Raw genomic sequence first — 57,671 nt, 5'->3', positions numbered from 1 at the left:
CTTGATCAAATGCTCCGCAAGCATGTAGCCAGCGGCGACATTGTCCAGGCCGATCAAATCAAAATGACCGTTCTGGGGAAACACCGCGAGGTCGCGATCCAAAAGAACCATCGGGATGCAAGCCTCGCTGAAGCGGTCGGCGATGTTTCGATTTATTTCGTCCTTGCCGACGGTAAGTTCAAAGGGCGCGAAAAAAACGCCGGTGACTTTGCGCTCGATAAATTGTTCGCAAATTTCCCGGGCATGTTCGCGACTGCCATCCTTGTCCACGCGCGGATGTGTCGAGCCACCCCACAATAGGGAGTATTCGCTGATGCGAGCGAGGCTGGCGAGTTCGCCGCAGATGATCTCAAAAATTTCGGTGGTTCCCAAACCAGGAATCAGCAGGCCGATTTGACGCGTGGTGGGTGCGGCGTTGGCCTTGTTGCGGACATAGGAGCCAGAGCCCGCCCGTCGCTCGATGATTCCTTCGGTAGTTAGGTCGCGCAAGGCTCGGGCGGCGGTGGGGCGTGAAACTTTAAATCGCTTGGCCAGTTGCACCTCACTTGGGAGCCGGTCGGTCTCAGTGTATTTTCCACTGGCAATTTCGGAAAGCAAATACCGCGAGATTTCGAGATGCTTGTGGGCGTGCCGGGTTTTCATAAGGCAGATTTGTAATTACAAGTGATGAACATGTAATAACAGGAATCTTAAATCTTGTCTATACAACATTTGTGCCACAGAAGCTTTGTGTAATAAATTTTCCTTAATGAAGCCCGTCCGTATTTATGATTTGAAAGCGCCGTCGTCCGCGGTTGGTGGTCGTTTTATTTCTGCCAAATCGAACGAAAACACCAAGAGTTTAAAGGGATTTGAGGTTCGCAGTTCGCTTCATTCGGCTTTCACCTTGATCGAATTATTAGTGGTCATCGCGATCATCGCCATTTTGGCGGCGTTGCTTTTGCCCGCGCTGGCCTCTGCGAAAAGCAAGGGCATCAGGATAGCGTGCCTGAATAATTTGAAGCAGATCACCATTTTTACGCAGATTTATACGGACGACAATAATGATCTGTTTCCGACGGCGGTGGCGTCGGACTCGGTAAATGACAAGGCATATCATTGGTGGGGCACGGCGATTTGTGGCGGAACGACGAATAACTACCGATCCTTTCACGATCCGGCGGTCAATGGGCCAGTGACTTTGACCGGAGGAAAAGTTTGGAACTGGGATTTTAATTTCGACCTGGTTGGCTACGGTTACAATTCCTTCTTTTTGAGCTGCACGCCCAACCCCGTGCAGACCGTTACCGTTGGTTCTTTTTCTTTCACCAGTTCGCTGAACTTCAAACGCAGTGACATGCTGCATCCGTCCGAATGTCTCGTATTTGGTGACAAGCAACCTAAGCCCACCGACCTAACCGCCAGCGGCAGTTTGTGGTGGGGCAAAGCCAGCATGCAGGTTCCCAGCTCGTCCGGCCAATATGAAGGGATCGAAACCACCCGCCACAACGGCGGGAAATTTCCCGGCTTGGGCAATGTGGGTTTCGCTGACGGCCATGCGGAAGCCAAACGAGAAGCGGACATCAATCCGCCGCTCGACCCGGAGTTTGGCGGAAGTTCCAAGTGCCTGATCAATTCCCACTATTGGGATCCACTTCAACGCGGCGGCGACCGATAACTTACTTTTCCTATTTTCCAAATCCAGCCCACTACAACTGTTATGAACCACAACCTGACCAACCAAAAACTCAACTCATTTAACTGGCTTACCTTTATCCAAAATAAAGTTGCGCCAGGCCGTCGTGGCCGTGCGAGCCGATTTTCGCCGGTGAAAATCTTGTCAACGGTGGCCGCGTGTGCCGCGTTGTTTGCGTTGCCTACTGCTCATGCTGCATTGATGGGCTACGAAGGATTCAACTATCCCAGCGGCAACGGTAATTTAACCGGCCTGAGCGGCGGCTTTGGTTGGAATGGTGGGTGGCAGGATGTGGTCAATGGCAATTCCAGCGTGCAGTCGGGAGGATTGGTCGCAGGTGCAAACGCGCCTTCCGGTTACGATGCGAAATCCATCGGGAACTCTGCCTTTACTCCGAACGGCACGCGCACGGGGCGATTTTTGGACACCTCGGCTGGAGGCATCTTTGGACTAAAAGGCTATGTGAATACCAATGGAAATATTGGCGCCAGCGGCAAGACGCTTTACATCAGTTTTCTTCAGCAGCCGAGTGTCGCGAACAATAATTATTACGAGTTTGAATTTCATCGCGGCGATTTGAATGACCCTGGTCGCATCGCGGGCGTGGGTTCCGATTCCGCTGGCAGCAGTAGTGTGTTTTTGCGGACACCTGCTGCGGCGCAGACGCCGATCGGAGCGGCGAGCACGGCAGTTTCGTTCTATGTGGTGCGGATAGATTTCATGGGCGGAAATGACAATGTGTCCGTATATCAAAATCCCACTTCGAGCACGGAACCGGCAACGCCTACGCTGACTGAAACGGGAGTGGGTGACATGTCGTTTAATGGCATTTCGTTTGGCGCGTTTGTGGGCAGCACGACGGTGGCGCATGACGAAGTGAGAGTTGGAGAAACCTGGAGTGACGTGGTAAGTCCCGCTGCTTCGAGCACGGGCCTGTGGACGGGCGGTGGCGCGGATAATAATTGGAATACCAGCGGCAACTGGGACAACGGCGTCGTTCCCGTATTCGCCACCAGTCTCACCTTTGCGGGCAACAGCCATTTGAACAACACCAATAATTTGACGGGCGTGAGCGCCAATAGCATCCTCTTTGATTCGGCTGCGGGAGCATTTAACCTCGCCGGCAATAGTCTTGGGTTAAATGGCAATATTGGTTTCAACGGAACTCCAGCTTCGTCCATCACGCAAACGATTAGTCTGCCGTTGACGCCAACGGCAGATATAACTATGGATACCCCTTCAAATGCCAGCCTGGCTGTGAGCGGCGACGTCACTTCCGGGAGCTGGCTGACCAAGACCGGACCGGGCACGCTTTCGCTGAGCGGAACCAATACCTTTGCGGCGTTGAGCGCGAGCGGCGGAACTAATATCATTACTGGCAATTCCGCCTTTACCGGGGGCAGTGGTCATAGATGGTATATCGCCGATGGTGACTTCATCAATGGCGTCACCAGCACACTGATCATCCAGCCCGGCGCAAATCTGTCCGTCACTGGCAGCTATGATGACGCTGGCGTGATTGGCCGCGATAGTGGAAGCGGAACGGTTATTCAAAACGGCGGCACGTTTGACTTTGCCATTGGAAATAATAATTATCTTTTCATCGGCGCATCCGGCAGCACCGCTACGCATTCGGAGTACGACATGAATGGTGGCGTGCTGGACATGCACGGCAATACTTTGGGTATCGCGCTCGGATCCGGCGCCGTGATTACGTGCGCCCTGAATCAGGACGGCGGTGTGATCACGAATGTAGGCAATCTTTATTTCAGTCCTTTCTTTACGCAGGGTAAGGGTATTTACAATCTCACCGGTGGCACCATGTATATCGGCGCGGGAGGCATTACGGTCTTCGCGGGTGGCGGTTATCAGTTGAATTTGGGCGGTGGAACTATCGCAGCCGAAACGAGTTGGTCTTCTGCCCTGAACATGACGCTGACCGGCTCCAACGGCCCGGTGACATTTAATCCTTCTGGCAATATCATAACCTTGTCCGGCGCGCTTTCCGGTAGTGGCGGCTTAACTGTATCGGGTAGTGGCACTTTGGAACTTTCCGGAGTGAACACTTACACCGGAGATACCGTCGTCAATGCGGGAAGCACTTTGCAACTGGATCAATCCGGCAGCAGCTTTGGGAAAATCCGCCTCGTGGATGGCGCGGCGCTGAACCTGAACTTCAATGGCAATTTTGTTACCGGCGGAATCTCGACTAACGGCGTTGCGCTTCCGGTTGGTTCCTATTCTTCAGCCAGTTTGCCTGGATTCATCACTGGTAATGGCAGCTTGCAGGTTTCGAGCAGCATCAGTTCGGGGCTTTGGACTGGCAATGGCGCGGATACTAACTGGAGCACCGGTGGCAACTGGGACCAGAACGCAGTGCCCATCTTTCCGATAGGTTTGACCTTCGCGGGCAATAAACATCTGGCGAACAACAATGATCTTTCGGGCATCACCGTGGGCAGTTTTACCTTTGATACCAACGCCGGGGCATTCGTGATCAGTGGGAATGACATTGGTCTCAGCGGCGCGATTGAATTCAATGGCAATCCTCCTGCGCCGATCACGCAGACGATCAATCTTAATATGGCGTGGAACAATGACAAAACCATAGATACCCCGACGAATGGAAATCTTGATCTGGAAGGCAATATCACGGCCACCACCAACGCCCTCAACAAACTCGATGCGGGCACCCTGACTCTAGGTGGAGCGGATACTTTCACGAGTTTGGATGACAACGGCGGCACACTCATCATCAAGGGAAACACGACGATCAACGGCGGCGGCAATAGCGATCACATTTATCTCGGCGACGCGAACACGAATTACAACGGCACACTCGTCATCCAGAATGGCGCGGCACTTACCGTTTCCGGCAGTTTTGGCGACGCCTTGGTTATTGGTCGTGACAGTGGCAGTGGCAAAATAATTCAAAACGGCGGAACCTTTACCTTTAGTCCGGCGAACCAAACCTTTTTATACGTGGGTGCGACCAGCCATTCCGGCACGCAAGCCGAGTATGATATGAATGGGGGCACGCTGGACATGGGCGGTTATAGTTTGGGTGTCAGCCTTGGTGATAATGGCATAACTTATAGCGCGTTTCTCAAACAGACCGGTGGCAGTATCATGGACATGTTCAAACTGGACCTCGGAGCATCGCGCTCTTTTGGTTTGGGTGTCTATACCCTCAGCGGTGGCACCATCACCATTGACTTCGGCGGTATTGTCAGTGATGACGGGTTGTATCAAATCAACCTTGGCGGCGGAACGGTCGCGGCTTCTTCAAGCTGGTCGTCATCATTGAACATGAACCTGACGAATCTCAATGGTTCGGTGACCTTCAATCCTAGTGGCAGCGTTATTACATTATCGGGAACATTGACCGGCAATGGCGGATTGAATGTGGCTGGCGGTGGTGTGCTGGATTTGGCAGGCACGAACAGCAGCTATACCGGCGATACCATTGTCAGCACGGGCAGCACCTTACAAATAGATGTGGCGGGCAATAGCGCAAGCACATTCCGTCTGGTTGATGGCGCATTGCTGACCTTGAATAATAGCGGCACACTTACTGTGCCTTCCTGTTTCACCAATGGTGTGGCTCTGCCGATTGGCACTTATAGTGCGGCTAATCTTTCGGGATTCATCAACGGCTCAGGAAACTTGCAAGTCGTGGGAGTGGCATTCTCTACCCAGCCGGTAAACAAGCAGATCTATTTGAACGGTAATTTGCATCAATCCATTACGCTGACCAGTGCGACAGTTGGTGGCTCGCCTTCTTATCAATGGTATAAGGACGGCAATCCGGTCGCGGGAGCCACAAGCAGCAGCCTGACTCTTTCTAATGTGCAAATTAACAGTGGCGGAAATTATTATGTGGTGGCTTCGGGCGGTTTCGGATCGGTTACTAGCAGTGTCGTCGCTGTGACCGTCTATGCGATCAATAATCATATCTTCGCCTATGATGGTTTTGCCTATGCCGCGGGATCGGTGGATGGATCGAGCCAGAACGGCGGATTTGGCTGGAATGGTCCGTGGCAGCAGACGGATGGAAATGGCGTGATCATCTCTTCGAGTGGTTTGATCGGAGGGGCGAGTGTTCCAGCCGGTTATGATTCGCGTTCCGTCGGCAACTCCATTGAGGTTCCATCCAATGCCCAAACGCGTTCGGGAAGGTTTTTCGACACGTCCACTAATTCCGATTTGTTCACGCAAGGATTTGTGGACGCCAATGGCAACATCGGCGCCGACAACAAAACGATCTATCTTAGCTTCATGCAAGAACCTGACCGTACTTCTGGATTCTATGAACTGGAGTTGCATAAAGGCAACTTGAGCGATCCGGGCCGCATCGGTGGCATCGGCAATGATGCCGGGGCGAATACCGTCAATCTACGCGCGCCGAACAGTGTGAATAATCGCTCGCTCGGAGCGGGCACGGCGGCGGTCAATTTCTATGTCGTGCGTATTGATTACAAACCCGGCAATGATGACGTGTTCGTTTATCGCAATCCGACTTCATCCACAGAACCAGCCGTTCCGACGCTGGTAGCGACCGGCGTGGCTGATATGTCGTTCAACGGCGTCTCCGTCGCGGCTTACAACGGCCCGGATGTGAAGACCGACGAAATCCGGTTGGGCGCGACATGGGCTGATGCCATCGGTCTGGCCGTTTCCAATCTGTTGCCGCCGACGAAAAACGGCAATACAAACACGATCCAATTCGCCGCGACGCCGGGTAATTCGTATCGCGTGCAACGTGCAACGGCGCTTACCGGTCCCTGGATAGACGTGTCCACGAACATTGCCCCGGCGGACGCCTTTGTGACCTTCCAGGATACAACCGCTCCGGCAGGAAATGTTTATTATCGGACAGTTACACCCTGATAGGCTGAAGTTAATTAGTATTACCGGGCGTTGCCGGATTGGCTACTCTGGCAACGCCCTTTGTTGTTCAATCGTAAACTTACCAAAGATGAAAACAGCTATGGTTCTTCGATATGCAATCCAGAACAGACCTAAGAAATCACTGACTTGCACCGGTCGGCCCGCTATCTTTAACTCGTTGACGGTTTCAAAACTCAAATCCATTTGGCCAGCGCCATGATGATCGCGGCGCGCGTTTGCAAAATTAGCATGAACTTGAATCAAGACTCGACTCGGTTTTTCAATTTTCGCGCGCGCGTGTGGCTTGGGATGTGGCGAATAGTCTGCGTGGTTCTCATGTTCGCCGGCGTGAGTGTTCACATTGCCCGGGCGCAGGAACCGGACATCGTCGTGGCGGATTTTGAGGGCACAAGCTACGGGGATTGGAAAGTTTCGGGAACGGCTTTTGGAAACGGACCGGCCCACGGCACTTTGCCCAATCAAATGAAGGTGGACGGCTTTCAGGGGAATGGCTTGGCTAATTCCTTCAATGGCGGAGATGACGCGGAAGGCACATTGACTTCGCCGCCCTTTGTCGTCCGGCGCAAGTATATTCAGTTTCTGATCGGCGGTGGTGGATGGGAAGGCAAGACCTGTCTCAATCTGTTAGTGGATGGAAAGATGGTGCGCACCGCCACCGGACCGAACACGCAGCCCGGCGGCAGTGAGCGATTGCAGCCCGCACAGTGGGATACCAGCAAACTTATCGGCAAGAACGTCACGCTGGAAATCGTTGACCACGCGACCGGCGGATGGGGGCATATCAATGTGGATCAAATCGTGCAAAGCGATAAACGCATCCGTGCCGAAATTATTCTGCGCGACGTGACGCGCGAAATGGAAATCACGCAACCGTATCTCAACCTGCCGGTAAAAAATGGCGCGCCGATGTGCCGCGTCAGTATCATGGCGAACGGGCAGATGGAACGTGAGTTCGACATTGAACTTGCGAATGGACAACCCGATTGGTGGGCGTTCATGGATGCCACACCCTTTCGCGGCGAAAAAATTACCATCAAAGTGGACAAGCTGCCGGAGAACTCAACTGGCTTGCGATTGATTGACCAATCCGCGGCGATCAAGAACGCCAAAGAGTTGCGTCATGAAGCGCGCCGGCCTCAATTTCATTTCACCGCGCCGCACGGCTGGTTGAACGATCCCAACGGCCTCGTTTTTTATCAGGGCGAATATCATTTATTTTATCAGCACAACCCTTACGGCTGGAACTGGGGCAACATGCATTGGGGGCATGCGGTGAGCAAAGATTTGGTTCATTGGAAAGATTTGCCGGAAGCCTTGTATCCCGATGAACATGGGATGATGTATTCCGGTTCGGCGGCGGTGGATTGGAACAATACCGGCGGTTTTCAGACTGGAAAAGAGCCGGCGCTCGTCGCCATGGCCACGGCAGCGGGCAAACCTTTCACCCAGGAAATTGCGTACAGCAATGACCGCGGACGCACGTGGACTAAATACGAACACAATCCCGTGCTGGGCCATATCGTCGGTGAGAATCGCGATCCCAAGCTGGTCTGGTTCGAGCCGGAAAAAAAATGGGTGATGGCGCTTTACCTGGAAGGAAATAATTATGCGATTTTTGATTCACGTGATCTGAAACATTGGAACAAGCTCCAGGATTTCACGCTTCCCGGCGATGCCGAGTGCCCGAATTTTTTCCAGGTCCCCAGGGAAGGCGATACGCATTCGAGGCGCTGGGTTTTCTTCGGGGCCAGCGGAGTTTATTTGATCGGGGACTTTGATGGCAAAAAATTTACGCCTGAAACCCAGCCTCAGCGTTTGCAAAACGGCAACTGTTGGTATGCGTCGCAAGTGTTTTCAGACATTCCCGAAAGCGATGGCCGTTGTATTCTGATACCGTGGGGCAGGCTGCCGAATGGAGAAATTTTTCGCGGCCTGACGTTCAATCAGATGATGGGATTGCCGGTGGAACTGGCCTGGCGTTCCACAAGTTCCGGTTTATCGCTCTCCGTCAACCCCGCGCGAGAACTCAAATCCCTTCGCCAAAAAACGCAGATTGTCCCGCCGCAGCCACTCGCGCCGGAAAAAAATCCGCTGGCGGGAATCAATGTGGATCTGGCCGAGATCGAAGCGGAGATTTCCATCGGTGACGCCCGGGAAATCACGTTTGAAATCCGTGGCGTGCCGATCACTTATGAGGTCGCGACGCAGAAGCTTTCCTGCATGGGAAGCCAGTCCGCGCTAGTGCCGCAAGAAGGGAAAATTTCGCTGCACATTTTTGTGGACCGCGCTTCGCTCGATATTTTTGGCGGAGACGGATTGCTCTATATGCCGATGGCGAAGGCGCTGCCGCAAAACCAAAGCGTGAAACTTTCCTGCCAGGGCGGGACTGCGAATATTATTTCGTTGAAAGTCCATGAGTTGAAATCGGCGTGGGAATGAAAACAAAAATTTCGATAAAAATTTTGAGTCTCGGGGAATGTGCGCGTTTGTAATGTATGATTTATAAGGTCATTGGCATCGGCGAAGTTTTGTGGGATTTGATGCCCGCCGGCAGGCAGTTGGGCGGCGCTCCCGCCAATTTTGCTTTTCATGCCCGGTCGCTGGGCGCGAATGCTTCGGTCATCACCCGGGTCGGGGAGGATTCTTTGGGACGTGAGATTCTTCAGCGATTCAATGAGATGAAAATCGCGGATGGCGTCATGCAAATTGATGCGGGCAAACCCACGGGAACGGTGGCAGTCACGCTCTGCGAAGACGGCGTGCCGCAATTCACCATCCATGAGGATGTGGCGTGGGATTGGCTCGCGCCAACGGAAGCCGCACAGAGCGCGGTCAGCGAGGCGAACGCGATCTGCTTCGGCACCCTGGCCCAGCGAAATACGCGCTCGCGGTCATGCATCCGGCAGTTGATGGCGGCGGCGCCCGCGGGGGCGTTGCGCATTTTCGACATCAATTTGCGCCAGCCATATTACTCGCGCGAAATTATCGAAGAGTCGCTGCAAATGGCGAATGTGCTCAAGTTGAATGACCAGGAACTTCCGGTTTTGGCGGGGATGTTTGATTTGGGAATCGAGCCGCGGCAACAGATGGAGCGCCTGGCCGAGCTTTTCCATTTACAAGTGATCGTGTTGACCCGGGGGCCGCGCGGCAGTTTTCTTTATCAGGACGGCCGGTGGTCGGAGCGGGTATCCGAGCCAGTGAACGTGGTGGACACGGTCGGCGCGGGAGATGCCTTCACGGCGGCGTTGACGATGGGATTGCTGAACAAACTCGACCTCGATCAAGTTCACATTTTTGCGACGCAGGTGGCCGGTTTCGTTTGTTCTCAGGCGGGAGCGACACCGGTTCTGCCGACACAACTGCGAAACAAATTTGCCGCCGGTGGCAACGGAACTTCGGATTCGGTGATCCAAATTCAACACCGAGCCTGACGAATAAAAATATTTGGCGACGATTTAGGCCATCGCCAAACCGCGCATGGTTCCGGTGGACGAAGCGAACTTGTCCGTTTCGATGTCCATGCGTTGCAGCATGGAGACGAAAAGATTGGGCAGGGGATAATTATGGACGGCGTCGAATGCGAGATGCTGGCCGTGTTTGAAACCGCCGCCCGCGAAGATCGTCGGCATGTTGGTGGTCACGTGCGTGTTGGCGTTGCCGAGGTTGGAGCCGTAAAGAATCATCGTGCGATCAAGCAGCGGTTCGCCATTTTCGCGCACGCCGTTAAGATGATCGAACAATTCCGCGAGCAACTTCATGTGCCATTCGTCAATGGCTTTCAACTGCGCGAGCTTCTCCTTGGATTTTCCGTGGTGCGAAAGATTGTGGTAGCCATCGCTGGTTTTCATTTCTCCCAAATCAATCGCGGGGGAGTTCACACTGTCGAGCAGCAAGGAAATCGAGCGGGTGGAATCGGTCTCAAACGCCAGCCGCGCCATGTCATACATCAGCCGCACTTTTTCCATGTAGGCCTTGGGGCTGGCGGGATCAAGCGGCATGGGGGCGGTCACTTTCGGCTTGGGTTTGAGTTCCCATTCGCGTGACATTTGCATGCGCTGTTCCAATTCGCGGACGCTGGTGAAATATTGGTCGAGCCGATCGCGATCGCGCGCGCCGACGTTGCGTTGCAAATCTTTCGCCTGGCCTGCCACGGCGTCGAGGATGCTCTGGCCGGTTTCGAGTTTCCGCATCTGCGCGTCGGTTTCGGCTTTTGTGCCTTGCAAAAACATGCGGCTGAAAACTTCCGCGGCTTTTTCCTCGCAGGGAATCAGCGCGCCGGAACCGGTCCAGGAAAGACTGCGCAAGCCCTGAAGGACATTAACGCCGAGAGTCAGCGAAGGAAAACGGGTGCGGTTGCCGATGCGTTCGGCGACATATTGATCGAGGGAAATGGTGTTGCGAAAGCCGCCGCTTCCCGGATGCGGCGCGGCGGTGAGGAAACAGTTGTCGGCGGGATGGCCGCCATCCACGTCGGGATGCGAGACGCCGCTGAAGACGGTGAAATTGTCGCGATGGGATTTGAGAATTTCGAGATACGGCGAGAGTTCGTAGTCAACTCCGGTGGTCTTGGGGAAAAAATTATCCGGCAGCAAACCGAGGTTGTTGCAGATTCCCAGCATGCGGCGCGGCTTCGTGTCGGCGGCGATGCGTTTCTCCATCGCGAACGCGGGCGTCATGGCATCGAGCAGTGGCAGCGAAAGCAGAATGCCCGCGCTGCGAAGGAACTTCCGGCGGGACAATGCGCGGGTGGTGGAGACGAAGGGCCCGGCGGAGGCGCGGTTTGAATGCGAGTTCATGGCGGCTGGTTAAGGGTTAGTAAACACAATTTTTTGCCAAAGTCGAGACTCTATTTGTTCAGGAATAAATCGCTCTGCACCAGTTCTTCAATGATACTTTTCACGCCGTATTGGCTGGCAGCGGAGCGTTGCAAAATTCCTTCGATGATTTCGCGGTCGGCGAAATGAATTGGCGCGCCGGTGGCATAGACCGCGAGTTGACGGGCGAGATTGCGGGCGATTTGTTTTTCGTCGGCGAGGAGGAGGCGTTTTAAATCGCGAACGTCATTGAATTTTCGTCCGTCGGGCAATTCGCCGCTGGGGTCAACAGGTTGCGCGTAATGGAAGGCGAATTTCTGGCCGCCCTTGCCGATGCCGCGTTCGGGCGTGCCTTCGCCTTCGGCACGATAGCGAGTGCGCCAGCCGCCCATTACGTCAAAGCTTTCGAGCGCGAAACCGGCGGGGTCAATTTTCGCATGACAGGCATTGCACGTTTCCTGGGTGCGATGTTTTTCGAGTTGCTGCCGGATGGTGACGGCGCCGCGGGTATCGGGTTCGATGGCGGGGAGATTGGGCGGCGGGGGCGGCGGCTTCTCGCCGAGAATGCGTTCCTCGATCCAGGCGCCGCGCAGCACGGGGGAAGTGGTTGTGCCGTTGGCAGTGACTTTGAGGACGGCGGCTTGGGTGAGGAGTCCGCCGCGCGGGCTATCGGGTGGCAAGGGTGTGCGGCGTAGCGCGACGCCTTGCACAGGGGGCAAGCCGTAATGGAGCGCGAGCCGTTCATTGAGCATGGCGAAGTCCGAGGAGACGATGTTGCGCGCGGGTAAATTTTCGCGCAGCAGCGTGGCGAAGAAAGTTTGCGTTTCTTCGAGCGCGGATTCGCTGAGCAGATCGTCGAGATAATAATCGGGGTAGAGATTGCCGTCGGGCGCGGTGGCGACGATTTTGCGGAGGTCGAGCCAATAGTCCAGGAAGGCATCGGTGAATTGGCGGGATTTGGGATCGTCCAGCAGGCGTTCGGTTTGGGCGCGCAAGACTTCAGGACGATGCAGTTGATTGTTTTCCGCGCAGCGCCGCAGTTCCGCATCCGGCGTGGTGTTCCAAAGAAAATACGAGAGGCGCGAGGCGAGCGCGTAGTCATCGAGACGGCCGGGTTTTTCTTTGAGGCAAATGAATTCGGGCGAGCATAACACGGCGGTGTAGGCGGCGATCATGGCGTCGGTGAAATTGTTGCCATTTTTCATCACGCTTTGCACGACAGGCAGAAAGCGCTTCACGTCGTTGTCGCTAATGGGGCGGCGATACGCTTGCTGGATGAATTCGTGGAGAAGGCGTTGGGCGTCGGCGTCGGGATTCGTGGAGATGACTTCGATGCCCCTGGCGGTGTCCGTCCCGCGTTTTTTGGATTGGTTCATGGACACGGTGCGAAGCTCGTCGTCTGCCGGTTTGCGATTCACCATGGGAAGATCGGCGAAGAGCAACTTCTGTCCGGCGGCGGGCCATTGGTCATAAATCGGACCTTCCACTTCCAGCCAGCGGAAGACGACGCCGGGCTGTCCGTCTTTTTCCGCGAGCGGATTTTGCCAGCGACCGGGGCCGGGGCGTGAGCGAAAGAGGCGTCCGGCATCGGGCCGAATCTGTTCACCGGCGAGGAGCCAGGTATCAATTTCGTGAACGGCGGGTTCCGGCGTCAGATCGAACTTGCCCAGCCAGCGCAAAATTCCCGGCGGGGTATCCGAATAAATTACCACCGGCTCGTCGCGATGGCCGCGCGAAATATCGTCGAGATTGGGGACGAACCAATTATTGCTGGTGCCCGGGCCGACCCAAACCGTGTAGGCGTTGAAACGAAGTTTATAGTGGCCGGCGACGGGAGCCCGGAATTGATTGAATCTTGGCTCGATCGGTTCGTATGCGCTCGCCACGACACCGACGCCTTCCAACTCGCGCAACGCGGGATTGGTGCTGGTGATGGGAGCTTTGCTGCTTCGCACGTCGGCTTGCCCGGCAAAAGCGAGCACGGGAAACGTGGCTCGTTCGGGCGCGTTGTTGAACACGGTGAACGTCATCGGCTTGGTGTAACTATTCTGATCGCGCGCGTAATAGCGTTTCACCACGGTTTTGGGCGGCTCGGCTTGAGTGGCCATCGCTTGCCGGAGCGCGTAATCGGCTGCGGCGAGATACCGCGCCATCTGGACGTGCGACATCGTCAAAGCGTCGCCGATTTTGAAACGATCCAACTCCGGATCTTCTGGCAGGGAATTTTTTAGTTGCAACCACGGAGCGTGGAGCAGGTCGCGCAACGTGTTTTCGTATTCGTAGCGGTTGAGCCGCCGTTGGGTTGCGCGGCCTTCTTTCGCCATGCGCAGACGATCCGCATCCGTGAGCGCGGCGGCCAATGAATTTGTGAACACCGCTGCGGCCGAGGCGTCCGGGCGCACTTTCTTTTTCTTCGGCGGCATTTCGCCTTTGCTTACCCGGTCGTGGATGAGCACCCATTCGGAGAAATTGGTGGAACTGGCGGGGTCGAATTTCAGGGCCGTCAAATCCAGCCCGCCTTTGCTGGTGTCCTTGTCGTGGCATTCCGAGCAATATTGTGCAACGAACGGCTGAACTCCCTTGGGCAAACTTGCGCCCGAGATGCGCGCTGCGATTGCGACGAACAGACAAAATGAAACGATTGCCTTGATGTGGTTATTACGACGCCAATTCATAGGGGCAAACTCCATTCAAAATCCACCCCGAAGCGAAGTCAACGCCGCAATTCGTTTTTTATCACGAGAGAAACGCGACCGCGCAAATGGCAAGAGGGTGCGGTGCGAAGTCTTGCGGCGGCTGCGTGGGTGATAGGAGGATGCTCGCCTGGGCTCGCCTCGCTTCGCTCGATATAGAGGTGAGTTGTTTTCGGTGAGGGTTCCCCCCAACTGAAGTTGGGGGTTAATGAGAAGCGTTGGGCGAGTGGGTGAGGTTTTGGTTCCAAGAGAAAAATTCTTTCGTCCCTGCGGGACTTGATTTGTAACGAAGGCAAACCCAGCCATAAATGGCTGGGCTAAGTTCGGTCGTCCCTGCGGGACTTCGGGCGGCGGAGCGGCAGCGCAGCCCTACCGTGCGCTAAATTGTTGGTCGCCGTTGCGGGACTTGGAGGTTGTGATTTAGACTTTGTTATTTGAGATAAGACGGCCCCTCTCTCCGGCTCTCTCCCCACGCGGTCGTGGGGAGAGAGGGACGGAGGACGTTCGGTTGGCGGGGTGCGTTGACGCGGGAGAGCCTTTGGTGGATTGGCGATTTCTTTCGTCGCTGGCGGGATTTGATTTGTAACGGATGTGAACCCAGCAATAAATTGCTGGGCTAAGTTCGGTCGTCCCTGCGGGATTTCGGACGGCGGAGCGGCAGCGCAGCCCTACCGTGCGCTAAATTGTTGGTCGCCGTTGCGGGACTTGGAGGTTGTGATTTAGATCTTTGGGTTATTTTAGATAAGACGGCCCCTCTCTCCGTCTCTCTCCCCACGCGGTCGTGGGGAGAGAGACGGAGTGCGTTCGGTTGGCGGTTGCAGGTGACGAGGGTAGCGTTTGTTAGATCGCTAATTTTGGTCATCCCTGCGTATAAGCGGGGGATTACCCGGGAATGGCGGCGGTGGCGCAGACGCGGCGGTAGAGGGCTTCGTAGCGGGGGACGATGGCGGCGGCGGAGAATTGTTCGCGGGCGCGGGTTTGGGCGGCGCGTCCCATCGTTGTCCGAAGGGTGGGGTCATCAATCAGTTTTTCGACTGAGCGCGCCAGATGTTCAGAGTCGCCGAATGCGCCAAGGATTCCCGTGATATTGTCCTGAACGACTTCGGGAATGCCGCCGACTCGCGTGGCGACGCTGGGGCAGGCGAAGCACATGGCTTCGAGAATGCTTAAACAAAAGCTTTCGTTTTCGGAAGTGAACAGGCCGATGTCGGCGGCTTGCAGATAGTCTTCGATGGCCAGAATATTTTCGCGGACGATCACACGGTCCTCAAGTTGCAACCGCCGTACGGCTTCGGCAAACGGAGCAAAATTTCCACCGGCGAGGATAACGAGCTTGAAGGGATGGCGCGATTGAATCCGGGCCACGGTTTCCAGCAGCAAATCAATTCGTTTTACGGGCCGCAAGTTGGAGGAGTGGAGCACCATGACTTCGTCGCGCAAACCGAGTTCGCGGCGCACGTCTTCTTTTGAGCGTCGCGCGGCGCGGGGTTCAAAAAAATTATGGATGACTTCCATCGGGCGATGGAAGCCGAGCACGCGTTGAGTTTCGGATTTTAAATAATCCGATACGACTGTCACCGCGTCGGAGTGGGTCAGCGCGTGGTGGATGGCGGGGCCATAACCGGGGTCGCTGCCGAGCAAGGTGGTGTCCGTGCCGTGGAGCGTGGTGACGACGCGGGGTTGCTGTTTCGGCGGCAGCATGGAGCGCGCAAGCATCGCAGCGGTGGCGTGCGGTACGGCGTAATGCACGTGGAGAATATCCAACTGGCAGTCGCGGCTTACCTCCGCCATTTTCACCGAGAGCGGCAAAGTATAATCAGGATATTTGAAAAGGCCGTAATCGTTGATCACCACCGGATGAAAAAAAAGTCGCGGCGCCTGGGCGGGCATGCGGAAGGGGCGTTCGTAACTGATGAAGTGAACTTCGTGTCCGCGTTGCGCGAGAATTTCACCGAGAGTGGATGCGAGGATGCCGCTGCCGCCAACGGTGGGGTAACAGGTGATGCCGATTCTTAATGGGCGGTCGGAATCCATATCAAAACCGCCGCGCGCCGCGACCGGCTTGCGCCAATGAAAGAAGCAGCAGCGGTTCGTTGGGGAACAAAGCGACCGCGTGACCAACGCCCGCGCGCGCGCCGAGGAGCCGGGCGCGGGTCAGTTGCAATTCGATATAGTTAATGGCGGAGGTCTGGCTGGCATGCGCTTTCATCGCAGCGGTCCAGGCGTTGATCAATTCCGGCGATGAAACATCAATGAGAATCGGGGTGATGTCCGCGGGTTCAGCTTCGGGGGTGACGGCGTAGAAAAATAATTGCTGAATGGCGTGCGGCGGCTGGCGGCGCAGTTCCTTGAGCCCGCCATAACGCGCGAGGCGGGCGGCATCGCGAACCAGTGTGCCCAGACGCCAGTGGTCGGGATGTTGATTTTCCGCGAGGCTCGGCGCGAGCACGACACCGGGGCGAACGCGCCGCAAAATTTCCGCCAGTTTGAGCGCGTGCGCGGCGCGAATTTCCAGATGAGCATCGCCGTCGAGTTCGATAAACTCGATGGTCGCGCCCAGCAAGGCGGCGGATTTCTTTGCCTCGGCTGTTCGCTGTTTGGGCGTGCCATGCGTGCCCGCTTCGCCGCGTGAACAAACGATAAAATGCGCTTTGCGCCCGGCGCGCGTCTCGCTGGCGATGACGGGTCCGCAGCCGAATTCAATGTCGTCGGGATGCGCGCCAAAGACGAGCAGAGGAGGCAATTCAGGAGAGTTCGACATAAGCTTCTTCAGGCCGGTCAATGGTATCGCGCACGACGAAATTAATTTCCGGCGCATCTTCGTGGCGGAGATAGGCCTGCTCGCCCGCACCGGCAATGTAGTGCGTGCAATGGAGAATGGATTGCATCCAGCGCAAGCGGGTATCGCGCACGGGACTGATTTGCTCTTTGGCAAAAGTTTGCAATGGCAGGACGATAAACTCATTACCGCCTTCGTGCAATTTCAGGCAGTCGCCACAAAAGCGCGCGCGAACGATTTCACCCGCGTGGGAAACATCGGCAAAAAAATCCGGAATGTCGCAAGCCGCGCGGCGCAATTCGGGATCGCTGGAACGCACGACCCGGATGCCGTCGAGCAAACCCATCCGGCGATACATCTCGAGGCAGAAATCCGCGATGTTGGAAGCGGAGACGCTTTCAAACATTTCGATCAAGGGTTTCTCCACGTAGTTGGGCAACTGCAACGCGGTTTTTTTCTGCCAGTCGGGCGGAATTTGTTTGAGATGCAGCGGCGAAAATTTCCGCTGGGTCTTATTGGCGAAGGCGAAGTTCAGGTGGGCCGGTTCATTGGTCTTGCGATGGCGCAGGGCGGTCTTGGTTTCACGCGGGTCATGGTCGCTGTCGTGAAAGAAAAAAACGATCTCGCCGCCGATCTCGCTTTGCAGACGGCGGGCGGTTTGGATTTTCGCGACTAAAAAGCGTTTCGGAAAAAAACCGCAGGGCTGTTGTCCAAAACAAATCACGGGAGAATTCATGACGCGGGTATTGGGTTCGTCTTTTCGCTGCTGCCGAGAATGGTTTGGAACATGAGACTGAACGCCACGCACGCGGCGCAGCCAATGAGCGGATACCACAGATAGGAAATGGTCAATTTAAAATATAGAACGCATACCAGCGCCTGCGCCACCAGCGCGCCCCAAAACACCGCGCTGCCCCCGACCCGCTTAACAAAAAATGCGACGACGAAAAGGCCCAGCAACACACCATAAAAAATTGAGCCGAGAATATTCACAGCCTGGATCAAATTCTCCACCAGATGCGCATAAAGCGCAAAACCGATCGCGGCAAAACCCCAGAGCGCCGTGAACCATTTGGAGGCGATCAGGCAGGCGTGGTCCGTGGCATCGCGATTGATGAGGTTGCGGTAAAAATCAATGGTCGTGGTGGAACTGAGCGCGTTCAATTCGGCGGCTTTGGACGACAGCGCGGCGGCGAAAAATGCCGCGACGAGCAAACCGATCACGCCGTGAGGCAGTTGGTGAAGGATAAAAGTGATGAAGACATAATCGGCGTCGTTCGCAGTCGCGCCGGAATGGGCGGTCTGCAATTCCTTCGCAGCGTCCTTGCGAATCTCTTCGCCGTGTTCATGCGCCGTCGAAGCGGCAGTGAAAGCGCCCGCGGCGGCGGAGGCATCGCCGTGATGGCGGGCGTTCAACCAGGCTTCGAGCGCTTCACGCGTTTGGGCGTGGTACGAATTGAATTCGGTTTCGTAAGCGCGCAATTTTTCGTCGGCGGAATAATGTTTCGAGGCGGGATCGAAAAAGAGCGGCGGCGGCTCGAATTGATAAAAAACAAAAAGCAAAACGCCGAGGAACAAAATGAAGAATTGCATCGGGATTTTGCAGACGGCATTGAACATGAGACCGAGCCGGCCTTCGCGCAACGACGCGCCGCCGATGTAGCGTTGCACCTGCGATTGGTCGGTGCCGAAATAGGAAAGCATGAGAAAAGTTCCACCCAACAGGCCCGACCAGAAAGTATATCGCTCGTGAACGTCCGTGGAAAAATTCACGGCTTTGAGTTTATGAAATCCACCGGCGAGAGCGGTGATATCGCCCAGGCCCATCCCGGCGGGCAGTTTCATGACGAGCAAACAAAACGCGGCGATCATGCCGGCGAAGATGATGCCGAGTTGATATTTTTGCGTGACGGTGACGGCGTCGCTGCCGCCGATGACGGTGTAGATGATCACGAGCACGCCGCTGCAAATGATGGTCAGGTTCAACGGCCAGCCGAAGACGGTGGTCAAGACAATGGCGGGCGCGTAAATCGTCAAGCCCGCGCCCAAGCCGCGTTGGAGAAGAAATATGGCAACGCCCAGCAGGCGGGTTTTGGGGTCGAAGCGTTTGCCGAGGAATTCGTAGGCGGTATAGACATTCAGGCGGCGAAAGATCGGCAGGAAGACGGCGGCGATGATGATCAACGCGATTGGCATGCCGAAATAAATCTGCACAAATGCGAGTCCGCCGAGATAGCCTTGTCCCGGAGTGGAGAGAAAGGTGATGGCGCTGGCTTGAGTGGCCATGACGGAAAGGCCGATGGCAAACCACGGGGTTCGGCCGTCGCCTTTCAGGTAGGCTTTCAGGTTTTGCGGTCCGCGCGTGCGCCAGATGCCGTAACCGGCGATGCCGAGCATGGAGGCGATGAGGACGACAAAATCCAGCGGGCTCATGAAGTGAAATTCGTCAGGGCGATGAGCAACGCAACCCAAAGAATAAAACTGCCGATGACTAAAAGATAAACGGCCTTCCACGTGTGCGGCCAGGGCAAGCCGGTCTCTTCACTTTCACGCGCGGAAAGTTCCGTGGCGGGATCACGTTTCATTTCATTTTCCGAGCGAGATCAGGTTGGCGAACAAGCGGTAGGCCCCGGGCACGCCAGCGGGAAGTTCGCGGAAGAAAACCAAGCCGGTGTAAACAAAATAGCCTTTGCCGTATTGCGCGACGAGCAGGCTGCCCTTGAGCGGTGATTCGCCGGAATCGTGGCACGCTAGAATGGGTATGAAATGGTCATCCCATCGGTCGGGAAAATAAATTCCGCGCTCTTGAATCCATCCGGAGAAATCGGCGTCAGTGATTTTATTGGGAGTATTCAAGACCGGATGTTCGGGCGCGAGAAAAGTCACCGCCGCAGTTTCGTCGGTCACGCGCTCACCGGAGAGATGCAATTCATACGGGGCGAGTTTGCTCGTGAGCAGACCGGTGGGACGGTTGTATTGGGCGATGACCGTGCCGCCGTTTTCGGCATAGGCGAAGAGCGCGGGCAGTTCCGAGGCGATGTTGGTGCGGACATTATAGGCGCGAACGCCGATGACGATGGCGTCCAGTCCGCGCAATTTTTCCGGGGTGAGATTGTCATCGAGCAGCGTGACGGAGTAACCCATCTGTTGGAGATTTTCGGCGAGGCTGTCGCCCGCGCCGGGCAAATATCCAACGGTGTGACCGCGAGTCGCGAGATCAACACTGAGCGCTTTCGTGCTCGCCAGCGGCTGGAGCAACTGGCGCGGGAAATGCGGATAGGAAACGACCTCGTGCTGGTTTTGATAACGCACGCCGCCGACTTCCGCGCTGGCGATAATTTTTGCGGTGGCAGCGTGAGACGGGGCGGTGATGGTGAATTCAAATTGGGCATGTTCGCCAACTTTCGCCAGGTGGAACGATTGTTTGGAGGGAGAAATTTTCCAATCGGTGGGTGCGTCCAATCGCAGGTCGCCCTTCGCGCCAGCGCGGGAGGCAGTGATTTCAACTGCGACGGAACGCGAGGTCCCGGGAGTCAGTAACGCGATGTCAGAAACAAAATGGAGCCACACGGGCGGGATCACGTCGAGACGGGCGGAGTCGTCGGGCACGGTGATCGTTTGTCCGCCGACTTCAAAAACTTGTTCGATGGGAAACGCGGATGGATTTTCCGGACGGCCGATGAGCGAAGGATCATCCACGCGGGACATGCCGACGGTTCCTTCGTTGCGGAGCCAGTAAGGTTCGGTCAAGGGCGTGCCGGCGGGCAGTGTTTCGGTGGAGGTGAGGGAGGCTGATTGATTCGCGTGGAGTTCAACGCCTTTGCGGGCTTCGCCCTTGATACCGGGGTAACGCACGGCCACCCAGCGCACGGGAACGCTGGAATGAATTATGGCAGAATGACTTACGTTGATTTTTTCGCCGGGAACGACTTCGGACGGTGAGAAGGACGTTGTGAATTCGAGGCCGAGGCAGGATTGGATAATGTGATCGAGTTGCGCGCGTTTTTCTGCGACGACGGGATCGTTGACTGGCAAGGCGGAGAGAACGCTTCGCAGTTCGAGCAAGGCGGGGACGCTGGCGGAGGGGGATTGTGGGTTGAATTGCGCGATGATTTGGTCGGATTGCGCGCGAATGGGCGTACCGCCGGACACGCGACTCCAAGTGGGGTCGATGCCGTCGAGGATGTCGTTGGTGACTGGCGAGCCGGCGAGGAGTTGGAATCGCTCGGTACGGGGGCCGTCACCGTTGCGCCCTCTGAAGCCGCCGAGACCCTGAGTCTTGTGCATGGAGCGGCTGCGCGCGGCGATTTCGGAAAATGATTCTCCGGTCACGGGGTCTTTGCCACCGGCATTAATGGTGATCGCGTTGGTGCCATTTTTTCCGCTCTCGAAACTTGAACCGTTCCAGAGAATGCGCGTGGGTTGCCAAGGGGTGAGTTCTCCGAGTTGTTCGGGAAAGGCTTTGGGATCGCCGGCGAGTTTGAAGGCTTCCAAAGCGAGAATGGCGGACGCGGTATGATGCCCGTGCGTGCCGCCGGGTATCGTGGAAAAACGGGTGATCATCACGTCAGGACGAAAAGTGCGGATGACGCGCACGATGTCCGACAACACTCCCTGTTTGTCCCAGAAGCCAAGTGTCTCACGGTAGTCCTTAGAGAAACCGAAATCTACCGCGCGAGAAAAATATTGCCTGCCGCCATCCACGCGCCGGGCAGCCAGTAATTCCTGGGTGCGTGCGACGCCCAGCTTTTCGCCGAAGTCCGGCCCCAACACATTCTGCCCGCCATCGCCGCGAGTCAGTGACATGTAAGCCGTGCGATAATCCCGTCCGCGCGCGAGGTAGGCGATCAGTTCGTTATTTTCATCGTCGGGATGGGCAGCGACATAAAGCACGCTGCCCATCTGGCGAAAACTTTGCAGGTCATGAAGAATAGCCTGCGAAGAATCGGAAACCTGGGCCGTTAAACTTCGGCTGAAAAATAATCCGCAAATCAGTGCGCAAAAAAAAACGGCCTTTCTCAAATTCATAAAATCGGCCGCGTGCGGCTAAGCGATTAGACTATTTCTGAACGGTGAACGGCGCTGAGAAGCGGGTGTTTTCCCAAGTCAACTTGATTACTCCGCCGCCCGAGGGATTTTTTTCAACCGCCATCGTAAATTGATCCACCGGCGCATCCACAGATTCTTTTTTCATGTCCACTCGCGCGACATCTTGTTTTTCGTCATAGGAATTTGGTCCCACACCCCATTGGCCGATTTGTTTATTGATGATCAATTTTGCCCCGTCCTCCGTGGGCAACGTCCACAGGGTGTAAGCTCCCGCAGGAATTGTAGTTTCGCCGAAGACGATTGGCTTTTGCGTGATCAGCAGCGTGGCTTCGTCCGAGCCAGTGCGCCAAACCTGGCCATAAGGAACAAGCGTGCCCCAGATTTTGCGAATCTCGCTGTTCTTGGGATTTTTTGAGTAGGGGCGTCCATATATAACTATGACGCGATTTCCTCCAATGACCGCGCTGATGGTTTCATGCGGGCTGACGCGTTTTTGCTGCGCCATCAAGGGCAGTGAGGTGATGATGAGTGCCGCGACGATAAGAATGGATTTTAATCTGTTCATAGGATTCAAAGTCTCTTCGTGACAATGTGTTTCGTTAAGGAACCGGGCCCTAGCGTAATACGTATTTGGGTTCCGTCAACTTTCGTTTCAATTCAAAAAAATTTCTGGCCTTTTCTTTCTCGATTCTCGTTCTCTATATGACGGAAAAACGCAAAGAATGTTCCAGCAACAACCTCTTAAAAAAAAGCCAGCCACAGTCTGAAATACAAACTCAAGGCTGCGCCAAAATCCGCACCGGGCCGATCAGACCGGACTCCATCAGGGCGGTCGTTGCCGTGAGCTTGCGAATGTTCGTACGGGTGAAGCGCTGCGCCGCTGGGAGAGATTGATCGCCGATGATTCGGTTCGGCCAAAAGTTTACCACTTCGATTTCGAGTTCGTTACGCAGCGGCGTGGCCGCGTCGCTGATGTTGACGCGAAACGGCGGTGTCCAAAGCACTCCAAGATTTTTTCCATTCAATCGGACTTCAGCCAGTTCATGGACTTCCCCGAGATCAAGCCAAAGCTGCGAATCGGATTTTGCCCCGCCGGGCGGCAAATCGAAACGCTTCCTGTAAATGGCCGTGCCCGAATAATATTTGATGCCGGGTTCGGGCCGCGCCGTCCAACTTGCCAGTTGCCGAAATTCCACCGATTCAGGTCCGCCCCATTTCGGATCAAAATTTACCGTCCACGGCCCTTCAAGTTCCGTGCGCGGAGACAATTTCAAAAAATTCCCACCGGCTTGGATATTCGCTGGCGCATTCGTGCCGCGAAAAATCACGAACCCGGAACCGCAAGGATCCAGCGTTAATGCGACCTTCGTGCGCCCGTCCGGTTCAGCGCTGCCGTCCACGAAATAATGTTCGCCGGAAACCGCGTTCCAATATTCCGGAACTTTGCCGGCCACCCGAAATTGGCAGAGCAGATTTTCTGAATGCTTCGAGCGGTTGGCGACGAAATAGATTTCCGTATTTCCAGCCGTGCGGTGGATATAATCAATGTCGGTGTTTGTTCCGCCTCCGCTAAATTCAAAATCAGGCTGGATGCCATCGGCCCGCAGGACTTCCCGCGCGGTCCGACCCCAAATGATTCGCCCTTGGCCAAACGAAAATTCAGTCACATTTTTTCCATCACAATTACCCCAGATACCGGCGGCTAATTTCGCCACCTCCGCATCGCTTTCGGGATACCCTTGCAGGCCGCTCGCTTGAACCGGCCTGGGGCCGATCACAGTTGCGCCATTCGCGACGAGTTCCTTCAATTTGCGCAGCACCGGCAATGAAATGATTGCGCGATCCGGCAATACCAGCACGCGATAACTCATCCCGTCGGGAAGCATCAGCCGCTTATCGCGAACCGACATCCGTTCCAACAAGGCTTCCTCGGTGATGACATCGTAATCGTAACCGGGCAGGATTTTCGCGGGATCGGATTTTTTTAATTGCGAGAAATTGGGGACATGGTCGCCGTAGTAATAGCAGACGTCCGCATCGAAAAGCCCTTGTTGCATCATGAATTGGCAACGGTTGATGTAATTCAAAAACGGTCCGGCCTTCGACCACCACGTGACATTCGGATTCAAATGTGTCCCCGCAAAATATTGCTGGCCGGGCACGCCCATTTCAGCGGGCGAACAAACGAACGCATGCCACACGAGTCGGTTCATGCCTTCGCAGATCGCTTTGTCGAACGACGGTTTGAGATTGTCCCAAATGGTTTCCTGCCAATGCGGCCCGATGGTGGTGAAGCCTTCGTCCTGCGTGATGACGTGGCCGTAAGTGTGCGCCGCCGAGGCCGGTTGTTTGACGAAGTAACGGTTTTCATCGCCGATGCGGTGCATCCACGACCACGCCCAGAATTCGCTCATGGGAACATCGTCCCAGCCGAGGCAGCGCTGGGCGTCAATCGGTACCGCGTGCGGTCCGCCGGACTCGGGATGAATTTCCAAACCATGCCGGTGGGCGTTGTCGCGAAAGAGGCGGTAGTGATTATCAATCGCGAGGTCGCCGAGCGTCTTGCGGTAATCCGCCAAAAAGCGATCGCTCAATTCGCGATCGTTGACGATCCGTCCAGCGAGGGTCGGCAGATAAGGCAGCAGATCGTAACCCCGGCGCTTCAGAAATTCGGCGCGCAAGGTAGGCGTCCAATTAACTGCCTCCACTTCCCAACTATCCGTGTGCAAATATTTCAAGGCGCTGCCCGCGAGCGGTCCGGCATCGGCGATGAGCGGTTCGACTACCGCATCCCAATAACGCTGGAATGCGCCGGCATCGAAGACGTCAATCGCGAAGCCTTTCCAGCCGTCGCTGGAAGTCGAGACATAGGAATGTTCGCCGATAGTGCAGCCGAACCGAAGGATTTGCCATGTGCCAACAGGGATGCTCCAATCCAGTTGGCCAGCGGAATTCAATTTTGCAGTGAGGTCAATCACTTCGCCGCTGTGCGTGTCTTCTTCGCCCGCAGCCATTGGAGTTTCCTGGAACAACGGCGTCGAGATTGGCGCCGAGGAAGGTTCCAGCGTTTTATAGAGCGCCTTCTGTTGCCAATTTTGAAGCGTTGCATGTCCAGTTCCGGTGCGCTGGAGGCGATACGCCACGACGAATAAATCACGATAATAATTTTCGCGCGCCCTGGGTGATGGGAGCGAAGCCGTGAAATTTGTGGGGCCGGTGATTTGCAATTCCGACCAGACGAGTTTTTTTGCGGCATCATCCGCAGTGACCATCGGGCCGCCGAGATTCCAACCGCTTTGGATATTAAGGCTCATTTCCAGGCCAAGGCGATTGGCCTCGCGCAAGGTGTGTTTAAAAAGTTCGCGCCATTCCGGCGTGAGAAATGCGGGGCCGTGCGGCACGCGACCATTGCCCTCCTGTTCAGCGCCACCGGCATCAACGATCACCGCGCCGCCGAAGCCTTTCGCTTTCATTTCTTCCAGATCGCGGGAAATGCTTGCCTTCGTCACGTTGCCGTTGAGCCACCACCAATACGCGCGAAGACGTGCGGCATTGGGTGGATTGGTCCAGCCTGCTTCCAAAGCCGGTTGCGTTTCCACTTGTGCGACGGCTGGAAGGCATGAGAACAGGGTAAGTGTTAGCAGGAGTAAGATCACGTTGACGCAAGCGGCGTAAATTTTATCCGGTTTTTTCAATTTTCTTCCCGATTAGGTTACGAATTTTCCCATCACGTGTCTTCTCTTCTTTCGAGTGAATTTTATTAGCCGCATGAAATCAGACTTACTAAGGCGGCCGTTAGTGTGACTTTGACAACAGCGCGTTCTTTCACGGAATTACTACCCATTTGGGGAGCTAGTCAGTTACAGCCGTCGTTTGATACCGTGCGGAATTACCCGTTGCATCCTGCGGTCGAATCGTCTTACGGCGCGAACGCAGACGTTTGCGACGACGCCAATAATAGCGCAAACCAACATATCGGAATCATGAAAACAATCCCCTCGAACTTTAGTGTGAACCGGACATGGCTCCTCCGGCTCGGTGTCGCTCTCCTCAGCAGCATTGGCCTGGCCTTTTTCGTGTCAAATGCCAAAGCGACACTCGTCGCTTATGACCCGATGAACTATACCGGTTCGCAACTCAACACGACTACTGCCGCGCCCTCGGGCACGCCGGACCAAAGCACGGGTGTGGGCGGTGGTTTCACCGGCAACTGGAGCGGGGGCGCACTGACGCTTAACTCTTTCGGCGACGCGTATCCCAGTCTGCCGGTGGCGGGAAAATCCATTTCGGCGCTCGGCGCGAACAACCTCTACACGCACATCGCGGGCGCGCCCAGCTCGGGAAGTGTGTGGGTGAGTTTTCTTTTCAAGCAAAACAGTGACAACGGCGGCAATCGCAGCGGCGTGTTCCTGGAGAATAGCAGCGGCGTGGGCGTGATGCTTTCGTACCAGCAATTCGGCTCAACCCAGGGTGAGCCTTGTTTGATGGCGATGAGTGGCACGACCACGGTGGGAACGCAACTCAAGACGAGTTCAACCGTGCAGACTTATGCGAACACCAATCTTTACGTTTTGCAATTCACCTACACGGCTGGCGTGGTTTCCAGTATATCGGTGTATTCCAATCCAACCGCCGGACAGGGTACGGCGCCAGCGGCAGATTTCACGGTTTCGTCGGGGCTGCCGAGTTTTGGGTCGCTCGTCAATTTCGGTTTGGCGGACGGTTCGGCGATGGGAATCACGCTGGACGAATTTCGCGTGGGCACGACATTTGGCGATGTTGTTGGTGTTTCACTGGTTCCGGTAAACGTGAGCATCACGAGTCCCACAAATAATCAGACCGTGAGCATTTATAATTTCAACGTCAACGCCAATGCGGCAGTGGTTCCGGGCTCAATCGCCAATGTCACGTTCTACTTGGATTCCACACTTGTCACCAACCTCACATCCGCGCCTTATACTTACACGGCGAGCGGCGTGTCGGCGGGCGCTCATACATTGTATGCAGTGGCAACGGACAGCGGCTCAAATACTGCCACATCTGCGATAATCAACATCACCGCGGCTGACTTGTCTCCCACGGTGACGCTGACCAATCCGGCCACTGGAAATCAATTTCTCACCGGGTCCTCAGTAACACTTGGAGCGTCGGCCATTGACGACGACTCGGTAACCAATGTCGGTTTCTACGTGGATGGCACGCTCGTGGGCAATGCGACTAACAGTCCATTCAGTGCGGCGTGGATTGCGACTTCCGGCGCTCACGCGTTGACCGCCGTGGCGACGGACAGCGCCGGGCAGAGCACAACTTCAGCAGTCGTGAATATCACCGGCACGCTTCCGGTGGTTTCCATTTCCAGCCCGACCAACAACCAGGCGGTCAGCATTTATAATTTCAACGTCACGGCGAATGCGGCCGTGTCACCGGGCAACATCACGAATGTGGATTTCTATTTGGACACCGTATTGTTCGCGAGCAAGACCAATTCGCCTTACGCCGTTACTGTGAGTGGCGCATCGGCCGGGGCTCACGAGTTGCAAGCGGTCGCGATTGATAGCGATGGTAATTCAGTAACATCCGCCGTGGTGAATGTGACGGCGGCAGACTTGCCACCCTCGGTCACACTCACTAACCCCGTGAATAACAGTTTATTTCTCGGTGGCTCGACCGTTACCTTGGGAGCATCGGCGGCTGACGATAGCGCAGTTACGAATGTTTCTTTCTACGTGGATGGGCAATCCATCGGCAATGCCATCACCAATCCCTACACGGCGGTGTGGATCGCCACGCCGGGTGCGCACATGCTGACAGCGGTGGCGACCGATAATGCCGGGCAAAGCACAACTTCCGCCGTGGTGAATGTCACTGGAACGCTTCCTTCCGTTTCCATTACGACTCCGACCAACAATCAATCGGTGAGTATTTATAATTTCAACGTCACAGCGACTGCGTCGGTTTCGCCGGGCACGATCACGAACGTGGCGCTTTACCTGGATTCAACTCTGGTAACGAACAAGACTTCGTCGCCTTACACTTTTGTGGTGAGCGGCACATCCGCAGGCGCGCACACGCTGGACGCCGTGGCGATGGATAGCAATGGCAACTCGGTTACTTCCGCGATCGTGAATGTCACGGCGGCGGATTTGCCGCCGACGGTTACGCTGACCAATCCCGCCACGGGTGGCGCGTTGTTGATTGGCTCGACCGTGACATTGGGCGCGGCGGCGGCCGACGATCATTCCGTCACGAATGTCGCGTTCTACGCGGACGGCGCGCTGGTGGCCAATTCCACGACGAACCCCTACAGCGCAACCTGGAACGTGACTTCGCCGGGCGCGCACTCGTTGACTGCGGTGGCGTCTGATGACATTGGGCAGACGACTACTTCGGCGGTGGTCAATGTAACCGGCGTGCTGAACTTCAATGCTTACGAACCGTTCAATTACGCCACGGGCGCGCTGACCAACGGAACTCCCAGCACCGGCACAGGCTTTAAGGGTAACTGGGTTTGCGGCGCGTCGGGAACGATTGTCGGCGGCTTGGCTTACGCCAATCTTCCGACGAGCAATCAGGCGCTTCAAAACAATGCGAGTTACCAGATCGAACGCCTCGCCGGCACGACTTCGAGCGGGGTGGTTTGGGTCAGCGTGATTTTCCAGCAAGCCGGAGACAACGGCGGCAATCGCAGCGGTTTCCTGATGGAAGACAGCACAGGCAAAGGACTGATGTTCGCCTACACGCAGGCCAGTGGTTCCCAGGGATTTCCTTCGCTGGTGAATGTTAGTGCGACCAACACCGTGGGTTCTACCTTGAGCACCAAGAGCGCGACGCTTCGGACTTACAACACGCCTAACTTCTATGTGTTCAGATTGACTTACAACGCTTCCGGCGCGCTTACCAATGTAGCTGTCTATTCGGACCCGACCGCGGGACAATCTACCGTGCCGACGGCGGACTTTACCGTCACGGGCCTGACTGGCATCGGAGCCATTAACACCTTTGGCGTGGATAGTCCTTCCGGCGAGGCGATCACCATTGATGAGATTCGCACCGGCAGCACGTTTGCCTCTGTCGTGGGTGTTCCGCTTCCATCGGCACCGATTGGATTGACCGCGACGCCGGGCAGTGGACAAGTCGTTTTAACCTGGACCGCACCGGCAACCGGCAGTCCCACCGGTTACAATGTGAAACGCTCGACCGTTAGCGGTTTGGAGACGAACTTTGACACCACGACAACCACGAATTACACCGACCTGACTGCCCTCAATGGTGTCACTTACTATTATGAAGTTTCAGGAACCAACTCCGCTGGCGAGGGTTTCTATTCCAACGAAGCGAGCGCCGCGCCCGCTTCCGCGCCGGGACAGGTGCAGGGATTGGCCGCAGTGGCCGGAGTCAATTCAGTCAGTTTGACTTGGGACGCCACCAGTGGCGCGAGCGGGTATCTCGTTTTGCGCGGCACAACCTCTGGAGTCTATACCGAGACAAACAGTTCTCCGACGAATTCAGATTTCGATGCGACGGCGGCCGGCGGCACGACTTACTATTACGTGGTTCAGGCGACCAACGCCGGTGGCGTTGGTCCCATCAGCGCGGAAGTTTCGGCCATGCCTCAGACCGCCGCGCCTTCAGCGCCTGCGCAACTGACAGCAACGCCGGGCAACGGCCAAGTCAGTTTGAGTTGGTCCATCGGTGTAGGGGCGACTGGTTATAATGTCAAACGCTCGATCAGCAGCGGTTCGGAGACGACGATGTTCACAACTTCTGGAACGACCTTCCTCGATTCCACAGCGTTGAATGGAAATATTTATTACTACACCGTTTCCTCCACCAATGCGAACGGTGAAAGTCCTGACTCGCCGGAAGCCGTTGCCGCGATGCCCCCGGCGGCTCCCACTGGTCTGACCGCCACGCCCGGAGCCAATCAGGTCACACTGAATTGGGCGGCATCCAGCGGGCCGAGCGGGGCGAGCAGCTATACTATTGAGCGTTCGACTGTCAGTGGCTCGGGTTATATGAGCATTGACACGGTAACTTCACCGACCGTTTCCTATACCGACACCAGGGCGATCAGCGGCACGACTTACTATTATGTCGTAGCGGGTGTCAATGCGAGCGGGCAGGGCGCGAATTCCAGCGAAGCAACGGCGACACCCACTGGCGCGCCACAAGCTCCGACCGCATTAACCGTGACGACTAATTACACGAGCTTGACGATCTCCTGGACCGCCGCGCTGGGCGCGCCAACCGGTTACAATGTGAAACGCTCCACGACCAGTGGCACTGAAGTGACATTGCCGGCGGGCACTGGAGTTACTAACACCACCTTCACGGACACGACCGTTGCCATCGGCACCAATTATTTCTACACGGTGTCGGCGGTAAACGACAGCGGCGAAAGTCCCGATTCCATCGAAGTGGCGGGCACAGCGCCAGGCACACCGCTCGCCTACGAGCCGTTCGATTACAGTTCGCTCACCAATGGCACGCCATCCACCGGGGAAGGCTTCACCGGTAACTGGATGATCACGAACGGCGCGACCATCGTGGACGGATTGAGCTATCCCAATCTTTTCACCAGCAACAGCGCGCTTCAGGTAGCGAGCGGCAATCAATATGAGAACCTCTCAATCCCGCTCTTCAGTGGAACGGTGTATGTGAGCTTCCTCTATTCGCAAAGCGGCGACTTCGGCGGCAACCGCGGCGGCTTCCAGTTGCTTGACCACAACGGCAATGGCTTAATGTTCGCGTACCATCAATTCGGTGGCACGACGGGCTTACCTTCCGTGGACGCGATCACCGGCTATAATTCGGTTGGCTCAGAACTCGGCGTGAGCGCAACGCCCCAGACTTACGCGGCGGCCAACCTGTATGTGATGCGCCTGGACTTCAATACCAACGGAGCGTTGACCAACGTCTCGTTTTATTCCAATCCGATGACCGGGCAGGGCGCTCCCGCACCGGACTTCACGATGTCGTCGGGATTGGGCGGCATCGGCAGCATCACGACCCTTGGCATGCGGACTGGTTTGCCCACGACAGTGGATGAATGGCGGGTCGGAACGACTTTCGATCAAGTCGTGGTCGGCAAGTCATTCGCTACAGTGACACTGGGCAATCTGAGTCAAACCTTCGACGGAACGGCCAAGAGCGTCACAGCCACAACCGTGCCTCCGGGGTTGACCGTGGACATTACCTACGACGGTTCATCGGATGCGCCGACGAACGCCGGGACTTATGAAGTCATCGGCACAGTGGTGGATACGAATTACTACGGCAGCGTGACTAACTCGCTGGTCATCGTCAATCCGATCAACACCACTCCGACGAACCTCGTCACGACGGTTTCCGGCAACCAACTCACGCTTGCATGGCCGGCCGATCATACCGGTTGGACGTTGCAAGCCCAGACCAACAGCCTGACGACGGGAGTCACAACCAACTGGTTCGACGTGGACGGTTCATCTACCACCAACCAAGTGACCATCACCATTGATCCAAACAGTCCGACGGTATTTTACCGGATGAAATATTGAGGGCCAGCAACCAGCGAACCAGAAAAAATAAAACAAGACACGGGCCTGCATCAAATTGCGGGCCCGTTTCTTTTTCGCGAACCACGACGAGCGCAACGAACATGAATTTCGCACAGGATAATCAACAAAATCGAGGTGATTTTACACGTTGAATTACTACCCAGTTGGGTAGCTGGACAACCATCAAGCCGCTCGTATAGTGTCAATCTAGCCATTCAAGTCTGCCGCAACGGCTCGTCGTGCAACGTGGCCGGTGCGTGTGATCGAATGGCGATTTAAAAGAAAACAGAGCCAATCAATACCGGAACCAACTGCCGCATGAAACGATTAATCACCTGTCTGGCCCTTCTTGCCACGGTCAGCATTGCCAGTGCAACCAACACCACCAACTTAGTCATGGATGGGGATTTTGAATCACCCAACGGCGACGTGGGACCGTGGGGGAATATGTTTGGCGGCGACTCGATCTCCTTTCTTTCCACCGGCGGTAATCCTAACGGATGCGTGCAGATTTCCGATGCCGGATCGTTCGGCGGCATTGCGTATGTCAACCCGCCGTCGCAAGACCTTGCGTCGCTCGGTCTCGTCGCCGGACAGACTTACACTTTTTTGATGGATATGCAGATTGTTTCCGGTGAGAACATCGGCGGCCTTAAGATCGAATCTTGGACGGATACCGCCATCATCAGTGACAGCGGTAACATGTATCCGTTGTCCGGAACGACCGATTGGGCGACTTACTCTTTCACTTATCGTATCAATCCGGGCGCCACGCATTTGAACATCGTCCCGCTCTGGGGGCCGAACTCCACGGTAAATTATGACAATATCGCTGTGGTCGTCGTGGGTGTAACTCCGGTAACTGTCGCCATCACCGACCCGACTAATAACGAAGTGGTCGGTTCCAACTTCACGATTCACGCGACGGCGTCAGTCAGCCCTGGAACGGTCACCAACGTCGCCTTTTACGTAGACAATACAATCGTCGGCAATGCGACGAATTCACCCTTTGGTTTTATCGAAACCGGCCTTGCCGCCGGTTCACATGCACTTAAAGCCGTTGCGACCGATAGCAGTGGAAACATCGCCACGTCGTCTGTGATAGATGTCACCGTGACGAACGCTCCCGCGCCCGCTTTCGGCGCTTACGAGCCGTTCAATTATGATTCGCTTAGCAGCGGGACACCCACGACCGGCACAGGTTTCACCGGCAACTGGTCGTGCGGAGCCGCTGGCACGATTGTGCCAGGCCTGACTTATCCCGGCCTGGCGGTGGCGGATAACGCGCTGCAATCTTCGAGTTTCTACCAGTTGGAAAGCCTGGCCAATCCGCCGTCGGGCGTGGGCAGCGTGTGGGTGAGTTTTATTTTCAATCAAAGCGGCGACAACGGCGGCAATCGTGATGGTTTCGCTTTGGAAGACAGCACCGGCAAGGGCGTGATGTTTGCCTACCAGCAGTTTCAAGCGACATTCGGCGAACCGGCGCTAACGACCGTCAGCGGTTTCACGGCAGTGGGTTCCCAGTTGACCCCTAACAGCCAGACGACCCAGATTTATAACACGAATAATTTCTATGTGCTTCAACTCACTTACAGTGGCGGCTCGCTCAGCAGCGTCGCTGTCTATAGCAATCCGACTGCACGGCAAGGCACACCTCCCGCGCCTGATTTCACGGTCACAAGAGGGCTGACCGGCATCGGAGCGCTGAGCGTGCTCGGCATTGTGCATCAGGCGGGCATCCAAATCACATTGGATGAAATTCGCGCGGGCAATACCTTCGCGGATGTAGTTGGAGCGAATCTGATGCCGACCGTTCCTACGACCCTTGCACTTTCGATCACGCCGGGAAAACAAGTCAGTTGGAACGCTGTCAGCACGAATTATTATCAGCCGCAAAGTTCGAGCGACGGATTTAGCTGGAATAACTTGGGTAACATACTTTTTGGCACGAATGTCACTTCAGTGTTCGACTTTGCTCCATTGCCGTTTTACCAGGTCGTGGAAATTCTTCCGGTCTCGACCGAGCAAGTCTTGAACGGCGGATTTGAGACAAGTGATGGTTTTGGTGGAGCGGGTTATTGGATCGGTGGCGGATCGCAGCCACCGATGCTCACCACGGCGGACTTTCACACTGGAACCGAGTCTATGTCCCTGTTCGTGACCAATTCCGGCGCGGCGGCGCAGACCTGCGATCTTCAACAGAATATTCTGAACATGGGCGGTTCTCAAATCGCAGGCGGAACTGCCTACCAGTTTTCTTTCTGGGCCAAATCGCAAGGCCGCAATCCAGCCGGTGGTTATGTGCAGAGATACAAACTCACCTGGCTGGACATGAACAGCGCCATCGTTGGAGCGATTGGATTCTCCGATTTCGCAGCCACCACCAATGCCTGGACGCAAATCAATGTGGGCTCGGTCATCGCGCCGACCAACGCCGTGGATGCGCTGATTGAAATATTCGCCGCGACGGGTGGAGTTACAAATGATTACGGCGGCGTGTTGATTGACGATGTTTCGCTCGCGGGCAGCACGCCGTCTGGTGATACCGATGTCATTCCGGCGACCGTGCGGGATGCGGCGCAATTCTCGGCCACAATCAATGCGAACGGCGGAACGACCGCGCCTTCCGGCACGATCACGTTCACGACCAACAGTATTTTGCAAAGCTCGATGCTTGTCGCGAATGGAATGGCGAACAGCACGCCCGCCGTGGTGCCGGCATCTTACAATGTAACCGCTGTTTACTCCGGCGATGCAACTTACATCGGAAGCACCAATACCATGATTATTGGCACTGGTGTCAACCCCACACCGGTGAACATCACGACGACGTTGGTTGGCAACCAATTAACACTCTCGTGGCCGGCAGACCACATCGGCTGGACGTTGCAATCGCAGTCCGATTCTTTGAACAATAGTCTCGGTGGCGCCTGGCAGGATGTCGCGGGATCCACTTTGACCAATCAGGTTGTCATCACCGTGAACCCGGCGAGCCCGGTGGTTTTCTATCGCATGAAATATTAAGCTGCGCGTTGCGCGGTAACAGGCAAGGCAGAGCGGATTGCGGTTTATTTGCAGGAAGATAAAAGATATGAGAAAATTAACGTCCCGGAATAGGATTGGATTTACGTTGATCGAGTTGCTCGTAGTGATCGCGATCATCGCCATCCTCGCTTCGCTGCTGCTTCCCGCTTTGGCGCGGGCCAAGACGCGCGCGCAACGGATTGAGTGCATCAATAATCTCCGGCAATTACAGATCAGCGAGATTCTTTATACCGGCGATAACAATGATATGGTCGTCCTTAATCAACAAGGCGCGCCAACCGCGAACAGTTGGGTGTTGGGAAGCGTGACCACCGCGCCGGGCAACACGAATCCCGTGGAGATCGTCAATGGATTGCTTTATCCGTATAATAAGAGCGCCGCGATTTACAAATGCCCAGCCGACCGCCGAACGGCCAATTTCCCGCAGAACACTGGCGCGCCAACCATTCGTAGCATGTCCATGAATGCGTGGATGGGCGCGCCCATTATCAACGGCATGGACCAGGGGCCAAATTCGATCAGTCCGTTCGTGGCCGGCGGCACGCCGATGATTGAAGTCTCGAAAGAATCAACGCTGGATAACATGCCCGGCGGACCTTCCCAATATTGGATGTATATAGATGAAAATCCGTACAGCATCAACGACGGCTGGTTCGTTTGCAGCCTGAATACGCCGACGCTGTGGTGGGATATTCCGGCAAGCTATCACGACAAAGCGGGCGGATTGTCTTTTGGCGATGGCCACGCGGAAATCAAAACGTGGAAGGACAATTCCGTTCTCAATCTGAAAAGCGCGCCTGCTCCTTCGGTATATTTTGATTTGACGGCGGGCGACCTTGAATGGCTGCGGTTGCGGACCACCTCTCATTGATGCCAGCAATGTCGGATTTGCTTTTTATGATTAGCGTTGATGCCTTCATAGCACTAGGGTGGGGGCGAATTAATGAATAAGTAACCCCACTGGTCACATCCACAGTGAAACTCATCCTTTCTTTTTTTTTCTGCCTGGCCGCCACGCTTGTGATGGCGGGGAGCGCGCAAGGCCCAAACCAGCCAGTTATCAATATTCAAACCGGCGTCTCGATAAGCTGGTCCACGAGGACTAATAATACTTACCAGCCGGAATGGCTGGATCGCTCCGGCGGGTCGTGGAATTTGCTTGGAGCAACGGTGCCGGGAGACGGAACAAACCATTCGCTTTTTGATCCTTCAGCATCGGGTTCGCGGACCTATCAGGTTTTGGAGATCGTGCCGGGCAGTCCGGCGGCGGCGGCGATTCCGACGAATGGCGGATTTGAATCGGGCAATGGAACGAGCGCGAGCGGTTGGAATGTGGACACGGCGGCAGGAGGACCGGTCTATGTCGTGCGCACCAATGATAATCCGCACAACGGGTCATTTGATTTTCAAGCTCATCTCGCCAGCGCAGGCACGGGGCCGGTGGTGGAGTTTTCGCAAGGCGGAGTGCCGGTGACCGGAGGGGCAGCTTATCCATTTACATTTTACGCGAACGCGTTGACAGGCAGTTCGAGTTACAGCGCGCAGTGGCGCGTTTTGTGGAATGCGGGCGGCGATACGGGTTATCAATCCTTCACGCCCGGCAACAACACCTACGCTTTGATTAGCCAGACCGTTACCGCGCCCGCAGCGGCGACTTCCGCAACACTGTTCATTCATCTCGCCGGCGCAGCCATCCCGGCGGACAGCGCCACGATTGATTTTGATGATGTGATGCTCGGCACGGCCAGCGGTCCGGCGAATCCGCCAGTTACAAATGTCCTCCTGGCAACCGTCCAATCAACCGCCATGCTGACGTGGGCGACTACTGCGGACACACAGTATCAGCCGGTATCATCCACAAATCTGGCTGCGGAAATTTGGAATAGCAACTACCCAATCGTTCTCGGAGATGGCGGCACTCATTCAATGCTCTTTCCGCTGACCAACAACACGACGTTCTTTCGTCTTCAAATCCCCGCGCCGATCATTCAGCCGCCAGCGAATTTGCAGCAAGTCTCGGCGGGTGCGACCAATGCCATCGGTCTTGCGTGGACGCCGAGTTCCGCTTTGGGAATTACTGGTTATAACGTGCTTTACGGCATCGTTACAAATCAATTAAGTAATTCGCTTGCCCTCGGAAATGTTAATTCGGTGATCCTGACTAATTTGGTGCCCGGTCAGACGTACTACCTCGCGGTTGTAACTCTGACTTCAAATGGCCAGAGCACGCCGACGAGTGTTATCGCCGCGCAACCGGATACGACCATTGGCATTGTTCCGTTGTTCGATGCCGCCACGGTTTTGGAGCCGGACACGGTTTCAAATACTTCCACCGCGCTTGTCACTTATCTTGGGGATCGCGCGCGCGACCGGCATGCGCGTGAAAGCCAATTCATGCTGTATGACCATTACCTAAGTTGGTATTGGCAGCAGCGCGTGGCGCGAATTCAGATCATTGACCACGTCGCGAAAGGCGGAACGGATGTCACATTCAATTACACGACCCGCGATCAGTTGAACCCGGCTGAGTTTCGCACCTTTTTTCGCGGCATCACGACCGTCGCCGAATACAATAATAACCAGGAGGCGACGCTTGTATCCACGAACGCATCGAGTTTTGCCGGGGAGACGGACTTTAATTACACCGCAAAGCTAACGGCGAACGCGCAATTCAATCGTCCGCTGCAACTGGGTGATCGCATTGAAATAGAAATCAGCCAGTTTCTGTTGAACCCGACGAATGGCAGAAATAATTATTATGGCACGGTACTGCTGTATGTCGTGGGGCAGGGGATTGTGCCGTGGGAAGAGGGACAGGATATTGGGCTGACCGGAGGCGTCGTGGGTGGTGTAAATCAGAATCTCGATTCTTATCCGTTGCCGACGAATGCGTGGCTCGGTGGCAAAACCACTTTGCCTTATCAATATTCAAACGAACCCACGAATCGTTTCAAGGAATTGGCGGGAGATATTTCACCGACGAATGCGGAGTTATTCATGCTGGGTCGGCGGTTGCATCACACTGATTTTGGCAATGGCACGCATTCGGAGCCGGATAATCCCATCTTTACTGAGCAAATCGGCAAACTCGGGCCTAAGTTCGTGAATCGGAGTTGTGTCGCGTGTCATGTAAACAACGGGCGCGCGCTGCCCCCGGCGATTGGTTCGCCCATGCTTCAATCCGTGGTGAAAGTGGGCAGCGATGCGAAAGGTTCGCCGGATCCAATTTTAGGTTCCGAGTTGCAGTCGCAAAATACCAGCGGGCCGCCCGAAGGCGGCGTAACAATTTCCAGTTACACCACCATCAATGGGCAATACGGCGATGGCACAACCTACACGTTGCAAAAGCCGAACTACACGTTTATGGGTGTCACCCCGAAATTTTTCTCTGTGCGGCTGGCGCCTCAGCTTGTGGGGTTGGGGCTTCTTGAGGCGGTGAGCGAAAATAGCATCATGGCTCTAGCGAATACGACCGGCACTAATCAAGCTGGTGCCAACGTCTCTACAGTTAGCGATCCGCAAACCAGGCAACTGCGCGTTGGACGTTTTGGCTACAAAGCGGGCAAGGCGCGATTGAGCCATCAAATCGCGGGCGCATTCAATAACGACATGGGTGTCACGAGTTCGATCTTTCCGATACTTGATGGCGATACGACCAACAGCCCAGTCGAACTTAGCGATGGCGATCTCGATAAATTGACGCGTTACATTGCATTGCTGGGCGTTGGGGCTCGCCGCAATCTTACGAATGCGCAGGCTTTACATGGGGAACAACTTTTCGCCAGCGCGAATTGCGTGAGTTGCCATGTGCCAACACTTACGACGAGCCAGTATCATCCCTTTGCTGAATTGCGCAACCAGACCATTCATCCCTACACGGACTTGCTGCTGCATGACATGGGACCGGGACTTGCCGATAACATGGGCGAGGGGAATGCCACCGGCGCGCAATGGCGCACGACTCCACTGTGGAGTATTGGTCTCGCCGCGGGAGTTAGCGGCGGTGAGGCGTATCTTCATGACGGTCGCGCGCGCAGCCTGGACGAGGCCATTCTCTGGCACGATGGCGATGGTGCTGCGGCAAAGGAAGCGTTCCGCACGATGTCCTCATCCGATCGCGCGGACTTGGTGGCGTTCTTGAAGTCGCTCTAAGTGTAGCGCCGGTCTATGGCTGCTGAAGGCTGGAGTTTGGAATCGCGGCAAACTTATTTCAACGCCGTCTATGTTTTCTTATGGACCGCGGGTCTATGACCCGCAGCAACTCACGATCAAGACTGCCGTCATAGGCTGAGCCGAGAGCGACTTGACCGGATGTGCCTTGCTGCGGGTCATAGACCCGCGGTCCGGGGGGAAGGATTGAGCGTTGGGAGCACTGAAGTGGATTTTAAGTTCGAGGAGGTATAGTCACGGCTCGCGAGTACGCTCGGCCTCCCATTGAGATTAGTGCGAGGCCATCGTGGCGGACTTCTCATCAACATAGAAGGGGATGTTGGCGTAGGCCGCTTTTTGGTGGCTGTCGAAGGCGTAAACGAACAGGCGATAAGCGCCGGGCTTGGCAGGGGCTTTGATTTGCGCATTGGCGGAATAACCGTCCTGGATGAGACCGGCAAGACCCACCGGCTTTTTCTCGAAATCACCGCCGACGGATTTGGCATCGCTTTCCTCCAGGATTTCCCAGGAGTAAGTCAGGCGGTCGCCCGTGATAGATTGAGCGATGACTTGGGCTGGGTAATTTTCGCCGGCGGAGAGATGAATATTTTGCCGGGAGGTTTTTCCCGCCAGCAGGAAATTCTTCAGTTGCGGGCTGCGGGCCTCGGGCCATCGGCCAGTCCAGAGATGTTGCATGACATCCACCGTTTCAGTGGATTCTCCGGACGACAAAAACATGCCGTACCACGTGGGCGTACGTTCCTGTTTTTGGCCCCAAAGAAAAACGTAAGAGCCCAGGCAATTCGTGGAGTCTGAAGCGATCGCGATTTCATAACGCTTGCGATAGCTCTCCGCCTTCACGGAACTATCGTCCTCGATCGGCGCGCCCCACGCCGTTTTGCCGCATTCCCAATGTCCGGTTGCGCCCCATTCGGTCACGACGTAAGGACCGTTCCAGCCGCTATCGCGAAGTTCGCGGGGCAGGTTTACGATGTCGGCGTAAGCCTGAACACTAATAAAATCAAGGTTCGGCGCGAGGGTCTTGATTTGATTGACCAGTGCCTTGTTGATGCCCGCAAGCGATGTCGTGGTCGGATGATTCGGGTCCAATTCATGGATCATCTTTGAAATGTCATTGACCGCGTTCCACAGTTTTGGATTTTTCGAATTCAGATTGAGTTCATTGCCGATGTCCCAGAACAGCAATGCGGGATGATTTCTAAACTGGAGCACTGTCTCCTTGAGTTTCGCAAGCTGCGCGGCGACGGCATTGGTATCCGAGTAATCGAAGCCATCGCGTTCGCGGGCGACATCCAATCCCATCGCGACGTACAATCCATTTTTCAACGCCCGATCCAAAACCTGCTGTCCGGTTTCCCGGCCATTGTCAGGACGCCAGGTGCGAAACGAATTACCTCCGGCCGCGGCGAGCTTTTCCTGATCGCCAAATTCAAGGCCAGCCCCATTGATGAAAAACTCCTTTTGGTTGACGTACATCCGCCACCTCCCTTGGGTTTGGCGAACTTCGACTTTTGCGGGATGATCCGCGACCGGCAATTCCCGAGCCCAGGCAGAGCTGAAAATCATCCAGATCGCCAACAGGGCGACCGGCCATTTCTGTTTTACGTGGACTCGTTGAATCTGCGTCATACATTTCCTGCTCTACAACCAGCCAAGGTACAAAGCGAATGCCTTTATAGACTTCGCCACTTGGGCTTTGGACAGCTTAACATCCGTGACTCAACGGCCAAGCTCCCCAAATGGGTAGTATTGGGTAGAAGGCCTAAAAGGCGGATTGGAGATGGCCGATAGGCAGAGATTCTCGAATTAGACTCGATGAGGAATAACGCCGCGAAATTATTTCGCCGGGCGATATTTTAGCGCGGCTTCAGTACGAGAATGCACGTGCAGTTTTTGATAAACGTGTTTGAGATGCCAGCGCACAGCTTCGACGGTAAGACTCAAACGATCCGCAATTTCTTTATTGGCGAGGCCGTGGACCACGAGTTCGAGGACTTCCCGTTCGCGAGGCGTGAGATCATCCACTTCCGCCTTCGCGGTCGTTTGTTCGCGAAAATAGCCGATGACTTTGCGCGCGATCTCGCCGCTCATCGCGCCGCCGCCAGTATGGACTTCGCGCATGGCTTTTAAAACTTCCTCGGGCGCGGAGCGTTTCAAAAGATAACCGGAAGCGCCGGCGCGAAGCGCGCTGAAAATCCGGTCGGGATCTTCATACACGGAAATCATGATGGCATTGACCGTTGGCAGTAATTCCTTCAAGCGGGCGACGCAATCCACTCCCGACATGTTAGGCAGTTGAATGTCCATCAAGACAAGGGCGGGTGCGTGTTTGGGCAGGACTTTCAAGGCGTCTTCAGCGGTTGAGCACGTGCAGACGCAATGAAAATCCCCGGAGAGATTGACGATGGCTTCCAACCCTTCGCGGGTAGTGCGGTTGTCTTCGACGATGGCAACTTTTATCATAATAACGTCTCCTCCAGCGGCAGCCAGAATTTGACCGTGGTTCCAACTCCGCAAGTGCTGTTGATTTCAAATCCGCCGCGCAATTTGGCCATGCGCTCTTTCATGCCGGTGATGCCATCGCACCCGGTTTGGGATTCCGCGACGACAAAGCCGCGGCCATCGTCAATGACGGCGACCTTGAGCTTTCTTTCGGCCACTTCCAGATTGATGAGAATCTGCGACGCACCGGAATGGCGAACGGCATTATTCAATGCTTCCTTGAAGGCGAGAAAAGCGCTGTGGCGAAGTCTGGAATCGAGCGCTATCAACGGGAAAGTTTCCGCGACTTGCAAGCGGCAGCCAATACTTGCGAGATTCAGGAAGCGCTGGGCAAAGAGCGAGTAGTAACTCGCGAGCGAAGCCACGGTGTCATACTTGGGATTGATCGCCCACACGATTTCATCGAGTGTGGAGACGACGGCGCGCGAGGTGCTCGTCAATTTTTCGAGATAGCGTTCCCGATCGGCGAGGGGCAGGGCGGGGGTTCGTGCGAGAGTGCCGAGCATGCTGACTTCGGTGAGCGTGGCGCCGAGTTCGTCGTGGAGATCCTGGGCAACGCGCGTGCGTTCCTGTTCGAGAAGATTTTGTCTTTCGGCGCGTTCGCGTTTTTCGTTTTGCGCTTCCAGTTGAAAGGTTCTTTCCGCAACTTGCCGGCGCAAGACCACGACCCAACCGAACGCCACCAAAGCCGCGATGCTCACCGCGGCGGCGACTTGCAACACTCGCGGCAACGTCCACCATGACGGCGATTCAAGAACTGTTACGTCGTCAATAGAACGCAATTCGATTCGGAAAGCGCGGGCGCGCCATTCATCGCCCGCGAGCCATTCGCCGGGATCAATTCGGCAAACCCCGGTCACGGCGACCCGGCTGCGATTTTCCAAATGAGAAAAGACATCGCGGTCGGCGGGTTGGCTGAGGTACGCGTGAAAAATAAAACCGTTTTCCTGGAGCACGAGATATTTTTCCGTGCCTTGCACGGCGCGGTCCAGCAGTTTGGCGGAGATTTGGACGAGTTCGCAGTCGTTGGTGCCGCGCAAAATGATGTCCGGGTTCACCGGCACGGGAGCGATGGGTTTGCCGGAGGAAACCTGATGGTAGATGGCGTCCTGGAAGATGGGCGTGTAATCACCGTGACTTACGAATCCGAGAGCTTCGACCGAATCGCCCAGGGCGAGAGGCTCGACGCTGCGGGTCTCGACTTCCACACCTTGATCGCCGGATTGAAGCACCAGCAGGCGGCCGGGATCGAAGCAGGTGACGGTTCCCACAATCTTGACGCGGTGATCGTAAGACTCCTTGGGATTAAATTGGAGCAGGCTTGCGACTGGGCGGGTTGGGACGGCAAACGGATTTTCCGGTGCCTCGCGTTCCATGATCAAATCCTGGGCGCGGGGAACCATGAGGCGCACGGCAAAGAGCTGGCGGCGGCGATTGAATTTTGTGGAGCAAACGCCGCGCACGCGCAAAGTGCAATCCACGATGTCGGCGGCTTTGGTTTTGGGAAGTTGTGAGGCATAGACGATGAGGCTGCCGCTGGCAGTAGCGATCTTTACCATGTTCAAGCGGGAGATGTCTTGAAGCTGTTGCACCGATCTGACGACGCCGGTGATCTCGATGAATTGGCTGTCCTCGATGCCGCTGGCGAGTTGCTCATCGGTCACGGGCTTGGCAACGGGTAATTGCTGCGCGCCGATCACGCGAATATTTTGCGGCACCACGATCGGAGCGAATTCGCCGGCTTCCGTAGTGCCGATCACTTCTACGAATTGGCCAGGGACCAAATGCTCTGCGGGCACGCCGGAGCCGGATAGGTAAATGCCCGCGGTCGCGTCCTGGATGAATCGGGAGAAAAAATTTTCTTCGTAAAAGGTCACCACGCCGCGCAGCCGGACGGGCAAATGTTTTTGTGCTTCCTCGACCGTCAGACTGCGCACGGCGGCGGCGGTGTGTAACTCGTTAGTGGGAGCCATTGCGCCCTCGGCATGAACCATCGCCGCCGCCGGAAATAGAAAAAAAGCGAGGGAAAGAAAGCGCAGCAGCATCCTTAGTTTGCAGGGCAATAAATCAAAAACGTCTTTGGCCATTCAAAAAGAGACAAAGATTCGGCTGACGCCGACAAATTTGGTCTCGATTCTTTTTTGCTTTTGCGCAGGCGAATGTCAATGAGGATTTAGTAACTCGGCATTTAATGAAGATGAGCGGGAAGACGGCATTTGGCATTTCTTGTAACCGAAACCCGGACTGATGCGTCTGATAAGATATGATTAAGAATATGCCTTCGCGGTTGGTTCTGGGATTTCTGGCTGCTGCCTTCCTTTTGTCATTTAGTAGCCGTGCCGAGGCCGCGCCAATTGATTTGCTGCGGCAGGCTTACGTCAATTTATCCGAGGCCGATCATGATTATAAAGGGCATCGCGCGGATGCGATGAAGCAGATCGAAGAGGCTGCTAAACTGTTGGGCGTAAAATTGAAAGGCGATGGCAAGGACCGCGAAAAGCAGGGTGTCTCGGATGATCATTTGCGCGTGGCTGATAATTTGTTGAATGAGGCCAAAGGCGGACTTTCCGGCAAGCCGCTTGCACATGTCTTGAAGGCGGAAAAGCAGATTTCTGTTGCACTGAAGATCAAGTGAGACGAGTGGAAGTTTCGGTGCAGTGAGAGAGGGCGTTTTAGCGCGGAGACTTAACTGTATAAGAGAAATTAGGTAGGGCGGAAGCTTGTGTCGCTTAGGGCGCAATGTTATAAAAGTGCGAGATGAACGATTCAAGCAGTGCCTGTGAATTGAGCGGGCGCAAACGAAAGTTGGAGACTACTTTTTCCGATTCCAAATATGGCTGCGCATTGGTCACGCGCTGGTTTGTTAAATGCGGAATCGCCGTTTTTATCCTGCTGGGCTGCGCGAATTTGACTTCGATTTCGAAGGCTGACGCGCCCACTCAATCGGCGGCTTTACCAAGCGAACAAAGGCTGAGTCTTGCCCAGGCTAAGGAGATCGCTTTTCGAAGCAACTGGGATTTGCTGGCGGCGAAAAGTGGCGTGGATGCCGCGACCGCGCAACTGATCATGGCGAAGGAATTTCCCAATCCCACGGTCTCACTGCTCACCGCGCGCATCGGCAGCCATGACAGTTCCACACCGATGGGCAACGGCATTTACAGCCGCAACTACGATACGATTCTTCAGGTCAACCAGCTTATTGAAATTGCGGGGAAGCGTCATGACCGGCAAGTTGCCGGGCGGGCGGGTGTGGCGGGGGCGCGGGCGCGATTTTTTGATGCGAAGCGCACGCTGGACCAGGGTGTGACGAAGGCATATATCGCGGCGTTGCTGGCGAACGAAAATGAGCGAAATCTCAATGAGTCTTCCGGTTATTTGCAACAGGAAGTGAAGATTGCCGATGCGCGTTTCAAGGGCGGCGACGTGTCGGATGCGGACAAAAAACAGATCGAGATCAATGCGGAGCAATTTGAGTTGCAAGCGAAGGCGGCGCAGGCGGCGGCGGTGCAGGCGCGGATTGCGCTCGAGATTTTGCTGGGCGTGAGCGAGCCGAAAGGGGATTGGTCGCCAACGGATTCGCTGGAACAATTAGTGCAGGCGAGCGCGCCCGCGACAGAGACGAATGCGCCGGGTGAACGGCCGGACGTGCTCGCGGCGGAAGCGGACCTTCGCGGCGGGAAGGCGCAACTTAAATTGCAAAAGGCCGAACGCGTTCCCGATCCGACATTTTCTGTTGGCGTCGAACATAATCCTCCCGGTGGCGGGCCGGGTGTTGGGCCGGATGTGAATACGATCATTGCGGGTGTTTCATTGCCGCTGCCGTTATGGAATTTCAATGGCGGAAATATCAAGGCAGCCCAGGCGGGCGTGGATCAATTTCAGATCGCTTTAGAAAAACTCAAGGCCCAGACCGCGGCGGATGTGGCGAACGCGGAGTCCACTTATAACGAGGCTCGCACGCGCTGGCAACTTTACCGGGATGTTACCGGTCCGAAAGCCGGGCAGGTGCGAGATTCGGTTTCGTTTGCCTACAACAAGGGCGGGGCGTCGCTGGTGGATTTGCTGAATGCCGAGCAGACGGATAACACCATCCGGCTGGCACTGGCGCAGGCGATGTCCGACACGGCCAGCGCTGCCGCTGATCTGAATGCCGCCCGCGCGACGCTTTCGGAAAACGAAGTGCTTTCCAGTCACGAGCCTTTGGCGCAAAAATAATCGGGAAACTTTCCCGACTCGTGAATCGAGAGTCTGTTAAACTTCCAGGCGATCTTCGGGACGGGCAACCAGCGCGTACATCACGGGCATGAGGAAAATGCTGATGAATAAGCGCGTGAACAAACCGCTGACGATCACCAGCGCAAACGGGCGTTGAGAATCAGTGCCTACGCCGGTGGCCATTGCCGCGGGCAAAAGTCCAAATGCCGCCACCAAGGCGGTCATCATAATGGGCCGCAAACGCAGGATCGCTCCTTCGCGCACGGCGTCCACGATGGATACGCCCTGGCCACGCAGCTCGTTGACGTAGGAAATATAAACCACGGCGGTTTGCACGGAGACACCGAACAAGGCGAGAAATCCGATTCCTGACGAAACGGAAAATGGCGTGTGCGTCAGCCATAGTGCCAAGATGCCGCCGACGGGTGCGGAGAGAAGTACGCCGAGCACGGTGATCAACGGGAATTTCAAATTGCTGTACAAAGCGAACAGCAGGAAAAAAATCAAAAACAAAGTCAGCGGAAGAATGAGCCGCAGTTGCGCGCGTGACGCGGTGTATTCGGTATATTCGCCGCCCCACTCGATGCGGTAGCCTTCCGGCAGCGTCACTTGTTCCTTCACTTTTTTCCGCGCTTCATTCACCGCGCCGGCGAGGTCGCGGCCTTTGACGGAGAACTGCACGCCAATGTAGCGCGAATTATCTTCGCGATAAATAAACGATGCACCGTTGGTGACTTGCAAATCGGCGAATTCGCGCAAGGGAATCTGCGAACCGTCGGGCGTGGACACCAAAATATTTCCAATCTGTTCGGGTGTGCTGCGGTAGGCTTCGTCAAGGCGAACCACCAAATCAAATTGCTTTTCGCCCTGCACGACTTGAGTCGCCGCCGCGCCGCCAACCGCCGCCTCAATCAGTCCATTGATGTCGGCGACGTTCACGCCATAGCGCGCGATTTTTGCCCGGTTGATATTCACTTCGAGACTTGGCTGGCCCAATTCCTGGACGAGTGTGATCTCATCCATGCCGCGCACTTTTTCCAGCACACGCTTGATAGCCTTGCCCTTGCTTTCGAGCGTCGCGAGATCGGTGCCGTAAATTTTTACCGCCAGCGAACTTTTCAAACCGGTTTCCGCTTCATCCACCGCGTCCTCGGCAGGCTGGGTGTAATTGAAAATAATTCCGGGGAAACTCCGTAATTTTTCATCAATGGCCTCAATCAATTTTGCCTTGGTGCGGTACGGGCCTTTCCATTCGCGATACGGTTTTAAACCAACGTAGAATTCATCGTTGAAAAAACCGGTGGGATCGGTGCCATCATCTGGGCGGCCATGCTCGGAGGCGACGATGGTCACTTCGGGGAATGCGCGCAAAATTTTTCGCACCTGCGGAGAAATCTTTTTAGATTCCTCGAATGAAATCGTGTAAGGCATGGTCGCGCGAATCCAAAGCGCGCCCTCATCCAGCGGCGGCATGAATTCAGCGCCGATGATGGGCACGAGCAGGAGCGAACCGCCGAGCAGAATCACTGAGCCCAATACCGTGAGCCACGGATTCGCGAGGCAAATATCGAGTCCGGTCACGTATAGGGACTTGATGGCTTCAAACACTGGATTGCGCCGTTCCTTCACGCCTTTTCGCAAAGCCCATGAGCAAAGCACCGGCACGAAAATAATTGTCACCAGTAATGAACCAACCAGCGCGAAGATCATGGTGTCGGCCATCGGCGTGAACAATTTTCCTGAGGGGCCTGACAGCACGTAAATCGGCAGGAAGCCCGCGACGATCACGGCGACCGCGTAAAAGATCGGACGGTCCACTTCAGCGGCGGCATCGAGGACGACACGCTTGATGTCCATTGGCTGGCCTTTGCGAAGCGCCACCTGACGGAAAATATTTTCCACCATCACCACCGCGCCATCCACCAGGATCCCGAAATCTATCGCCCCGATGGACAGCAAATTTGCCGAGACATTTTCAATATTAAGGCAAATGAAAGCGAACAGCAGCGCCAGCGGAATGGCCGTGGCGACGATCAATCCGGCGCGCACGTCATAAAGGAAGAAGATGAGGATGATGACCACCAACACCATGCCACGAAAAAGATTTTCTTTGACCGTCCGCGTGGTCAGCGCGACGAGATCGCTGCGGTCATAGAACGGAACGACTTTGACATCGTGCGGCAAAATACTTTCGTTCAACTCTTTGGTTTTTTCCTCGACCTGTTTCAAGACACTTTGCGTCTTTGCGCCAGTGCGCATGAGGATGACACCTTCGACCGCGTCGTCCTGGTCCTGGTAGCCGAATTGGCCGAGGCGCGGCGCGTAGCCGATCACGACCTTGCCGATGTCCTTTACCAAAATGGGAATACCATTGTGGACCGCGAGCACGACGTTGCCGACGTCCTCGACGGTGTGCAACCGGCCCAGCCCGCGCACGTAATAAAATTGTCCGCCCTGCGAATAAAATCCGCCGCCCGCATTGCTGTTGTTGGCAGAAAGCGCTGTGACTATGAGAGGAACGGAAAGTCCGGCGCCGGCAATTTTGGACGGGTCGAGCAGCACTTGATATTGCATCGTCTGGCCGCCAAGTCCTGAATCGTCGGCGACGTCCGGGACAGATTTGTATTGGCGGGAAACGACCCAGTCATTGAGCGTTTTCAACTCCATCGGGCCACGGTCCTCGCTTTGCAGAACGTAACGGTAAATCAAACCCGAAGGTGAAAACAACGGGGCGACCGAAGGCGTCACACCCGTGGGCAACGAGAGGTCAGCGATGCGTTGATAGACTTGCTGGCGAGCAAAATAATTATCCGTGCCGTTGCGAAAACTGATGATGACATCGGACAAGCCATAAAGTGAAATGGAACGAATCACCGTCAGGCGCGGGAGGCCGTTCATTTCAAGTTCAATCGGCACGGTGATCAAGCGTTCGACTTCCTCGGATGCCTGCCCAGGCCATTGCGTAACGATCTCCACCATGGGCGGCGACAGATCGGGATAGGCATCCACGGGCAACCGGTCCACCGACCAGCAGCCTACGCTAATCAGGATGATGGTGAGCAAGACGACGAGGAACCGTTGCCGCAAAGACGAGGCGACGATGCGGTTGATGACGGAGCCCGTCCGCGGCGCGTGATTCGGTGCTGGCAGTTGGGCGTCGCTCACTGGTTTTGTAAAAATTGAACGAACAAGCCGCCGTCCGTGACTACCTGATCGCCCTCGGCCAAGCCGGAAGTGATTTCGTAATCGTCATTCACGCGCGAGCCAAGGATCACGCGCCGCCGCGAGAAACTGCCATCCGCGCCCGCCAAATAAACGAAGGGCAGATTTTCGTCGTTTCGCAAAACGGACGAAACCGGCACGAGCAAGCCTGTGCTTTCGCGGGATGAATGAATCAGCACGCGGACGTACATCTGTTTCTTGAGAACGCCGCCGGGATTTTTCACGACCACGCGCACGCCGATGGAACGGGTGTTGGGATCAACGATGGCGGAGATGTTGTCCACCGCGCCGAGAATTTTTTGCGGGTCCGCGCTGGTAATAATTTCCGCCGGATCGCCAACTGCGACGTAAGACAAATCGGATTCAAAAATATTTGGCATCACCCACATTTGCGAAAGGTCCGCCACGGTGAAACAAGGCGTCGTGCCAGCTTGTAAAAGCTGGCCGGGACTGACGAGCCGTTCGACCAATGTGCCATCCAGTGGCGAACGTATGGCGGCAGGAAGATTCGTGGAGATGACATGCTTGCGCAGATCTTCGATGGCCCGGTCATTCACACCGAGAGCGTGAACCTGTTGCAAGGCGGCTTCGGTATCGGCATCGGCGTTGACGGCATCGGTTTGGGCTTGTTCGAGGGCGCTACGGGCGAGGGCGCCGTGCTTGAAAAGATCCTCGTCGAGATCGGCGATGCGGCGGGTATTCGTTGAAGTGGCGAGAGCTTTTCGATAACCGCTGATAGCGGTGGCAAAATCCGGTGAATCAACCAAAGCCAGCGGGTCGCCCGCCTTAACTTCTGCGCCGAGTGAAACCAATATTTTGGCCACCGGGCCGGAAATTGGGGCGATGATGGTAGTGGCCTGGTCGTTGTCAAAACCGACCGTGCCGCTGGTATCAATCGTGCGGTGGAATTTCGACGATTTTACGGTTTGCAGTTGGACGCGTTGCCGTTGCGCCGCCGTGAGCGTGACGTTGGTTGAGGCGGGTGCGGAAGGCTCGGCCGTTTCGCTTGTGCGTGAACAGCCGGCCACTATCGCCGCAAAAGCAATGGCGACGACGGGAACAAAAATGGCGTAAGATTTTATTTTCATTGCGTGAGTTAGCCCGAAACGGAAGGTCAAAACCACGAGTGGCTCTGTAACTTTTCTTTAATGGAAAAACCGGACAGGGAAGTTCAGCAGAAGGGCGGAGCGCGGCCGGGAGCGAGTTGCACGTCAAAGACGGCATGCGCAACGAATTTTTCCAACGGGAGATTCATCACCATCGGCGCGATGAAGCATTCGCATACCACGGGAATCGGAGGAGAGGAGACTTGGGCTTTTGAAAATAAAGTGATCGCACACGTGTGATTGGCGGCACAGGCATCAGCATGGACCAACTTGTGCAAGTCGGGACTGACGGCGGCGGCGGAGAGAAAAAGAATCAACGCGGTCAATAGGAGAGCCGAGGCCGCGTTGAAGATTTTGCCGATTGTGCGAGTTACATTCACCGTTGGTAAATTACTAATAAAGAATCAGGTTGTAGCGATGATTGCAAGTGTCATTGTGCCCGGCTAGCGGTCAGGTCATCAGCAAAACGGCAGCGCCTCTTAGTTTTCCGTTGCGAAGGCAGTCGAGCGCTTCGTTTGCCGCGCTCAAAGGAAAAGTTTCAATCGTGGTTTTGACGGGGACTTCGGCGGCAAGGGGTAGAAAGGTCAGGCCATCCTGGCGCGTGAGATTGGCGACGGAACAGAGCGTGCGCTCTTCCCAAAGCAGATTATATGGGAACGAAGGTATGTCGCTCATGTGGATGCCGCCGCAGACGACGGTTCCTCCTTTGCGGACACTTTTAAGCGCGAGCGGAACGAGTTCGCCGCTGGGGGCAAAAATGATGGCGGCGTCGAGCGGTTTGGGTGGCGTGGCGGTCGAATTGCCGGTCCACACGGCGCCCAGTGAGCGCGCGAATTCGCCTGACTTGGAATTGCCCGGGCGTGAGAAGGCGTAGATTTCGCGTCCCTGATGCCGGGCAACTTGAGTGACGATGTGCGCTGCCGCGCCGAAACCGTAGATGCCGATTCGTTTGGCTTCGCCGGTTTTGCAAAGCGAGCGATAGCCGATGAGGCCGGCGCACAAAAGGGGCGCGGCTTCGGCATCGGAATATTTTTCGGGAATGCGAAAACAGAATCGCGCGTCGGCAACTGTGTATTCGGCGAAGCCGCCGTCGAGCGTGTATCCGGTAAACCGGGCGGTATCGCATAAATTTTCCCGGCCCGAAGTACAATAGGCACAGACGCCGCAAGTCCAACCAAGCCACGGAATGCCTACGCGATCGCCGAGTTTAAAATCTTTCACGCCGGCTCCAAGGGCATCAATGGTTCCCACAATTTCATGGCCGGGAATCAGGGGAAGTTTTGGATTGGACAATTCGCCAGCGGTGACATGCAGGTCGGTCCGGCACACGGCGCAGGCGAGCACTCGCACCCTGACCTGGCCGGGTTGGGGCGCGGGCACGGGGTGTTCGGTTTCCTGCAGGAGCTGTCCGACGGTATTTAAAACCATGCAGCGCATAAGTGTTTTTAAATTATTGCGGCCACTGGATAGTATAATCAGGATTTGAAAATATACTTGGGAATTTTGATGGGGAGTTAGGGCCATGAATTTTTGACTTTGGTGAAATCGCTTCCGCAATTTTGACCTGAATTTATAGTTTCGAGGACGGAAAAAACATAACGGAAATATAGCAGCTGGTTTCTCATGGCGAACATATATAGCGGGGACACGGAATAAAGTATTGCAATCGCGGTTAGTCCACGGTGATAGTTTTTCCAACCCAAAGGGCAAGCGGCTTGGAGAAATTTTTTTATTATTTATTTGCGGAACGATCTTTATGAAAAAAATGATGATGTGTGTGGTTTCTGGCGCAACTTTTTTGTGCGCTGCTCTTGTTTGCCAGGCGGCGTCGCCAGTGGACGAGGTGAATCCGATGATCGGCACGGCGGAACATGGGCATGTGTATCCGGGTGCGACGGTGCCATTTGGCATGGTGCAGCTTTCGCCAGACACGCGCGACAGCGGATGGGATGGCGCGTCCGGCTATCATTATTCTGATACGAGCATCCTTGGTTTTTCGCATAACCATTTGACTGGCACTGGAGTAGGTGATTTGGGAAATGTTCTGCTCATGCCGACCACCGGCCCGTTGCGCCTGACTCCGGGGGCGCGACCCGGTGAGGGGTATCGCGCGCGATTTTCGCACGATCATGAAGTCGCGCACCCGGGTTACTACGAAGTGATGCTGCCGGATTATCAAGTCAAGGTGGAATTGACAGCGACGGCACGGGCGGGGATGCATCGCTACACTTTTCCGGCGACGAACGACGCGCATATCGTGGTGGATTTGCAACATGGCGTCTCCAACCGCACGCGCGAATCGCAACTGACGATTGAAAACAATCATACGGCAAGCGGATATCGCCGGAGTGAAGGGTGGGGCGGCGGCAAGACCTATTATTTCGTGATGGAATTTTCGCGGCCGTTCGACGCGTCGGGCGTCGCCCAGGGTGACAAGGATGTGGACGGGCAGCAAACCACCGGACGGGAAACCAAGGGACATTTCGATTTCAAGACCAAGGCGGGCGAACAAATTTTAGTGCGCGTGGGATTGTCCACCGTGAGTGTCGAGGGTGCGCGAAATAATTTGCACGCGGAAATTGCGGATTGGGATTTCGATGGCGTCGCTTCGGCGGCTCGCAAGGAGTGGAGCAAGGCGCTGGACGTGCTGGACGGGGAGACCAAAGACAAAAATCTCAAGCAGACATTCTATACTTCGCTTTATCACACCATGCTCGCGCCGACGCTTTTGAGCGACGTGGATGGGCAGTTTCGCGGGCCAGATGACAAGGTGCATCAGGCCAAAGGTTATGACTATTATACCGAGATGTCTTTGTGGGACACATTTCGCGCGGAAAATCCGCTGCTGACGCTGACGCAGCCTGCGCGGGTAAATGACTTCGTGGATACGATGCTGGAGCACTTCAAAACTTTTGGCCAGAACACGCTTCCGGTTTGGCCGGAAGGTGGCAAGGAGACCTGGTGCATGATCGGCAATCACGCGATTCCGGTGATCGCAGATGCTTACATGAAAGGGTTTCGTGACTGGGATGCCAGCGAAGCGCTCGACGACATGATCGCCTGCACGGACAAGAACCGCGCGCAGATGCAATCCTATCGCGACCAGGGTTTCATTCCCACCGGCAAAGGAGTGCAGAGCGTCTCGAAAGTTTTGGAATATTCCTATGACGATTCGTGCATCGCGCGATTCGCAAAAGCTCTTGGCAAGGATGATGTCGCGGAGAAATATTTCAAACGCTCGCAAACCTGGGAGAATGTTTTTGATCCATCCACCGGTTTCATGCGCGGTAAAAAGGCCGATGGAAGCTGGATCGAACCATTCGACGCCAAGGCGATCAACAGCATCAATTTCAACGAATACACCGAGGCCAACGCGTGGCAGTACAACTTCTTCGTCCTGCATAATGTCTATGGCCTGATTGATAAACTCGGCGGCGACGAAAAATTCGCGGCGCGATTGGACGAGACGTTCGACACCACGGAAAAAATTCCGAACCTCGCGATGATCCCCGATGTCACCGGCGTTATCGGAATGTATGCGCACGGCAACGAACCCGTTCATCACGTGGCTTACCTCTATAACTATGCGGGCCAGCCGTGGAAGACCCAAACCCGCGTTCGCCAGATAGCCTCCAAGCTTTACAACAACACGCCCGGTGGCATTTGCGGCAATGACGATTGCGGACAGATGTCGGCATGGTATGTCTTCACGGCGATGGGTTTCTATCCGGTGGATCCCGTCAGCAGCACTTATATTCTGGGCAGTCCGCTGCTCGATGAGGTCACGCTGCATTTGGATAAGAAATTCGCGAAAGGCCGCACGTTCACCGTCGTCGCCAAAAATCTTTCCGACACAAATCCATATATCCAATCGGCATCGCTCAATGGCAAGCCGATGACTCGGAGTTGGATTTCGCAGCATGACATTACCGATGGCGGTAAATTGGTCTTGAACATGGGGCCAACTCCCAACAAAGATTTCGGCTCTGCGCCGCAAGACCGTCCGCCAGGGATTTTGAACGCGGGAATTCGCCGGGATTAGAAAGTTGAACTCTTGACGAACCACCATGAAATATAAATCACTCCTCACGATGTTCGCCGCGATCCTGATGACGGCTTCCCTTCGCGTGTTCGCCGTCAACGCTCCCTTGCCGCGCAGCACGCCGGAGGCGGAGGGAATTTCGTCGCGGGCGATTCTTGATTTCGTTCAGACCATTGATACGAACATCAACACGCTGCACAGTTTCATGATCCTGCGGCATGGCAAAGTCATCGCTGACGGATGGTGGAAGCCGGAAGCGGCGGACAAGCCGCATGTGTTATGGTCGTTGAGCAAAAGCTTTAATTCGACCGCAGTCGGGTTGGCGATTCACGAAGGTAAATTAAGTCTCGACGATCCAGTGCTGAAATTTTTTCCCGTCGACGCGCCGAAAGATCCTTCGGATAATCTCAAGGCCATGACCGTGCGCGATCTGCTCACGATGACTTGCGGCCACGACACTGAACCCAAGGCGACTAATGGAAATCCCTCAGTGAAACAATTTCTCGCTCATCCGGTTTTGCATAGGCCGGGCACGCATTTTCTCTATAACACGATGGGCAGCTATACCCTGTCCGCCATCGTGACGAAAGTAACCGGGCAAACGTCGCTGGATTTTTTGAAACCGCGATTATTTGAGCCGCTGGGAATTGAAAATCCGCGCTGGGATGCGAGTCCCGAAGGCAATTCGCTTGGTGGTTATGGACTGTATTTATGCACGGAGGACATCGCTAAATTCGGCCAGCTTTATTTGCAAAAAGGAAAATGGCAGGGCAAGCAGTTGATACCGCAGGATTGGGTGGAACAGGCGACCAGCAAACAGGTGCCAAACGAACAGGAAAACCACGCCAAAATGGGTTCGGACTGGCAGCAGGGCTATGGTTTTCAATTCTGGCGTTGCCAGCACAATGCCTTTCGCGGGGATGGCGCGGCAGGACAATTTTGCGTCGTGATGCCTGACCAGGATGCTGTCGTTGCCATCACGGCGCAAACCGGCAACATGCAGGGAGAACTCAATGTCATTTGGGACAAGCTGCTCCCGGCATTTCAAAACGCGGCGCTTCCCGAGGATGCTGCAGCCCAGGAAAAATTAAAGCAGGCGGCCGCAAATCTGGTGGCACACCCGGACAAGAAAACGAATTAACAGATTCAAAGCCATCCGCGAAAGATAATCGAATGACTCTTGCCAAAAGTTTTCTAAAATGCTGGAGAGCTTTTGATTGTGGTGATTGGCTGCGGCGCGTGGTGATTTTTGCGGTCGCGAGTTTTCCGTTGATGCTCACGTTTGAAGTTCAAGCGTTCACGGCGGCGGATGCGAATACAATTTTTGCGTCCTATAACGACGTGTTTTATTTCACGAATGGCAACAAGGGGTTTTATCGCAGCACGACCGAAGGCGGAAAAACTTTTTTTTGGGATCGCGCGGAACAAATGGAAATGATTTTGGATGTCTATCAGCGCACGGCGAACCGCGCGTGCCTGACGCAGTTCACCCAGCTTTTCAATGGTTTCGTCGCCGATCACGGCATCCTTTGGTCGCGCAACGAATTCAACGACGACATCATGTGGATGGTCATCGCTTGCGCGCGCGCGACGCAGTTGACCGGCAACATGGAATTTCGCGACGCGGCGAAATCGAATTTTGACATGTGTTACGCGCGGGCCTGGTCCACGAATCTTGGCGGCGGCCTGTGGTGGAAAATAAACAATCGCTCGAAGAACGCTTGTGTCAATGGCCCCGCGGCAATTGCGTCGTATTTGCTGTATCAGATTTATGGCGACACCAACTATCTCGCCAAGTCGAAGGAAATTTTTGAATGGGAGCGCGCGACTTTGTTCAACACCAACAGCGGGCAGGTCTATGACAACATCGGAATCAATGGGCGTATGCATCCCATAGCCTTCACGTATAACGAAGGCACGTTCATTGGTGCGGCAAATTTTCTCGGCGCCACCAACGACGCGAAGCTGGCGGCGGATTACACCAAGAATGTTTTGAGCAAGGACGGGTTAATGCCGGACTACGGGCAAACGGGCGACGCGGCGGGGTTTCACGGCATCTGCGCGCGGTGGTTGGCGAAGTTTATGACTGATCGCGGCCTTCAGGATTCGTATTTAAAATGGTTGCAAGCCAATGCCGATGCAGCCTGGAAAAATCGCCGGTTGCCGGAAAATATTTCGTGGTCACAGTGGGATAAACCGATGCCGCCCGACCCGGTGAAATCGTGGGCGTGCAGCAGTTCAGTTGTCATCATGCACGTGATACCACCGAACGAATAATTTCCAAAACCAAAAACACATGAGCATCGCGATTGATTCAGGGAGTCGAACCACGAGTCGTGGACCAGGCGAAGAGATGAACGGGCGTCTGTTTTTTTGGGCGCTTACATCCGCGCTCGCCGGATTTTTATTCGGCTTCGACACGGTGGTGATTTCGGGAGCGGAACAAAAAATTCAGGCGTTGTGGGGGCTTAGTGCCGGCATGCACGGCATCGCCATGGGCTCAGCGCTTTACGGAACGGTCCTGGGTTCCTTGATTGGCGGCTGGCCGACGGACCGGTTTGGACGCCGCGCGACGTTGCTGTGGATAGGCGTTCTCTACCTGATTTCTGCGATTGGCACGGGGCTCGCGCCGGGAGTTTATTTGTTCATTGCGGCCCGCATGATTGGCGGGTTGGGCATCGGCATCTCGACGGTGGTCGCGCCGCTTTATATTTCCGAAATCTCGCCGCCGCAACATCGCGGACGATTGGCGGGAATGTTTCAGTTCAATATCGTTTTCGGCATTCTCGTCGCTTTCGGATCGAACTGGTTGCTGGCCGGAACAAGCGCAAATGACTGGCGCTGGATGCTTGGCGTGGCTGCATTTCCGTCGCTGCTTTACACGGTGTTTTGTTTTGGCATTCCCGAAAGTCCGCGCTGGTTGCTGACTCGCAAAGGCGATCGCAAAGCGGGCATTGAAGTCCTTAAACGCATCCAGCCGCATGCGTCGGCGGCGGAAATTGACGCGGAAGCGAATGAAATTATTTCCGCTTCAACGGAAAAAGTTTCGTCGGGACATTTTTGGACAATGCGTTTGCGCGTGCCGATTATGCTGGCGTTTCTCGTCGCGTTTTTCAACCAGCTATCGGGCATCAACGCGATCCTTTACTTTGCGCCGCGCATATTTGAAATGACCGGTCTTGGTGAGAAGGCGGCGTTGTTGCAATCCCTGGGCATCGGCGTGACGAATTTCGTTTTTACCTTCGCCGGATTGTGGCTGATTGACCGGCTGGGGCGTCGCACGCTTCTCTTCATCGGTTCGTTTGGTTACATTATTTCACTTGGATTGGTGGCATGGGCATTTTTCACAGCGCACTATGTGATCGTGCCGGTTTGCATCTTTGCTTTTATAGCTTCGCACGCAATCGGGCAAGGGGCGGTGATCTGGGTTTTGATCTCCGAAATTTTCCCGAATCGCCATCGCGCGCAGGGACAATCGCTCGGCAGTTTTACGCATTGGATTTTCGCCGCGCTGCTGACAACGGCTTTTCCCATTGCGGTGAAGACGATTGGCGCAGACGTGAAGCCTGAAAGAGCCGGATTCATTTTTGGCTTTTTTGCCTTCATGATGGTTCTGCAACTCATCTGGGTCAAAACGATGGTAGTCGAAACCAAAGGCGTGCCGTTGGAGCAGGTGCAACAGCGGCTCGGTATTTCATAACTCGCCGGCGGGCATGAACGGTTTGACTAAAGCAAAATTTCCTGTCTAAGCTACGAAACCACTATGGCAATTCCCGCATCTCAATCATCTACTTCCGGCACCCAAAAATCCGACGGCCAAACCTACCGTGGCCCGTTTGCGATCATGACGATCCTGTTTTTCATGTGGGGGTTCATGACGGTGTGGAACGACATCCTCATTCCCAATTTCAA

Annotated in this window: 32 protein-coding genes (1 of these 32 running past the window's edge); 14 read left to right on the top strand and 18 right to left on the bottom strand. The window is 55.3% G+C overall.

What is annotated here, in order from left to right; translation table 11 throughout:
* Positions 1-642, bottom strand: the 5' portion of a protein-coding gene (locus VH413_19065; GenBank protein HEX3800803.1) for a substrate-binding domain-containing protein. 513 nt of this gene lie to the left of the window's left edge; only the first 642 of its 1,155 coding nucleotides appear in the window; it begins with the start codon at positions 640-642; its stop codon lies beyond the left edge, outside the window.
* Between the two features lie 106 nt (positions 643-748).
* Between VH413_19065 and VH413_19060 the strand changes: the two genes are divergently transcribed.
* From VH413_19060 to VH413_19045, 4 genes are all read left to right on the top strand, one after another.
* Positions 749-1,657, top strand: a complete 909-nt coding sequence (locus VH413_19060) for a prepilin-type N-terminal cleavage/methylation domain-containing protein (protein ID HEX3800802.1) — start codon at positions 749-751, stop codon at positions 1,655-1,657.
* A gap of 42 nt (positions 1,658-1,699) precedes the next feature.
* Positions 1,700-6,565 (top strand): autotransporter-associated beta strand repeat-containing protein, encoded by a 4,866-nt coding sequence (locus tag VH413_19055; protein HEX3800801.1) that lies wholly within the window; start codon positions 1,700-1,702, stop codon positions 6,563-6,565.
* 249 nt (positions 6,566-6,814) lie between these two features.
* Positions 6,815-9,025, top strand: coding sequence for a glycoside hydrolase family 32 protein (locus VH413_19050; protein ID HEX3800800.1), 2,211 nt, complete (start codon positions 6,815-6,817; stop codon positions 9,023-9,025).
* Positions 9,026-9,081: 56 nt separating this feature from the next.
* Entirely contained in the window at positions 9,082-10,017 is a 936-nt protein-coding gene (locus VH413_19045) for a carbohydrate kinase (GenBank protein HEX3800799.1), read from the top strand.
* Positions 10,018-10,041: 24 nt separating this feature from the next.
* Here VH413_19045 and VH413_19040 read toward each other — a convergent pair whose 3' ends face one another.
* The 10 genes from VH413_19040 to VH413_18995 form a co-directional block, all read right to left on the bottom strand.
* On the bottom strand, positions 10,042-11,382 hold the full coding sequence (locus VH413_19040; GenBank protein HEX3800798.1) for a DUF1552 domain-containing protein: 1,341 nt from the start codon (positions 11,380-11,382) through the stop codon (positions 10,042-10,044).
* A gap of 50 nt (positions 11,383-11,432) precedes the next feature.
* The gene (locus VH413_19035) at positions 11,433-14,075 is read right to left on the bottom strand and encodes a DUF1592 domain-containing protein (protein HEX3800797.1); all 2,643 of its coding nucleotides are present in this window, start codon (positions 14,073-14,075) and stop codon (positions 11,433-11,435) included.
* Between the two features lie 900 nt (positions 14,076-14,975).
* Entirely contained in the window at positions 14,976-16,127 is a 1,152-nt protein-coding gene (gene bshA / locus VH413_19030) for an N-acetyl-alpha-D-glucosaminyl L-malate synthase BshA (protein ID HEX3800796.1), read from the bottom strand.
* Position 16,128: 1 nt separating this feature from the next.
* Entirely contained in the window at positions 16,129-16,854 is a 726-nt protein-coding gene (locus VH413_19025) for a PIG-L family deacetylase (protein ID HEX3800795.1), read from the bottom strand.
* On the bottom strand, positions 16,838-17,608 hold the full coding sequence (locus VH413_19020; GenBank protein ID HEX3800794.1) for a hypothetical protein: 771 nt from the start codon (positions 17,606-17,608) through the stop codon (positions 16,838-16,840). The genes VH413_19025 and VH413_19020 overlap by 17 nt, the downstream gene beginning before the upstream one ends.
* Positions 17,605-19,305, bottom strand: coding sequence for a sodium:solute symporter (locus tag VH413_19015; GenBank protein ID HEX3800793.1), 1,701 nt, complete (start codon positions 19,303-19,305; stop codon positions 17,605-17,607). Before VH413_19015 ends, VH413_19020 begins: the two co-directional genes overlap by 4 nt.
* Positions 19,302-19,457 (bottom strand): hypothetical protein, encoded by a 156-nt coding sequence (locus VH413_19010; GenBank protein ID HEX3800792.1) that lies wholly within the window; start codon positions 19,455-19,457, stop codon positions 19,302-19,304. Before VH413_19010 ends, VH413_19015 begins: the two co-directional genes overlap by 4 nt.
* A 1-nt stretch (position 19,458) precedes the next feature.
* Complete coding sequence (locus VH413_19005) at positions 19,459-21,900, bottom strand: PIG-L family deacetylase (protein ID HEX3800791.1); 2,442 nt, start codon at positions 21,898-21,900, stop codon at positions 19,459-19,461.
* Positions 21,901-21,931: 31 nt separating this feature from the next.
* Positions 21,932-22,486, bottom strand: coding sequence for a DUF2911 domain-containing protein (locus VH413_19000; GenBank protein ID HEX3800790.1), 555 nt, complete (start codon positions 22,484-22,486; stop codon positions 21,932-21,934).
* A gap of 211 nt (positions 22,487-22,697) precedes the next feature.
* Complete coding sequence (locus VH413_18995) at positions 22,698-25,616, bottom strand: glycosyl hydrolase (GenBank protein HEX3800789.1); 2,919 nt, start codon at positions 25,614-25,616, stop codon at positions 22,698-22,700.
* 288 nt (positions 25,617-25,904) lie between these two features.
* Here VH413_18995 and VH413_18990 point away from each other — a divergent pair, with 288 nt between their 5' ends.
* The 4 genes from VH413_18990 to VH413_18975 all read left to right on the top strand — a co-directional run bounded on the left by VH413_18990 (position 25,905) and on the right by VH413_18975 (position 38,654).
* Entirely contained in the window at positions 25,905-31,457 is a 5,553-nt protein-coding gene (locus tag VH413_18990; protein ID HEX3800788.1) for an Ig-like domain-containing protein, read from the top strand.
* Positions 31,458-31,775: 318 nt separating this feature from the next.
* The gene (locus tag VH413_18985; GenBank protein HEX3800787.1) at positions 31,776-34,481 is read left to right on the top strand and encodes an Ig-like domain-containing protein; all 2,706 of its coding nucleotides are present in this window, start codon (positions 31,776-31,778) and stop codon (positions 34,479-34,481) included.
* 67 nt (positions 34,482-34,548) lie between these two features.
* Positions 34,549-35,373: a prepilin-type N-terminal cleavage/methylation domain-containing protein gene (locus VH413_18980; protein ID HEX3800786.1), complete on the top strand. Its 825-nt coding sequence runs from the start codon at positions 34,549-34,551 to the stop codon at positions 35,371-35,373.
* 104 nt (positions 35,374-35,477) lie between these two features.
* Positions 35,478-38,654 (top strand): di-heme oxidoredictase family protein, encoded by a 3,177-nt coding sequence (locus tag VH413_18975; protein ID HEX3800785.1) that lies wholly within the window; start codon positions 35,478-35,480, stop codon positions 38,652-38,654.
* A 288-nt stretch (positions 38,655-38,942) separates the two neighbouring features.
* On the opposite strand, the gene VH413_18970 is transcribed toward VH413_18975, so the two are convergent.
* The 3 genes from VH413_18970 to VH413_18960 form a co-directional block, all read right to left on the bottom strand.
* A complete protein-coding gene (locus VH413_18970; protein HEX3800784.1) occupies positions 38,943-40,301 on the bottom strand; it encodes a glycoside hydrolase family 2 TIM barrel-domain containing protein in 1,359 nt (452 codons plus the stop codon).
* Between the two features lie 207 nt (positions 40,302-40,508).
* Positions 40,509-41,135, bottom strand: coding sequence for a response regulator transcription factor (locus tag VH413_18965; GenBank protein HEX3800783.1), 627 nt, complete (start codon positions 41,133-41,135; stop codon positions 40,509-40,511).
* On the bottom strand, positions 41,132-43,261 hold the full coding sequence (locus tag VH413_18960; GenBank protein ID HEX3800782.1) for an ATP-binding protein: 2,130 nt from the start codon (positions 43,259-43,261) through the stop codon (positions 41,132-41,134). The genes VH413_18965 and VH413_18960 overlap by 4 nt, the downstream gene beginning before the upstream one ends.
* A gap of 188 nt (positions 43,262-43,449) precedes the next feature.
* On the opposite strand from VH413_18960, the gene VH413_18955 reads away from it, so the two are divergent.
* Positions 43,450-43,809: a hypothetical protein gene (locus VH413_18955; GenBank protein HEX3800781.1), complete on the top strand. Its 360-nt coding sequence runs from the start codon at positions 43,450-43,452 to the stop codon at positions 43,807-43,809.
* Between the two features lie 122 nt (positions 43,810-43,931).
* The gene (locus VH413_18950) at positions 43,932-45,389 is read left to right on the top strand and encodes a TolC family protein (GenBank protein ID HEX3800780.1); all 1,458 of its coding nucleotides are present in this window, start codon (positions 43,932-43,934) and stop codon (positions 45,387-45,389) included.
* A 36-nt stretch (positions 45,390-45,425) separates the two neighbouring features.
* Here VH413_18950 and VH413_18945 read toward each other — a convergent pair whose 3' ends face one another.
* From VH413_18945 to VH413_18930, 4 genes are all read right to left on the bottom strand, one after another.
* The gene (locus tag VH413_18945; protein ID HEX3800779.1) at positions 45,426-48,554 is read right to left on the bottom strand and encodes a CusA/CzcA family heavy metal efflux RND transporter; all 3,129 of its coding nucleotides are present in this window, start codon (positions 48,552-48,554) and stop codon (positions 45,426-45,428) included.
* Positions 48,551-49,699, bottom strand: coding sequence for an efflux RND transporter periplasmic adaptor subunit (locus VH413_18940; GenBank protein ID HEX3800778.1), 1,149 nt, complete (start codon positions 49,697-49,699; stop codon positions 48,551-48,553). The genes VH413_18945 and VH413_18940 overlap by 4 nt, the downstream gene beginning before the upstream one ends.
* Positions 49,700-49,782: 83 nt before the next feature.
* Positions 49,783-50,097, bottom strand: a complete 315-nt coding sequence (locus VH413_18935) for a hypothetical protein (GenBank protein ID HEX3800777.1) — start codon at positions 50,095-50,097, stop codon at positions 49,783-49,785.
* Between the two features lie 70 nt (positions 50,098-50,167).
* On the bottom strand, positions 50,168-51,154 hold the full coding sequence (locus VH413_18930) for a zinc-dependent alcohol dehydrogenase family protein (GenBank protein HEX3800776.1): 987 nt from the start codon (positions 51,152-51,154) through the stop codon (positions 50,168-50,170).
* A gap of 319 nt (positions 51,155-51,473) precedes the next feature.
* Between VH413_18930 and VH413_18925 the strand changes: the two genes are divergently transcribed.
* The 4 genes from VH413_18925 (at position 51,474) to VH413_18910 (ending at position 57,459) form a co-directional block, all read left to right on the top strand.
* Entirely contained in the window at positions 51,474-53,759 is a 2,286-nt protein-coding gene (locus tag VH413_18925) for a GH92 family glycosyl hydrolase (GenBank protein HEX3800775.1), read from the top strand.
* Between the two features lie 25 nt (positions 53,760-53,784).
* The gene (locus tag VH413_18920) at positions 53,785-54,900 is read left to right on the top strand and encodes a serine hydrolase (protein ID HEX3800774.1); all 1,116 of its coding nucleotides are present in this window, start codon (positions 53,785-53,787) and stop codon (positions 54,898-54,900) included.
* A 32-nt stretch (positions 54,901-54,932) separates the two neighbouring features.
* Positions 54,933-56,036, top strand: coding sequence for a glycoside hydrolase family 76 protein (locus VH413_18915; GenBank protein HEX3800773.1), 1,104 nt, complete (start codon positions 54,933-54,935; stop codon positions 56,034-56,036).
* Between the two features lie 76 nt (positions 56,037-56,112).
* Positions 56,113-57,459, top strand: a complete 1,347-nt coding sequence (locus VH413_18910; GenBank protein ID HEX3800772.1) for a sugar porter family MFS transporter — start codon at positions 56,113-56,115, stop codon at positions 57,457-57,459.
* Positions 57,460-57,671 lie beyond the last annotated feature (212 nt).

It is taken from the genome of Verrucomicrobiia bacterium (assembly GCA_036268055.1).
GTDB lineage: Bacteria > Verrucomicrobiota > Verrucomicrobiia > Limisphaerales > Pedosphaeraceae > DATAUW01.
Note: the sequence above shows the minus strand (reverse complement) of the source record. Positions and strands in the feature narration are given on the sequence as shown.

What these genes read in the sequence shown, in the direction of transcription:
- VH413_19060 (HEX3800802.1), top strand. Translation starts at nt 749, where the DNA reads ATGAAGCCCGTCCGTATTTATGATTTGAAAGCGCCGTCGTCCGCGGTT.
- VH413_19055 (HEX3800801.1), top strand. Translation starts at nt 1,700, where the DNA reads ATGAACCACAACCTGACCAACCAAAAACTCAACTCATTTAACTGGCTT.
- VH413_19050 (HEX3800800.1), top strand. Translation starts at nt 6,815, where the DNA reads ATGAACTTGAATCAAGACTCGACTCGGTTTTTCAATTTTCGCGCGCGC.
- VH413_19045 (HEX3800799.1), top strand. Translation starts at nt 9,082, where the DNA reads ATGATTTATAAGGTCATTGGCATCGGCGAAGTTTTGTGGGATTTGATG.
- VH413_19040 (HEX3800798.1), bottom strand. Translation starts at nt 11,382, where the DNA reads ATGAACTCGCATTCAAACCGCGCCTCCGCCGGGCCCTTCGTCTCCACC.
- VH413_19035 (HEX3800797.1), bottom strand. Translation starts at nt 14,075, where the DNA reads ATGAATTGGCGTCGTAATAACCACATCAAGGCAATCGTTTCATTTTGT.
- bshA (HEX3800796.1), bottom strand. Translation starts at nt 16,127, where the DNA reads ATGGATTCCGACCGCCCATTAAGAATCGGCATCACCTGTTACCCCACC.
- VH413_19025 (HEX3800795.1), bottom strand. Translation starts at nt 16,854, where the DNA reads ATGTCGAACTCTCCTGAATTGCCTCCTCTGCTCGTCTTTGGCGCGCAT.
- VH413_19020 (HEX3800794.1), bottom strand. Translation starts at nt 17,608, where the DNA reads ATGAATTCTCCCGTGATTTGTTTTGGACAACAGCCCTGCGGTTTTTTT.
- VH413_19015 (HEX3800793.1), bottom strand. Translation starts at nt 19,305, where the DNA reads ATGAGCCCGCTGGATTTTGTCGTCCTCATCGCCTCCATGCTCGGCATC.
- VH413_19010 (HEX3800792.1), bottom strand. Translation starts at nt 19,457, where the DNA reads ATGAAACGTGATCCCGCCACGGAACTTTCCGCGCGTGAAAGTGAAGAG.
- VH413_19005 (HEX3800791.1), bottom strand. Translation starts at nt 21,900, where the DNA reads ATGAATTTGAGAAAGGCCGTTTTTTTTTGCGCACTGATTTGCGGATTA.
- VH413_19000 (HEX3800790.1), bottom strand. Translation starts at nt 22,486, where the DNA reads ATGAACAGATTAAAATCCATTCTTATCGTCGCGGCACTCATCATCACC.
- VH413_18990 (HEX3800788.1), top strand. Translation starts at nt 25,905, where the DNA reads ATGAAAACAATCCCCTCGAACTTTAGTGTGAACCGGACATGGCTCCTC.
- VH413_18985 (HEX3800787.1), top strand. Translation starts at nt 31,776, where the DNA reads ATGAAACGATTAATCACCTGTCTGGCCCTTCTTGCCACGGTCAGCATT.
- VH413_18980 (HEX3800786.1), top strand. Translation starts at nt 34,549, where the DNA reads ATGAGAAAATTAACGTCCCGGAATAGGATTGGATTTACGTTGATCGAG.
- VH413_18970 (HEX3800784.1), bottom strand. Translation starts at nt 40,301, where the DNA reads ATGACGCAGATTCAACGAGTCCACGTAAAACAGAAATGGCCGGTCGCC.
- VH413_18965 (HEX3800783.1), bottom strand. Translation starts at nt 41,135, where the DNA reads ATGATAAAAGTTGCCATCGTCGAAGACAACCGCACTACCCGCGAAGGG.
- VH413_18960 (HEX3800782.1), bottom strand. Translation starts at nt 43,261, where the DNA reads ATGGCCAAAGACGTTTTTGATTTATTGCCCTGCAAACTAAGGATGCTG.
- VH413_18955 (HEX3800781.1), top strand. Translation starts at nt 43,450, where the DNA reads ATGCCTTCGCGGTTGGTTCTGGGATTTCTGGCTGCTGCCTTCCTTTTG.
- VH413_18950 (HEX3800780.1), top strand. Translation starts at nt 43,932, where the DNA reads ATGAACGATTCAAGCAGTGCCTGTGAATTGAGCGGGCGCAAACGAAAG.
- VH413_18940 (HEX3800778.1), bottom strand. Translation starts at nt 49,699, where the DNA reads ATGAAAATAAAATCTTACGCCATTTTTGTTCCCGTCGTCGCCATTGCT.
- VH413_18930 (HEX3800776.1), bottom strand. Translation starts at nt 51,154, where the DNA reads ATGCGCTGCATGGTTTTAAATACCGTCGGACAGCTCCTGCAGGAAACC.
- VH413_18925 (HEX3800775.1), top strand. Translation starts at nt 51,474, where the DNA reads ATGAAAAAAATGATGATGTGTGTGGTTTCTGGCGCAACTTTTTTGTGC.
- VH413_18920 (HEX3800774.1), top strand. Translation starts at nt 53,785, where the DNA reads ATGAAATATAAATCACTCCTCACGATGTTCGCCGCGATCCTGATGACG.
- VH413_18915 (HEX3800773.1), top strand. Translation starts at nt 54,933, where the DNA reads ATGACTCTTGCCAAAAGTTTTCTAAAATGCTGGAGAGCTTTTGATTGT.
- VH413_18910 (HEX3800772.1), top strand. Translation starts at nt 56,113, where the DNA reads ATGAACGGGCGTCTGTTTTTTTGGGCGCTTACATCCGCGCTCGCCGGA.